Origin of the sequence: Streptomyces sp. B15, from assembly GCF_018070605.1 — a bacterium.
Taxonomy (GTDB): domain Bacteria; phylum Actinomycetota; class Actinomycetes; order Streptomycetales; family Streptomycetaceae; genus Streptomyces; species Streptomyces smyrnaeus.
Genome location: NZ_JAGPXJ010000045.1, coordinates 1 through 57,671, shown reverse-complemented (window position 1 = coordinate 57,671; position 57,671 = coordinate 1). Strand labels below are relative to the sequence as shown.

Annotated in this window: 44 protein-coding genes and 1 pseudogene (1 of these 45 running past the window's edge); 24 read left to right on the top strand and 21 right to left on the bottom strand. The window is 71.3% G+C overall.

Features of this window, described 5'->3' with window-relative positions; genetic code table 11:
- On the top strand, positions 1–274 hold the 3' portion of the coding sequence (locus KBY19_RS20520) for a helix-turn-helix domain-containing protein (protein WP_210957097.1). Its footprint begins 173 nt before the window's first position; only the last 274 of its 447 coding nucleotides appear in the window; the start codon falls outside the window, past its left edge; its stop codon occupies positions 272–274.
- Between the two features lie 1,020 nt (positions 275–1,294).
- Positions 1,295–1,501: pseudogene (locus KBY19_RS36685) on the top strand (hypothetical protein); the annotation flags it as partial.
- 551 nt (positions 1,502–2,052) lie between these two features.
- On the opposite strand, the gene KBY19_RS20515 reads toward KBY19_RS36685, so the two are convergent.
- The 7 genes from KBY19_RS20515 to KBY19_RS20485 form a co-directional block, all read right to left on the bottom strand.
- The gene (locus KBY19_RS20515) at positions 2,053–2,364 is read right to left on the bottom strand and encodes a replication initiation protein, RepL2 (protein ID WP_099887094.1); all 312 of its coding nucleotides are present in this window, start codon (positions 2,362–2,364) and stop codon (positions 2,053–2,055) included.
- Positions 2,361–2,813 (bottom strand): MarR family transcriptional regulator, encoded by a 453-nt coding sequence (locus tag KBY19_RS20510; protein ID WP_099887093.1) that lies wholly within the window; start codon positions 2,811–2,813, stop codon positions 2,361–2,363. The genes KBY19_RS20515 and KBY19_RS20510 overlap by 4 nt, the downstream gene beginning before the upstream one ends.
- Before the next feature lie 782 nt (positions 2,814–3,595).
- Positions 3,596–6,202, bottom strand: coding sequence for a DEAD/DEAH box helicase (locus KBY19_RS20505; protein ID WP_210966370.1), 2,607 nt, complete (start codon positions 6,200–6,202; stop codon positions 3,596–3,598).
- 34 nt (positions 6,203–6,236) lie between these two features.
- The gene (locus KBY19_RS20500; protein ID WP_210966369.1) at positions 6,237–6,827 is read right to left on the bottom strand and encodes a transcriptional regulator; all 591 of its coding nucleotides are present in this window, start codon (positions 6,825–6,827) and stop codon (positions 6,237–6,239) included.
- Positions 6,827–9,121 (bottom strand): DnaB-like helicase C-terminal domain-containing protein, encoded by a 2,295-nt coding sequence (locus KBY19_RS37560; protein WP_210966368.1) that lies wholly within the window; start codon positions 9,119–9,121, stop codon positions 6,827–6,829. Before KBY19_RS37560 ends, KBY19_RS20500 begins: the two co-directional genes overlap by 1 nt.
- A 543-nt stretch (positions 9,122–9,664) precedes the next feature.
- The gene (locus KBY19_RS20490) at positions 9,665–10,768 is read right to left on the bottom strand and encodes a ParB/RepB/Spo0J family partition protein (protein ID WP_210966367.1); all 1,104 of its coding nucleotides are present in this window, start codon (positions 10,766–10,768) and stop codon (positions 9,665–9,667) included.
- On the bottom strand, positions 10,765–12,027 hold the full coding sequence (locus KBY19_RS20485; RefSeq protein WP_099887088.1) for a ParA family protein: 1,263 nt from the start codon (positions 12,025–12,027) through the stop codon (positions 10,765–10,767). Before KBY19_RS20485 ends, KBY19_RS20490 begins: the two co-directional genes overlap by 4 nt.
- 739 nt (positions 12,028–12,766) lie before the next feature.
- Between KBY19_RS20485 and KBY19_RS36670 the strand changes: the two genes are divergently transcribed.
- The gene (locus KBY19_RS36670; protein ID WP_247691212.1) at positions 12,767–14,302 is read left to right on the top strand and encodes a DUF2637 domain-containing protein; all 1,536 of its coding nucleotides are present in this window, start codon (positions 12,767–12,769) and stop codon (positions 14,300–14,302) included.
- A 280-nt stretch (positions 14,303–14,582) separates the two neighbouring features.
- On the opposite strand, the gene KBY19_RS20475 is transcribed toward KBY19_RS36670, so the two are convergent.
- The 3 genes from KBY19_RS20475 to KBY19_RS20465 form a co-directional block, all read right to left on the bottom strand.
- The gene (locus KBY19_RS20475; RefSeq protein WP_307842667.1) at positions 14,583–14,972 is read right to left on the bottom strand and encodes a hypothetical protein; all 390 of its coding nucleotides are present in this window, start codon (positions 14,970–14,972) and stop codon (positions 14,583–14,585) included.
- Complete coding sequence (locus KBY19_RS20470; RefSeq protein WP_099887086.1) at positions 14,969–15,514, bottom strand: winged helix-turn-helix domain-containing protein; 546 nt, start codon at positions 15,512–15,514, stop codon at positions 14,969–14,971. Before KBY19_RS20470 ends, KBY19_RS20475 begins: the two co-directional genes overlap by 4 nt.
- Positions 15,515–16,230: 716 nt before the next feature.
- Positions 16,231–17,619 carry a hypothetical protein gene (locus tag KBY19_RS20465; RefSeq protein ID WP_210966366.1) on the bottom strand — a complete coding sequence of 463 codons (1,389 nt, stop codon included), beginning with the start codon at positions 17,617–17,619 and terminating at the stop codon, positions 16,231–16,233.
- A gap of 545 nt (positions 17,620–18,164) precedes the next feature.
- Here KBY19_RS20465 and KBY19_RS20460 point away from each other — a divergent pair.
- From KBY19_RS20460 to KBY19_RS20410, 13 genes are all read left to right on the top strand, one after another.
- Positions 18,165–18,548 carry a hypothetical protein gene (locus KBY19_RS20460; RefSeq protein ID WP_099887084.1) on the top strand — a complete coding sequence of 128 codons (384 nt, stop codon included), beginning with the start codon at positions 18,165–18,167 and terminating at the stop codon, positions 18,546–18,548.
- Positions 18,545–19,363, top strand: coding sequence for a relaxase/mobilization nuclease domain-containing protein (locus KBY19_RS20455; protein ID WP_210966365.1), 819 nt, complete (start codon positions 18,545–18,547; stop codon positions 19,361–19,363). Before KBY19_RS20460 ends, KBY19_RS20455 begins: the two co-directional genes overlap by 4 nt.
- Before the next feature lie 108 nt (positions 19,364–19,471).
- Positions 19,472–20,287: a hypothetical protein gene (locus KBY19_RS20450; protein WP_210966364.1), complete on the top strand. Its 816-nt coding sequence runs from the start codon at positions 19,472–19,474 to the stop codon at positions 20,285–20,287.
- 1,227 nt (positions 20,288–21,514) lie between these two features.
- Positions 21,515–21,655, top strand: coding sequence for a hypothetical protein (locus KBY19_RS20445; RefSeq protein ID WP_210966363.1), 141 nt, complete (start codon positions 21,515–21,517; stop codon positions 21,653–21,655).
- A complete protein-coding gene (locus KBY19_RS20440; protein WP_210966362.1) occupies positions 21,652–22,980 on the top strand; it encodes an asparagine synthase-related protein in 1,329 nt (442 codons plus the stop codon). Before KBY19_RS20445 ends, KBY19_RS20440 begins: the two co-directional genes overlap by 4 nt.
- Positions 22,981–23,108: 128 nt before the next feature.
- A complete protein-coding gene (locus KBY19_RS37275) occupies positions 23,109–23,984 on the top strand; it encodes an N-acetyltransferase (protein ID WP_210966361.1) in 876 nt (291 codons plus the stop codon).
- A gap of 270 nt (positions 23,985–24,254) precedes the next feature.
- A complete protein-coding gene (locus KBY19_RS20430) occupies positions 24,255–24,650 on the top strand; it encodes a hypothetical protein (protein ID WP_210966360.1) in 396 nt (131 codons plus the stop codon).
- A 164-nt stretch (positions 24,651–24,814) separates the two neighbouring features.
- Complete coding sequence (locus KBY19_RS37555; protein ID WP_210966359.1) at positions 24,815–26,086, top strand: glycosyltransferase family 2 protein; 1,272 nt, start codon at positions 24,815–24,817, stop codon at positions 26,084–26,086.
- Positions 26,087–26,820: 734 nt separating this feature from the next.
- Entirely contained in the window at positions 26,821–27,252 is a 432-nt protein-coding gene (locus KBY19_RS20420; RefSeq protein WP_210957109.1) for a hypothetical protein, read from the top strand.
- A 998-nt stretch (positions 27,253–28,250) separates the two neighbouring features.
- A complete protein-coding gene (locus KBY19_RS37270; RefSeq protein WP_282107100.1) occupies positions 28,251–28,382 on the top strand; it encodes a hypothetical protein in 132 nt (43 codons plus the stop codon).
- A 776-nt stretch (positions 28,383–29,158) separates the two neighbouring features.
- Complete coding sequence (locus KBY19_RS20415) at positions 29,159–29,419, top strand: hypothetical protein (RefSeq protein ID WP_099887077.1); 261 nt, start codon at positions 29,159–29,161, stop codon at positions 29,417–29,419.
- A 496-nt stretch (positions 29,420–29,915) separates the two neighbouring features.
- Positions 29,916–30,044, top strand: a complete 129-nt coding sequence (locus tag KBY19_RS37265; RefSeq protein ID WP_282107099.1) for a hypothetical protein — start codon at positions 29,916–29,918, stop codon at positions 30,042–30,044.
- A gap of 641 nt (positions 30,045–30,685) precedes the next feature.
- Positions 30,686–30,835: a hypothetical protein gene (locus KBY19_RS20410; RefSeq protein WP_210966358.1), complete on the top strand. Its 150-nt coding sequence runs from the start codon at positions 30,686–30,688 to the stop codon at positions 30,833–30,835.
- A 112-nt stretch (positions 30,836–30,947) separates the two neighbouring features.
- On the opposite strand, the gene KBY19_RS20405 is transcribed toward KBY19_RS20410, so the two are convergent.
- Positions 30,948–31,523 carry a hypothetical protein gene (locus KBY19_RS20405; RefSeq protein ID WP_210966357.1) on the bottom strand — a complete coding sequence of 192 codons (576 nt, stop codon included), beginning with the start codon at positions 31,521–31,523 and terminating at the stop codon, positions 30,948–30,950.
- 574 nt (positions 31,524–32,097) lie between these two features.
- Between KBY19_RS20405 and KBY19_RS20400 the strand changes: the two genes are divergently transcribed.
- Both KBY19_RS20400 and mobF read left to right on the top strand, forming a co-directional pair.
- Positions 32,098–33,345 (top strand): MFS transporter, encoded by a 1,248-nt coding sequence (locus KBY19_RS20400; RefSeq protein WP_210966356.1) that lies wholly within the window; start codon positions 32,098–32,100, stop codon positions 33,343–33,345.
- Positions 33,346–33,918: 573 nt separating this feature from the next.
- Entirely contained in the window at positions 33,919–38,979 is a 5,061-nt protein-coding gene (gene mobF / locus KBY19_RS20395; protein WP_210966355.1) for a MobF family relaxase, read from the top strand.
- Positions 38,980–39,007: 28 nt separating this feature from the next.
- Here mobF and KBY19_RS20390 read toward each other — a convergent pair whose 3' ends face one another.
- Entirely contained in the window at positions 39,008–40,195 is a 1,188-nt protein-coding gene (locus tag KBY19_RS20390) for a DUF5710 domain-containing protein (RefSeq protein WP_210966354.1), read from the bottom strand.
- Between the two features lie 258 nt (positions 40,196–40,453).
- On the opposite strand from KBY19_RS20390, the gene KBY19_RS20385 reads away from it, so the two are divergent.
- Together KBY19_RS20385 and KBY19_RS20380 are read left to right on the top strand one after the other, a co-directional pair.
- Positions 40,454–41,011, top strand: coding sequence for a hypothetical protein (locus KBY19_RS20385; RefSeq protein WP_185019689.1), 558 nt, complete (start codon positions 40,454–40,456; stop codon positions 41,009–41,011).
- On the top strand, positions 41,011–42,651 hold the full coding sequence (locus KBY19_RS20380; protein WP_210966353.1) for a zeta toxin family protein: 1,641 nt from the start codon (positions 41,011–41,013) through the stop codon (positions 42,649–42,651). Before KBY19_RS20385 ends, KBY19_RS20380 begins: the two co-directional genes overlap by 1 nt.
- 44 nt (positions 42,652–42,695) lie before the next feature.
- Here KBY19_RS20380 and KBY19_RS20375 read toward each other — a convergent pair whose 3' ends face one another.
- Genes KBY19_RS20375 through KBY19_RS20335 form a run of 9 tightly spaced genes read right to left on the bottom strand, consistent with a single transcriptional unit; the run spans position 42,696 to position 53,450 of the window.
- Positions 42,696–44,198 carry a hypothetical protein gene (locus KBY19_RS20375; protein WP_210957116.1) on the bottom strand — a complete coding sequence of 501 codons (1,503 nt, stop codon included), beginning with the start codon at positions 44,196–44,198 and terminating at the stop codon, positions 42,696–42,698.
- Between the two features lie 34 nt (positions 44,199–44,232).
- The gene (locus tag KBY19_RS20370) at positions 44,233–44,760 is read right to left on the bottom strand and encodes a hypothetical protein (protein WP_247691211.1); all 528 of its coding nucleotides are present in this window, start codon (positions 44,758–44,760) and stop codon (positions 44,233–44,235) included.
- Positions 44,753–46,489, bottom strand: a complete 1,737-nt coding sequence (locus tag KBY19_RS20365; protein WP_099887101.1) for a type IV secretory system conjugative DNA transfer family protein — start codon at positions 46,487–46,489, stop codon at positions 44,753–44,755. Before KBY19_RS20365 ends, KBY19_RS20370 begins: the two co-directional genes overlap by 8 nt.
- Positions 46,489–48,039: a type VI secretion protein gene (locus KBY19_RS20360; protein WP_099887069.1), complete on the bottom strand. Its 1,551-nt coding sequence runs from the start codon at positions 48,037–48,039 to the stop codon at positions 46,489–46,491. The genes KBY19_RS20365 and KBY19_RS20360 overlap by 1 nt, the downstream gene beginning before the upstream one ends.
- Complete coding sequence (locus KBY19_RS20355; protein ID WP_099887068.1) at positions 48,039–49,568, bottom strand: SCO6880 family protein; 1,530 nt, start codon at positions 49,566–49,568, stop codon at positions 48,039–48,041. Before KBY19_RS20355 ends, KBY19_RS20360 begins: the two co-directional genes overlap by 1 nt.
- 3 nt (positions 49,569–49,571) lie before the next feature.
- Positions 49,572–51,485, bottom strand: a complete 1,914-nt coding sequence (locus KBY19_RS20350) for a hypothetical protein (protein ID WP_307843569.1) — start codon at positions 51,483–51,485, stop codon at positions 49,572–49,574.
- Positions 51,478–52,236, bottom strand: coding sequence for a hypothetical protein (locus tag KBY19_RS36650; protein WP_247691210.1), 759 nt, complete (start codon positions 52,234–52,236; stop codon positions 51,478–51,480). Before KBY19_RS36650 ends, KBY19_RS20350 begins: the two co-directional genes overlap by 8 nt.
- A gap of 6 nt (positions 52,237–52,242) precedes the next feature.
- The gene (locus KBY19_RS20340) at positions 52,243–52,551 is read right to left on the bottom strand and encodes a hypothetical protein (RefSeq protein WP_099887067.1); all 309 of its coding nucleotides are present in this window, start codon (positions 52,549–52,551) and stop codon (positions 52,243–52,245) included.
- Complete coding sequence (locus KBY19_RS20335) at positions 52,548–53,450, bottom strand: hypothetical protein (RefSeq protein WP_247691209.1); 903 nt, start codon at positions 53,448–53,450, stop codon at positions 52,548–52,550. Before KBY19_RS20335 ends, KBY19_RS20340 begins: the two co-directional genes overlap by 4 nt.
- Before the next feature lie 355 nt (positions 53,451–53,805).
- On the opposite strand from KBY19_RS20335, the gene KBY19_RS20330 reads away from it, so the two are divergent.
- The 4 genes from KBY19_RS20330 (at position 53,806) to KBY19_RS20315 (ending at position 57,128) form a co-directional block, all read left to right on the top strand.
- Complete coding sequence (locus KBY19_RS20330) at positions 53,806–54,834, top strand: peptidoglycan DD-metalloendopeptidase family protein (protein WP_282107101.1); 1,029 nt, start codon at positions 53,806–53,808, stop codon at positions 54,832–54,834.
- The gene (locus tag KBY19_RS20325) at positions 54,831–55,457 is read left to right on the top strand and encodes a hypothetical protein (protein ID WP_099887065.1); all 627 of its coding nucleotides are present in this window, start codon (positions 54,831–54,833) and stop codon (positions 55,455–55,457) included. Before KBY19_RS20330 ends, KBY19_RS20325 begins: the two co-directional genes overlap by 4 nt.
- Positions 55,458–55,752: 295 nt before the next feature.
- Positions 55,753–56,025 (top strand): hypothetical protein, encoded by a 273-nt coding sequence (locus KBY19_RS20320; protein ID WP_210966352.1) that lies wholly within the window; start codon positions 55,753–55,755, stop codon positions 56,023–56,025.
- On the top strand, positions 56,025–57,128 hold the full coding sequence (locus KBY19_RS20315) for an ATP-binding protein (RefSeq protein WP_099887064.1): 1,104 nt from the start codon (positions 56,025–56,027) through the stop codon (positions 57,126–57,128). The genes KBY19_RS20320 and KBY19_RS20315 overlap by 1 nt, the downstream gene beginning before the upstream one ends.
- Positions 57,129–57,671: the final 543 nt, after the last annotated feature.

The following is a 57,671-nucleotide window of genomic DNA, read 5'->3' as shown; positions in this document are numbered from 1 at the left end:
AGTGAACTCCGCGCTGCGAGACCTGGACCTGGCGCAGCTGGTGACCAAGCACAAGCCGGGCATCTACCAGCTCAACCCGATGCTGGCGGCCTACCTCTCCCCCGAGGACGCGATCGCGGCAGTCAAGGCGATGCCCAAGAGCGCCCGGCTCAACTCTCCCGGGTTCGCCGAGCGGTACCGGCAGGCGGTTGCGGCCTACCAGGACCAGCTTGCCGAGAAGCGCCGCCGCAAGGACGATGAGAAGCGCCGGCAGGCCCTCAAAGCGGTCTCCTGACTGACGACGATCAGTTGCTGCGGCGCACGTCAGCTGCTGCCTTCGGAACTGGCCAACGTCTCGCGGCCCTTGAGACTGCAACTGCTGCCTAGCTCACCGACAAGCGCTTTCGGCGGCAGGAGCGCCTGTGTCCGCCAACGCCTCTTCGGGCGACGCGTCACTTGACCCGACAGGACCGCACCGCGTAGTTCCGTAGCGGCAGAGCGAGGCGCTCGCCTACTTGTCGGCACCTTCCCGATCCAGTGGTGCGAACGTGCCGCCGGGAGACTTCGCCTTCTCCTGGCGGCGCGATCCCGCCGGAGGGCGAACCACTGCCGTCGCCCATGGGTCCCACATCTGCGCCTCCGGGTGCGCCATGGCCGTCTCCGGCCATGGCGGTGCCTGTGCTGACTGTGGGACCTCTGGCGGCGATCGACGCGACAGTCATCGCGCGTGCTGCTGCCTTCTTCGTCGGGGCTCCTCTGGTGCCGTGTCAGGGCCAGTTGTGGCCTGCTGCTTCCATCCTGTGCCCCGCACACAGACCGGGTGTTTCGGTCCACCCCATAGCACCAGACCCTGCCCGCATCGGAAGCCCAGACAGGCATGGAGATACAGCGGCGGCCGAAGGTGCTTGCGGGCTCCGGCTCACATGTCACGCCGGTCGCAGATGTCAGGCGGGGGCTCGGTGTCGATGCTGGTCAGGGGCACGGCCCGGGCGAGGGCCTGGGCTGCGGGCAGGCAGTGCTCGGCCGTGTCGCTGGGGTCTTGCCCGCAGGGTGAGGCAGGTGCCAGAGCCAGGGCGGTGGTGAGCGCGTCGTCGAGGATTTCGTCCGGGTGTAGGTGCCCCTCCCTCGTGGTCTGCTCCGGGAGTTGGAGGAGCCCGGTCGGGCTCGTCCAGGGCGGCCAGGAGGTCGAGTCCGGCGTCGGTGACGCCTGCTGCCGCCACCAGTTGCGGCGGCGGAGCCGGGGCTGCGTGCAGCACGATCCGTTCGGGCTCCATCACCGCACAGTGGCGCTCGAAAGGGGTCTGGCGTTCCTGGTCTTCGTCAGCCGTCCGACCAGGTCGGACACTGCCTGCGCCGAGGTCGGCTCGGTGGCCGTCCGCCCAGCTTCGGCAGTGAGGTGTACAAGCAGCGGTGGCGTGGCCTGGCCGTACGAACCGACGAGTTTGCGATCGCCTGCCAGGCTGCATTCCGCCTCGCGGGCATCCTCATCTGGATCCGGCGTTGGCAAAGAGGCAGAACCTAGTCGTCGGCAGGGCCTTGTGGTGGGAGTTCCGGCGTGCCAGGAACCGGGCGGCCTCCAGTGGGAGCGCGACGTCGGCGGCGGTCACGGAAGGGCGTCGGGGTGGTCGGGGTGTGGGCAGGCATAAAGCTGTGCGGGAGCTTTTGCAGCAGTCTTGGATTTCTGCCGTGGCGCGGTGTGAGATTTCGATGCTCGAAGGGGTTGGAATCGCCCCGGTGTTTTTTCGGAGCCTGTATAGGCCCTGCTCCGCCCCCTTCGGGCACATGGCTTGCGGGTCGTCTTGTGGCCCGGACCGTACGTTGCGGTTGTCCGCGTGTGCCCCTCGTCGGCCGGGTCCGCCATGATGGCCTGTTGGGGGCTCGTCGGCGATGAGACGGGGAGGATCGCGCTCATGTACCGGGTCGCTGACTGTGCCTTCGTCACTGGCCTCTGAGAGGTCGAGCACTGTGAGCTGTGGCTCGTCGCGGTGTTGGGTGTGCGTTGAGGGCCATGAGGGCGTCCTGTGGAGCGTTCCTCATGAACGTGACGTTCATGAGGGACGTCCGGGGGGTCGCTCAGGTGGCGCGTCGCATCTCCACGACGACGTTGTCTCCCAGCGCTTCCGGCTTGAGGCGGTAGTACCTGATGTGCGCGAGTCGCTCGGATTCCTCGAGCCAGCCGGCTTCGATGACCTGGCGCCGGGTGCGGGAGAAGACCGTGGGTGACAGGCCGACGAGCTTGGCGAGCTCGGCGGCGGTTTCGACCACGGTGCCGGCCCTGTCGGTGGGGTGGACGGCGTAGAGGAGGACGACGAGTCGCTGGTTGGCGGTCATGCCTGCGGTCTGTTGCAGGAGGCGCAGGGTCTTGTGCTTGTCCTCGTTGTTCACTGGGCCTCCCACCTGGCCGGGGTCTTGGCGTCGAAGCCGGGGATGTCGGGCGGGTTGCACGTCTTGACCGCTTCGCGTTGTTCCGCGCCGGTGCCGTGGAACGAGATGTAGGGGCTGATCCGGTAGAAGTTGTAGTTCCCGATCCGGCCTCGCACGATGAGGATACGGTGCCGGGCGAGCTTCCTGTTGATCTTCCCGACGGCGTCGGTGGACATGCCTACCCGCCGGGCGATGTCGGCGCCGGTGGCCCGCAGGGGTTCCAGTCCTTCGGGTGAGACGCCGATCCACCAGAGGACGAGGAACTTCTGGCTCGGCGTGAACGCTTTGCTCTCGGTGATCGCCTCGACGCGTGCCTTGTCCACCTGGGTGTGCTTGCCGGAGAACGCGTACGGCGCATAGGGGATGGTCTCGCCTGTGTCGGCGTCGACCAGCCTGCGTACTGCTCCCACGGGGGGCCTCCGTTTGTCGGCACGTGCATGAAGGGCGGCTCGCAGGCCGACCTGATGAACGTAACGTACATGAACGAGGAGTCAATCTGGCCGGTCTCCAGGACGTGTCATTCAACTTGTCGCGCATTCACATCTGGTGACGCCCCGGCTCCTCCGCCGCTTTCCTGATGAACTTCACGTTCATCTACAGCGTTCCTGTGAGCCGGGTACTCAGATCCCTCAGACCGTCACCAAGGTCCTGAGAACGCGGCACCACGGTTGCTCAGACGCCCTCCGCGGCTCACCGAACCGCTTCACAGATCCGCCAGCCAGCCCTGATGCGGGAAAGTTGCCGGTCAGCCGGCTGCAGAGGCGGCGTCCTCTCCTACCTGTTGTGACTGCTTGCCAACCGACAGGTCACCGACGGCTCCCGCAGTCGCCGTCGCTACCGGAACTACGTCCTCACGGCCCGCCCATCGACCCCGACCACAGACAGCACGCCACAGCGAAATCCGCGCCCGACCACGCAGGCGCGCGTGTGTCCCCGCAACCACTCCCCGGCCTGAGCCCAGCTGTCTGTTTCCCACCCCGAGCACAGCCGCTGCCGCCGACGGCGCTCACGGGTTCCGGCGGGGCCCCGCAAGCCCGCCAGGGCTGAGGAGCCCCCGCCCCCTCGCGTGCCCCGCCCACCGGCCGGGCGGCAGGAGACGTCTGGCCCGAGACGGGAGAAACGGGTGGCTGCAGCTTGCCTAAAGGGCCGTCAGCATGGAGTTCCAGCCGCCTCGTGCCTGTCGCATCCGTGGTCAGTTGAGCAGGCCGACTTCGTGTGCTTCGCGGGCCTGGTCGGGGGCGAGCTGCTGGTTCTTGTGGTGGCTGCGGGTGTTGCTGCGGAAGACGCCCAGTCGGATGTGGTGTTGGTGTCCGGCGGTGTCGGTGATGGTTTCGATATGGGCTCGTGGGACGCGTAGGTGTCCTTCGCGGTCCTTGTACTGGCGGGCGGCGGCGAGGTTGATTTCCCAGCGGGATGCCCCCGCGGGCACCGCCGGGGCGGTGGGCGCCGTGGTGGGGGCGGGCTGGATGCCCAGCGCTGCGAGACGCTGCTGCTGGCCTTCGGTGAGGCGGTGCCAGGCGGCGGGCTGCTCGGCCAGCCAGGTGCCGATGTCGTCGCCGCCCAGGCTGACGCCGGGCTGGAGCTCGGGGAGGGTGGCGCCCTGGGAGATGAGCCAGCGGGCTTTCGCGTAGTGCCGTTGCCAGGACAGGGTCCAGTCCGGGTTCCAGTCGGGGTCGATGGCTTCGAGCCGCTCACGCCGGGAGCGGGCGCGTTCGGGTTTTTTGCCCAGGCCGCCCGGCTTGCGGACCTGGTGGAGCCGCTCCCCGATCCGGACACCCGCCAGCACCGCATCGCGGGGTGCCGCGAGGGTGTGGTGCTCGGCGAAGTAGAGGGCGCACACATCCAGGAACTCGGTGAAGTTCTGGTCGCGGGGGTCGAAGACGAACCCGGTCTCGGCCAGCAGTTCGGTGCGCCAGTCGGCCAGGTCGCCCGCACGCCAGGCGCGGCGCTGCTCGGCGGCCCACTGGCCGACCGGGTAGTCGATGTGGTGGTCGCCGAGGGCGACCGTCGCGGTGTAGGGGATGTTGGCGTGTCCGTGCTCGGCCGCGTAGGCCCGGACGGCCTCCAGGCCGGTCAGCCATGCGGTCGACTCCGGGCGCAGGACGCGGGTGCGCACCAGCCGGGCGATCTCCTGTACGTCGTGACCGCGGCGGGAGAAGCGCAGCAGCGCCGGCTCGACCACCTCGCTGCCGTCGGGCATCTTCTTGGCACGGTCCTCGTCGGTGTCGGCCGGCTCGCCGTCCCCGGTGGGGGGTGTGCCGGCTTGCCGGGGGTCTCCGGCCGGGTCGGCGGCCAGGACGTCCTCCGGCGTGCCGTGGCGGCCTGCTGGACGTAGGGCAAGGTGTTCGACGACGCGCGGGTCGAATGCGCGCAGGGCGCGCAGGACGGTCACCAGGGGTTCGAAGGCGGCGGTTGCTGCCATGTCCCGGCCCTCGTCCTCGGGGCCGAGGAGGACGGGCACGACCAGGCGGGCCACCTTGCCCTGGTGTGGTGCCTGGCGCAGGGCGCGGCCGACGGCCTGGACGATGTCGACGGGCGAGCTGCGCATGTCTGCGAACAGGACGCCGTCCAGGCCGCACCGTCCGGTGATGTCCGTGCCCTCGCCCAGCAGGCGGCAGGTGGACAGGATGCGGAACTCGGTCTTGCGGCCTTCGGCGTCCACGCCGTCGGCGAACTGGCCGAGGACGGCGCGCTGGTGGGAGGCGGGGTGGAGGCCGCACAGCCACTCCCCCCACGCCTCGCCCGGGAACCGGCCTGTGGCGCGCAACTCGTCGGTGGCGTCCGGGAGGCCGCGGGCGAAGGAGAGGGCTTCCTGGGTGCGGGCGTGGAAGGACAGCAGGCTGACGACGCCGGCGGTCTCCATGTGGGCGAGGGTGGCGGCGCGGATGGCGCCCAGCCGCATCCCGCGTCGCTTTTCCAGGCTCGCGTCGGTGCCGGGTGGTGCGGGGTCGCGGATCTCCAGTACGTCGATCTCGAAGGAGGCCAGCACGCCTTCCTCGATGGCCTGGCCCAGCGGGTAGGTGAACGCGGGCTTGCCGAAGACGGTTTCGTCGTCCATCGAGGCCACCAGCACCTCGCCGCCGGTGGCGTCCCCTTCGTAGATACGGGGCGTGGCGGTCATGTACAGGCGACGGTCGGCGGGGATGCGGGCGTTGTCGTGGATGAGCGCCCACGGCTTCGTGGCCAGGCCGGCGGTGCGGTGGGCCTCGTCCACGACGGCCAGGCCGAAGCCGTCGAGTTTCTGCCCGAACGCCCCGGCCAGCGCCCGCTCCAGCACGCCGGCCACCGCACGCTCCTCGACGGCCTCTCCCTCGTCCTCGTCGTCGTCCTCGTCGTCGCTCTCACTGGTGGGACGGCCCGGGTTGCCGACCAGGGAGGCGTAGGTGGCGAAGATGGTCACGGGCCCGGTGCCGGCCCACATGGCCAGCCGGATCGGGTTGGTCGTACACCGGACCCCGAGTTCGTCGGCGAGGTAGGCGCGGATCTCGGGGTCGCGGTCCAGGGAGCAGACCGCCACTGCCGGGCCGCGCAGGCCGTACTGGCGCCACTTGGCGGCCGTCTGCGTCAGCAGATTCAGCGTCGGCACCAGCACCAGGACGCGGCCGCGGGGCTCCAGGCGGCGGGCGGTCTCGTAGGCGATCAGCGTCTTGCCCGATCCGGGGGCGGCGATCACCTGCGTGCGCAGACCGTCTGCGGGGATGCCGCCGAGCGGGGGCTCAAGCGCGAAGACCGCCGCGTCGACGGCCTCCTTCTGCCGGGCCCTCAGCGCCGTCGGAGCGCCCGTGTCCCGCTTGTCCATGGTCCGGGCCTGTCTCCTTGAGGTTGGTCGCCGGCTAGGCGGAGAAGCCGACGGAGGTGGCGTACTCGTACTGGCCCCACTGCGAGCCGAGGTCGGTGAGCTGGTCGTCCCACGCGTCGGACAGCGCTTCGTCGTCCCCGGCCGCCCAGGCGTCCACGATCCGGTCCCAGCGGCGGATCCGCAGCCGCCGGAACCCAGCCTGGTCGATGGTGATGACCCGTCTGCGGGGGTCGGCGACAGCGCTCTGGTCGAGGGGCTGGATCTCCACCCGGGTACCGCCGCGGGCGTTGAGACGCTGCAGCAGGTGGCGGGCGACGTTGCGGCGCCGGTAGGCGCGGTAGGCGGCGTCGACGCGGGCCAGGTTGTCGGGGGAGGGGGTCTGCTTGTGCTGGAGCCAGCGGCGCAGCGTGCCGCGTGTCACCGAGATCCCGGCGTCCCGCATCGCCTGGTATCCGGCGGGTGAGTTGGTGAGGTAGTTCAGTCGCGCGTTCAGCCCTCGCCGGGTGGTGACCGGCGAGCGGATGCCGCCTTCGAGGGCCAGGCGGTCGAGGACGTCGGCGGCGAGCTGGGCGCTCTTTTGCCCCCGGGCGCCGTAGAGGCCGAAGTTGAGGGTGCGCTCCGGCATTACTCGGCCTCCCGCTCGCGGTAGCTGCCCTCGGCCACCTTCTCAAGCCGGTAGGTCTGCTTGGGTTTGACCTCGGTGACTTCGCGCCCTTCGGGGAACAGTGCCGCCTCCTTTCCGGCCGCGCGGGCGGTGCGCCAGTCGCCGGCGAGGTGGAGTTCGTCGGTGCCCATCATCCGCACGATGGTCAGTCCGGCCTGCTGGGCCTGCCAGGCCTTGCGCCACAGGTTGGCGAAGGCCTGGCTGCGGATGATGTGCATCCAGTCCTGCCGGTAGAGATCCCGGTTGTAGTTGGACTCGCCCATCGTGGAGACCAGCTTGGAGTACATGGCTTTGATGTACTCGTAGGCGGTCTCCCCTGCTGCGTCGTCGTTGGCCAGGGCACGGGTGCGGGCCTCCACCAGGGCGCGGCGCAGGGACTCCAGCAGCTGCTCGGTCGAGCCCGAGGTCCACGACTCGTGGATCAGCGGCCGCTCGCACAGGCCGGTCTTCGGACCGGACAGGCGCAGCAGGAGACGAAGGGTGGACTCGGTGATCCAGATGCGGCCGGGCTCTTCGCGGTCGCCGATCGGATTGGGCAGGTCGGGGTGGTCCCAGGCGGGCGGGGTGACCAGGTGGACGCCGGAGCGTTTGGGGTCGTGGGCGGGTCCGCCCTCGTCGGGGCCGAGGTGGTGTTCCAGTTGCCCGATGGGCAGATGGGCCTTCAACGCACTGAGGTAGGCGCCGTTGATGTCCAACGCGGTGACCGGCGCTTGCTGGTCGGCGAGCGGGTCGAGGACTTGCGGGGGTGCGGTCCAGCGGGGCCGGGCCTCCCAGATGTCGTCCGCCTCCTGGCGGCCTCGTTTACGTAGAATGTCCGGGAGATCCGGGTAGTTGCGGAAGTCGTACCGTCCGCCTGCTCGGCTCTGCTCCAGCAGGTCCATCACGTCCGGGATGGCGGTCTTTTGCAGCTGTGCCACCGCCTCGGCCACCTCTCCCTGGGCTTCGGCGAGCGCTGCTCGGACCCTGCTCTCGATGCGCTCGACCAGTTCGGCCACCGTCCCGCTGCTCCTGCGCACCACCGCGGGCCCAGCGGCGGCCCCGTCCCGGGGCGCGGTGGCCGTCGGCTGCGGGGCGGGCCGGGCGGGACGACGGGCCGGTGGCGGCACAGCGTGGTCGGCCGTCCTCGGCCCCTCGGTCGCCGAGGCGGGCGGTGCGGCGGACGCCGGGGCGGGGGACGGGACGGTCGTCGGGGCGGGGGACGGCGGGTCGAGGAGGCGCAGGTGCGTCATGTCGAGCGGTACCTCGACGGCTGCGAGTGTGCCCAGATCGCGGGCCGAGACGGTGATGCGGGCGGTGCCGCCGTCTTGAGGACGGGTGAGGTGGAAGACGCGGTCGGCGCCCAGTTGGTCCACCAACTGCGCGTCGTCGCTGTCCACCAGCGCCATCACGGCGACGTGTTGTTCGGCAGCCAGCCGGGCCAGAGTGCGCACCGCGGTCGGCAGAGCGCGGCCGGAGAGGGGGGCGTGGTCGGCGCGGGCGTGCTGGAGACGGTCGACCACCACCAGGCCCAGCCCCTCGATCCGGGCAGCTTCCTCGGCGATCGCCTGTGCGGTCGGTTCGGGGCGGGTGAACGACAAGGGTGCGGCCCGCAGCCGCCCCTCGGCGCCGACGACAGCCTGCCGCTGCTCGGGGGTGAGGGTGCCGGCGGCGAATTGGGCGTAGGGCACGGGGGCTTCGGCGGAGACCAGGCGCCGGGCAGCCACCTGCAGCGGCACCCCGGAAGGGGCGTAGAGCACCGGCGTCGGCACGGCCGCGTCGAACGCGGCTGCACGCGCGGCCTGCAACGGCAGCAGGCTTCCGCCCGCGTTCGGCGGGGCGGCCACCAGCGTGACACTCCCCCGCACCAAGCCTCCGCAGATGCGGTCCAGCGCCGCCACACCCGTCGACAGACCCTCAGTCCGCGGCGCGGACTCCAGCAGCCCGTCCAGGACGTCACCGAGCTCCATCACTCCTGCGGTGGTCTCGGGCTGCGGCTTCTCGGGGCGGGGGACGGTGTGCTGGAAGACAGCGGCAGTGGGATGTCCGCCAACGGTCAGGATCTGAGGCTCTTGCTGAGCGGCGGCCACCAGGGCGCCCAGCTCCTGCCGGGCCTTCGTGCTCGACCACACCGGCCCGGACGGTTCGGGGCCTTCCAGGCGGCGCAGCACGGCGGCCTGCCTGCTCTTGGAGTTGACCAGCACGATCTCCTCGCCGTACTGGAGGCGCTCGGCCACCTCGCTCCACTTCTCACGGGCCTGCGAGAGCGTCACATCCATCCACGGCCTCCTTCAACCGGAGACCCACCCTAGCAAGAAGAAACATTGCAGATACCTGTTTGATACGGCCCTCGTCTCGTTGGGGACGGACACCGGCGGACCGGCTTGGGGGGGAGAGAGTCTCAGGCCGGGGGCCCTGCCACGGAACAGGCCCTTGGCGCCGATGTCGCTGTGGGCATCCGGAGGCGTGCGGCGATACATCCAGCCCGCTCCGGTCCCTTCCTGGGAGGCGACTGCACGCCTCGGCCGGGCTCGGGGCGCGACCTGCCGTCGGGGAAGGTGACGACCGGTTCTCCGCCTGTTCTCTGCCCGCGGCCGCCGGGTCGGCCCGGACGGCATCGTGTGGATACCGAGCCCGGGCCATGGTGCGAGATCCACGGCCCGGGCAGCCCGACACGCACGACAGCACCGACAGCACGACCAAGGCCCGCACTCCCCGCCGTGACGGGCAGGGGTGCGGGTCTTCGTACGTTCCGGACGCGCCCGTCAGACGATGCTCGGCCCCCCGGGTGCCGGGGGGCGGAGCTTGTGACGTCCCGGCCGTTACTCGGCCTCGCCGGCTTCTGTTTCCGCCGTGTTCGCGTTGATCAGCAGCTTGGTCAGTGCTACCCGGTTCGAGCGCGTCATCCTGCGCACCAACAGATCGCACAGAGCGCCCGGCTCGTCCCACGGGACTTCATCCCGGACCTTCGCCGTGCCGGGGCGCTGGTCGGGCAGCGCCACTTCGGAATCCTGAGGCGCTCGGCCGGGCTTTACCGCGGTAAAGCCCACGGAGCCGGCAGCCGGCCCGTCGTCGTCCGGCCGGCCGCCGTCCGGCTCGCCCTTTACCGCGGTAAAGCTCTTCGCCTCCCGGGCGTCGCCGCCGGCTGTGCTGGTGTCTTCCTTCTCGCGCTTCCCGCGGCGGGGCCGCGGCTGGGCCTTCTTCTCGTCGCGCTTGGCGGACCGTGCTTCCCAGGCCGCCAGCTGCTCGTGTGCCGGAAGCTTCACCAAGGCGCGAGTCTCACGGACCGGCAGCTCCCCGGAGCTCACCAGCTCCTGCAGCTCAGGTGTCAGATCCAGCAGGTACATCTGCTGGGTGACCCAGCCCGCCGACTTCCCGTAGTACTCCGCCACCTTGGTCTTGCCGCCGAGCTCGTCGACCATCGTCTGGATGCCCAGCGCCCGCTCGATCGGGTCGAGGTCCTCACGGTCGTTGTTCTCGGAGAGGATCGCGTTCAGGAAGTCGCCGCGGGAGCGGGCGACCTCGTCATCGACGATGACTTCGATGGCGGGCAGATCTGTGGCCAGACTGGCCCGGTAGCGCCGCTCGCCGTTGGCGATGACGTACGCCGCGTCGCCGACTGCTTCCGCTTCGCCGGGCCACAACTTCAGGTATGCCTCGCGGGTGACAGCGACCGCGGGCTGCAACTGCTTGGCCTTCAGGCGGAGCCCGAACTCGTGCAGGTCTTCTTCCGAGCCGAAGTTGCGGCGCGGGTTGAACCGGGTGGGCACAAGCTGCGTGAGCGGGAGCGTCCGCAAGCGGCTGTCCGGGGCTCCGGCTGTGGGAGCGCCGGTGGTGGCCGCGACGGCCTGGCGGCGGGCACTGACGCCGCCCCGGGTCCGGCTGAATGACGTGCCGGTGCCCAACTGGTCGGCTACGCGGCTCATGAGATCTCCCTTGCCAGCGCGCGCATCGTGGTGGCCTGTTCGCCGCGAGGGGCGAACGACAGCAGCGGCTGCTTGAGGCGCACGGCTTTGCGCTGGTCTGTCAGGTCCCCGATGACGGCGACGACCTTCGGGTCCTTGATCTCTATCCAGGCCTCCAGGGAGGAGGTGGCGATGAAGCCGCGGCGCGGGTCGTAGAGGTTCACGACGATCCCGAGGTAGTCGATTTCCACGCCCATGTCGTTGCGGAGGTCTTCGATCTGGGTGACGAGGAGGTCGTAGGCGTCGGCGCTGCTGTCCTCGGCCTGCACCACGATGAGTGGGCCGGAACTGCCGGCGGGCTCTTCTTCTCGGCGGCGTCCGTAGTAGATGGCGGTGTCCATGCTGAGGCCGAGGCTCGGTGGGCAGTCGATGATGATCTCGTCGTACGAGGCCTCGAGCGGAGCCAGAGCACGTTCGAGCGCGGCTTCCCGGAAGCGCACCTTGGAGAGGGCGACATCGAGCAGGAAGCCGTCCTGGCAGCCGGGCAGCAGGTCCAGGCGGCCGCCGTAGCGGTCGTCATCGATCGGCACGATCAGGTCGCGGATATCGCCCTTGGCCTCGCCGGTCATGTGCTTGCTGAGGCTGTCGACGGAAGAGTCCATCGGGATCTCTTCCTTGCCCAGTTGCTTGGTCAGATGCCGCTGGGGGTCGAAGTCGACCAGCAGGGTGCGGCGGCCCAGACCGGGGAGGTCCTCGACCTCCAGGGGATCGTCCTGCCCGTTGGCCTCCAGCTGTGCTCTGGCTTCCAACTGTGCCGCGAAGTGCCGGGAGATGCGCACCGGGTGCAGCGCCCCGGCATCCTCAGCCAGGGCTTCCCCCATGCCGGCAGCGACGGCTGTCTTGCCCACACCGCCCTTCTGATTGCACACGATGCGGCGGCGCGGGTATTTCGCAGGCGGCACCGTCGGTGCGGGGTTCTTCTCGAGCCACAACCGGACGGACTGGGCCAGTCCCTGAATGAGAGAGACCTTGCGGTCTGCCGCTGCCTGACGGAAGCGGTCCCACTGTCCTGCCGGGAGGAAGGTGGAGAAGGAGTCGGCGCCGACGGTGTCGACCGTGCTCGGGGTGGCCGCCAGCGCGACCCAGGCGTCGATGCCCTGCTCGACGGCGGTCTGGATCTCAACTCCATGCTGGGCCGCTCTGACTTTGAGGTCCTGCCGGAGCCATCCCGGCAGTTTGGAGACGACCTTCTCGCGGTCGCCGGAGGCTGGAGAACTCATGAGAGGTACCTTACTAACGTATGAGGTCGGCGAAAGCAGTGACACGTTAGAAATACGGCTGCTGAAGTGGCCCAGCCGGGCGGCATCGGCCTTGAAGCACATGTGGAGCTGCCGGGGGAGCGGTTCGCTTCGGCCGATGCGGAGACCGAAGGCGAGTGCCGTCGCGCCCAACTCGAGCCGCACCATCCTGGCCCGGCGCTCGTAGGCACCGCAGGCTCTCACCCTCGCCCGCACGGCTGTCCGGGACAAGGCAGCGGGCTTTACCGCGGTAAAGCCCGCTGAGCCGCCAGAGCTTCAGACAGCAGACAGCAGGCGGCAGGCGGCAGGCGGCAGGCGGCAGGCAAAGGAGTCGGCTGAGAGCAGGAAAGACGCCGGTGACCCGGCGATCCCGGTCTCGCGGGCGCGTTGTGAACCGCGCGTCGTGAATCGCGCATCGCGCATCGCCCGAGCGGAGGCTGCCGGGGCGTCCGGCCACCTGCCCCTCTCCCGTCGTCGGCCACCGCTCGCGCGAAGGCGGCCAGAAGGTACGCGGTCACCGTGTGGCCGACTTGGGGGCGGCGTCATGGAGGACAGCCATGACGAGCAGCCGGCCTTCCGGCCGAAGCGCGCTCGGCGCGCTCGGCGCGCTCCGCATCCGGCCAGGACCGGCCGAACGTCCATGGGAAGATCCACCGGGCAGTCCCAGGCGGTCGGTTGGCCGGTGGGAGACTGCCCCCAGGAACGGTCAGGGGGCATCAGGATGCGGGGCACGGGGGGCGCGGAGAGACTGCAGCGAATCCTGGTCGTCGTGGTGGTCGCGGGTGCCATGGTGATCGCGGCGATCGGTTTCGCGGGTTCCTATGCGGCGGTCCGTGATCTGGCGGAACGGAAGGGGTTCGGGGCGTTCGCCCCCTTCTTCCCCATCGGCGTGGACGCGGGGATCGTCGTCCTGCTCGCCCTGGACCTGCTGCTGACCTGGATCCGCATCCCCTTCCCGCTGCTGCGCCAGACCGCCTGGCTGCTGACGGCCGCCACGATCGCCTTCAACGGCGCCGCCGCCTGGCCCGACCCCCTCGGAGTCGGCATGCACGCGGTGATCCCGGTGCTCTTCGTCGTCACCGTGGAAGCCGCCCGGCACGCCACCGGACGGGTGGCCGCCATCACCGCCGACAAGCACATGGAAGGCGTACGCCTCTCCCGCTGGCTGCTGGCCTTCCCCTCGACCTTCCTGCTGTGGCGACGGATGAAACTGTGGGAACTGCGCAACTACGACGAGGTGATCCGCATGGAACAGGACCGCCTCATCTACGAAACCAGACTGCGCGCCCGCTACGGCCGCTCCTGGCGCCGCAAAGCCCCCGTCGAAGCACTGATGCCCCTCAAACTCACCCGCTACGGAGTACCGCTGGCCACGACCGTCTCCTCGGCGGAGCTGCGCGCGGTTCCTTGCGAACCGCTTGGCGAGCCGCCCCGGTCAGGGCACTCTTCGCGGCAGAAGCCGCGTCCTGCGGTCCCCCACGCCCCGCAGCCCCGGCCGGCGGCCGAGGGCCGTGTGGCCGCGAGACCGCCGGTATCCGGTGACTCGCCGAGCCGAGGCCTTCCGGCGGGGGAGGAGCGCAGCTCGTCCGGCCAGGGTGTCGAACCGCCGGGGCAGGAGGTGAAGCCTGCTCGGCGAGTTCAGGTTGCCGCTCCGGAGGAACTCCCGGCGGATCGGCAACCAGTACCCGACGGATCCGTCATGCCCGGCAACCCCGAGACGCCCGCGCTGGCGTCCGGCGGGAGCCGGGAAGAGCGTCACTACACGGCGGTGGCCGCGGCGCAGACCCACGAGGACCCCACGGTCGTGCGGTATGAGCCGGACGACACCGCCGGCGGTGGTCGGCAGGCAGTGCCCGGGGCGATGCGACCGGAGAGGTCGGCGGGGGAGGAGAGCCCGACTGTCGTCGACCGCTACTACCAGGCCTGGGCCGAACTCACCGACAAGCTGGGGAGCGAGCCTGCCGTGCAGGACCTGTCCGATCACCTGTGGGTGCGGGGCATGGCAGGCCGAGGCGGCGGGCGGATAAGCCCCAGCACACTGCGCCGGTACCGGATGGGCTGGCGCATCTACCGGGTGTGGGCGCAGCATCTCGAGGCCAACGACGACATCGAACCGTCTCTCGCCGAGCTGGAAGAGTTGTGCGCCGAGCACGCCATCCGCTCCAAGGGCGGGCGAGGCGACCGACTGGGACAAAGGGACCTGGAGGGCTATCTCCCCGACTTCCGTCGCCGTTACGCCGCGCTCGTCGGCCGGTGAGCCGCATCCGCACATGCCCGGGAGGGACGCACAACCTGTCACGGCCTTCGTTCCCGGTCCGGTCGGTTCAGCCCGGTCGGCTCAGTCCCCCGACGAGGCGTCAGGAGCAGGAGCTCGGAGCCCCTCTGAGGCCGCTCCTGAGCGCGTTGGCAGCGCAGTAAGCCCCCCCCGGCCGCTTGGAGCGGTGTGGTGCGGCCGGGGAGGCGCAACGCCGGTCAGACGCTCCCACCGCGTTCGCACAGGACGCTGGAAGGCCCGGTGGCGAAAGGCGCGACGGGCTTCACTGTTCGTCCGGCCTGTACACGCTCGGCAGATAGCTGACACTGGCGACAGCACAGGCCGAGTCCCTCGCGGTCGACTGGGACGCCAGATCGATGACGCGCTGGCCGACTCGATAGAAGGTGACCCGGCCCATGCGGTAGGAGATCTCCAGCCAGCCGCCCTCGACCAGTCGGCGGATGCTCCTGCCAGTGTTGGGCGGGCTGAGCTGGACGGCCTGTGAGATCTCCTTGGCGGTCTTGCGTACTGTCTCACCCAGCGGCACCGCCGTCGCGTAGTAGCTCAGCACGCGGAAATCGGCTCCGGGAGCCTCGGCAGTGCCCAGAAGGAGCGCGTGCATCAGCTCAGGGGTGAAGGGCAGTTCGGACCGCCGCGTCACGGGAAACGTCACATGATCTCCTTCTTCCGCAACCCCGGTGCGGCCTTCGGTGCGGGGACCACCGGATAGCGGGCGTCCCGGACGGCTCGCGACTGCTCGGATGCCGAACCGTCGAAGGCAGCCCGCGGATTGATGCGATAGAACTTCATCCGGCCCACCTTTTCGGCCTCCAACAACAGCCCACCGGCATGGAGCCTGCCCACAGAACGGGCCACCGTATCGGGGCGGATGCCGAGGGTCTGAGCGATCTCCTTGAAGGTCATGCGCAGGGGCTCGGCGCGCTCGGGCGAGTGCGCCACGTAAAACCCGAAGATGTCCCGGTCGTTCTGGCGGTACCCGCTGTCCTTGTGCCAGACCTTCCTCATCAAGGTCTTGGCCACGTTCACATGACGTCCCGGGTAGGGCTGCCAGTCGTACCGGGCTCCTGGCAGTACCGGCTTGTCTCGCGCATCTTCCTGCTGGAACGATTCGCGACCCAGCAACTCGAGCTGCACGATCTCCCCCGTCCCACGGTTGACCGCAGGTAGCCGCCGGACTGCGCTCCACTGCCCCATACCCCTCCTCTCACCTGCGGTGTTGCCCATAGGCAACACGAATACGGGGACTCTACACAGAAGTTGCCTATAGGCACGCCCCTGTTGTGTCACAACCTCTCACCAGGCCGAACCACGGGGCCGAACAATGATCGAACACCAATTGCGTATAGGCAACTGCAACTTCCAAAAACGTAATTGGAAACACGGATCGGAGCTATTCGGAAACGCTCTGACCTGCGGAAACGCTGGCCTCCTCTAAAAGCACAGAGGCGCGCCGCTGGCGACCTGCGGGTGCCAGGCCTCCCTTGAGCCAGCAGTACGGGTGCACCTCGACGGAACCTGAGCTCGCTGGCGGCTTCGCCGCGACCGCCCGCAACGTCGCCGTGTACGGCTGCAGCCCGGTGGGCCCCCCGCGTGATGGCGGCTTCGCCGCGTCGGAAAAAACCCTCCCCCATCGCTACGGAACCGATGAGCTCGTCCTCAGCTCTCGAAAAGCCAGCAGGCTGGAAGGGACGTCAGGCTCCTGCAAGCCAGTTACTGGCAACGGGGTACGAGCCGCCGCCTCGCACGTCCCGCAGGGCACTCCCCGGTCCGCACAGGGACCTTGATCCGGTGAGCACCGCACGGCAGCGCACGCACAAGCCACTGCTGCCAATCGCAGCCCGCTCCTGTGAGCAGCCCGGATCATCCACACAGGGCACCGGGTCGGCTCCGCATCTGGGCACTGATCCTGGTCACTGATCCGGCCTTCGAGGGCCTTGCGAGGGAAGGTGAAGCTCGGCCCGGTGGCCCCGGCGATCGGGGCTTGCAGTCAGACCAGCTCGAATTCCGCGAGCAGCTTTCTCGGCGCCGACCTGCTCGGCACCCGCCTGCTCGGCACCCGCCTGCTCGGCACCCGCCTCGCACCCCGCCGTCCGGGCGCGACGGACCTCCTCGAGTGCGGCCAGGCGCGCGGCCAGCTCCTGGCCGCCCGGGGAGGCACCCGCCGCAGCGGCGTCCGTGCGAGCCCGCGCGACCGCCAGCTCCACCTTGGCGCGTACCTCCGCCATCGGGGTGCCGGGCACCGCCGCCCAGTTCCGGACGGCCGCGTCGATCAGCTCGGCGACTTCCTCGCCGACCGCCCTCGCTCGGCGTACGCACTCCTCACACCGTTCCCCGTCCGCGCCCAGTGCGGCGCCGCATGAGCCGCACGAGGCAGGCACGGCCTCCTGCGGCCTCCCCTGACGGTGCGCCGGTCCGGCCCGCCGGTCCTTCTCGCGCTCCGCGCACGCCCTGCAGGCCGCCCCGCCCTCCAGCCGGCCGTCCTCACACCCTGGGTCCGGACACGGCCCTGCCTTGACCAGGGCCACCGCTGCCCCCACTGGCCTCCTGAGCGCGCCCTCGGCCAGCAGCCGCCCGTATCCGTGGGAGATCCACCGACGCCGTACGCGGTCGGCCAGCCTGTGCGGACCGGCAGTACGCAGCTCCCGCTCGATGGAGTTGACCAGGGCGCGGGGCCGATCCGTGGCTGCTGCGGCTCGCAGCGCCTCCCGGAATTCGTCAGGGAAGGCCAGCAGCACTTCCTGCACCTGGCTGCTCACGAGAAACGACCCACCGGAGGCCGAGCTCGCAGCCCTTGAGCCCTCGACCGCTCTGCCACCGGCCGACCGTTCCCGCACCCCGCTGCCCGCAGTCGGCTCACGGCGCTCGACAGCCGCGCCGAACGCCGACGACTCGCCCAGAGCCGAAGGCCTGCCCGCATCGGCTCGCACTGATCCGGCCGTCTCCGTGACGACGTACGTGACGGGGCCCTGCGCGCCGCTCACTTCGCCGACCTGGTCGCACGCCAGGTAGCCGAACTTCTCCAACTCCCGAAGAGCGGCCCTGACCGCCGGGAGACCGTCCGGGAAGGACTCCGCGATGAGCTCCGCAGTGACACCGGAGCCGACTCCGTGCGTGAAGACAAGACCGAACAGGCCCTTCGCCGACAAGCTCAGCCGCCTGTCCTCGAAGAGGGCCGTGCACATGCGCATGAAGGCGTCAGCGTCCATCGGCCCCTGGCGGAAGGGCGCTGCCCCGGCGGCGTCCGCCGTGCCGTGCGCAACTGCGGCTGCTTCCCGGAATGCGGGCGAAGCGGAGGCCATGGCACGTTCTCCTCTGTGCTGAATCGCAGCGCGGACGGCCGGCGTTGTGGAGCACCCCCGGGCCGGGAAGAGGCCACCAGCGTGGAGGAGCAGCCCTCACACCCCCGACACCGGCCCTCACACCGCCGATACCGGAAGGACCCCGACACGCCACTGTCCTGCGCGCCGCGATTGCTTCTCGCAGGCCTGCCGCGGTCGGGGCCCGGGAGTCACCGGGGAAGTCAGGGCTGCGTTGCCGGTTCTGACCGCTCATCTGACCACATGCGTCGAGCACAGAGCCGGGTGGGCCAGGCGGAACGACCAACACCCGCGCCCCGCCGAGCCGCGTGCCTCACACCGAGGTAGCCCCCCGGCCCACGCCGTACTCCTCCACCGCCGACATCCCGAGCGCCCGGCCATCGCCCCTCCACGACTTCCGCAGAAGCCACCACCAGATCCCCACCCGCCGGCCACCACCCGCGCAAGTAGGGCCCCGTGCACCGCACTACGGTTGGTCCCGCGTCACACCAGCGATACTGCGGTAGTTGATCCAAGAGGGGCACGGCATGGTGCGGGGGAGACCGGACAGCAAGCGCACGCACTGCGTCAGCGTGCGGCTGAACGCCGAGGAACTGGCGCGCTGGCAAGGAGCCCGCCAGAAGACCGAACGCAAGGAACTCGGCGCCTGGGTCCGGGCAGTCGTCGAGGAATCCCTCAACGGGCGTCCCGGCGTCCCCGGTGACGTCCCCCGGGTGCCTGCGATCAACGAGACCGCCTACGCGCAGCTCGTCCAGGCGGCGGAGACTCTGCGGGAGCTACTGCACCTGGCCAAGGAGCAGGGCGCCCTGCCCGCCGACACCGACGCCACGCTCGCCCAGCTCGGCAACGCGGCACTCCAGGTGCGCGGCCTTCCCGCGGCACCCGAGAGCGCCGCCGGGCAGCCACGGTGATCGCCAAGATCACAAAGGGCCGCCGCGCCGACCGCGCCCTGCGCTACGACTTCGGCCCCGGCCGGGACGAGGAACACGTCAACCCCCGGCTGATAGCCGGCAACGTCCCCGGCACCGTGGAGCAGTTGGCACACCTCATCGACGCCCACACCGCCCGCCGGGCCGACATCACCCGCCCCATCTGGCGCTGCGCCCTGCGCACCGCCCCCGACGACCCCCTCCTCCCGGACGCGACCTGGGCCCGGATCGCCGAGCGCTACGTCACCCGGATGGGATACGGCAACTGCCCCTGGGTCGCCATCCGGCACGGCGACGACCACATCCACCTCACCATCAGCCGCGTCGACTGGACCGGCTGGCTGGTGCGCGACGCCTTCGACTACCACCGCTCCTGGCCCGTCGTCCGCGACATCGAACGCATCTGGAAACTCGTCAACGCCGAAGAACGCAGCAACCGCGTCGCCCCCCAGGTGACCCGCCCCGAACGAGCCGCGAGCGAGAACAGGGGAGCGGCCCGCCCCGAGAGGGAGGAACTCCGCGCCCGCATACGCGCCGCACGCGACGCGGCCCGCGGCCACGGCAGGAACGCCTTCGAACGTGCCCTCACCGAGGCCGGGGTCGAGTGGCGCGCCCACCCCTCCGCCTCCGGAGGCATACGGGGCTACTCCTTCAGCCTCCCCACCTGGCGGGACCACGACGGCGGCCAGATCTGGGTCTCCGCATCCAAGGTCGCCAAGGACCTGCGCTGGCCCCAGCTGCACGTCGACCTGGTCCCGATGTTCGCCCCCGACCAGCCGCCGGGCGCCCGGTACTGACAAGGGCGCCCCGCCCCGCTGTCAGTGCCGCGCGAGAAACTGGACCGGGCCCGGCTCCACCGGCCTGCCGTCACACCGCGCGTACCGTGCCAAGCGGAGGGAAGCACCGTGAGTCAGAACCGTGCCGACTTCGGCCCTGTGCAGCTCGCCCGCTGGCTGGGCCTTGAGGAGTCACAGCTGCGCCGCGCCCAGAACCGGGGGCTCATCCCCCCTCCCGACATCGACGACAAGCGCTGGTCCTACGCCCTCGCAAAGACCCTCCCGGACCGCGTCGAGGACATCGTGGCCGCCCTCGAACCGAGGCAGGAGCCCGCCGCTCCCGCCGCTTCCGCTGCCGACGCCGGCAGCCGGTCGGCCGCTCCCCGTGCGCGCGGAGCACAGCGGCGCGAGACGTTCGGCCCGGTGCAGCTCAGCCGCCACCTGGGCCTGAAGACCTGGCAGCTGCAGCGTGCCCGGGAGCGCGGTCTGGTGCCGGAGCCCGACACCGAGCAGAAGCGCTGGTCGAAGGAGCTGGTCGAAACCCTCCCCGACCGGGTCGAGGAGATCCTTGCCGCCGTCGGCGACCACCCTGGCCTCGGCTCCGAGAAGGCCGCGGAGCACCTGGCACAGCGCACAGGGCTGGAGGTGGAGCGGGCCGACGTTCAGCTGCTGGCCGAGCGGAGCCTCCTGCGTCCGGTCGGCGACTTCCGCGGCTGGCCGCTGTACGCCCTCGAGGACCTGGACGCGCTCGACCCGGCCGACGTCACCGCCGCCATATCCGACCGGCACGCCTGGATCGAGGCGAGCCTGAGCAGCGAGGAGGCCGCACAGCTGCTGGGCTGGCCCGTCGGAAAGTTCGAGGTCACCGCCGAACGCAACGGGCTGACCCCGGGACGTTTCGGCCGCTACGCCCGTAGCGCGGTGGAAGGCTTGTCAGCGCAGTAACGCAGCCCGCGGCAACAGCAGAGGGGCGAGGGAGCCAGGTGCTTCCCTCGCCCCTCTGCTGTTGCCGCGGCCATTACTTCGTCAGAGGCAGAGGAGGGAGGAGGGAAGGAAGGGGAGCGAGCTATGCAATAGGGCTTCGGTTATGTCGTGGTGGAGGGCTGATGGGCACACAGTGCCCGGTGGGGGCGAGCTCGGGGGGCTGAGCGGTGTGGACGGTGGTTGGGGCGTGGTGGGCGGGTGCCGAGTTCGTCGGTGAGCGTGGGCGAGTGTCTTGTGCTGACCCGTGGTGTGTGTGGCCGTTGGGGCCAGGGCTCCAGCGAGGCGGGTGCGCGGTGGAGTCCCGCTGGGATCGCTGTCATGGCCGGGCGTTCTCGTCCTGCCTGGCTTCGTTCTGCTTCGTTTGGTCGCGTCCTGTTGCTTGTCGTCGTTCTGGTGAAGGTGGCTGACTGCCGCGCTGTCAGGCGGTCAGGGTTCGCGGTGGTGACCGTGGGGAGGGCGTGCCGGAGGTGGCTGGCTGTTCCGGCGGCTGCCGAGCGTGGGGCGGGGTGGTGGGCCGGCGGGTGCCTGTACGAGCCGGGTTCGGTGATCTGGTTCGGTTCACCCCCGCTTCGGTGACCCCGGCGAGGTGTAGCCGGGCGGGGGCGCCATGGCGGCAGCGGAGTCCACCGACCGGGTTCAGCCGGCGATCTGTCCACGGTGGCCCGAGCGACTGCAGCGAGGCCATAGAGACGCGCTCTGGGGCGCCCTCGGCCCAGGGGCATCGTGCGCACGAGTGCGTGCGTGCCACGTCCCGATGCGTGTCACGCACCCATGGGGCGTCACACCAGCATCCCGTGGCACGTGTCCGTGTGCCCGAGCGCCCCGGGGCGAGTGCCCGTCCGCCAGGGCGCCCCGTGCAGAAGGAGCCCGTGTACGGAGCGAGCTGCACGGCGGCAGCACGCGGTGCCCGTGCCCTATCTGCTGCTCGGGCGCCGTGAGACCCGGGACGACGCACCGGGTCGCCCCTTCACGTGGACGGCTCCTCGCGAACCGCGTGAGCGGTCCGCAGCGGTTGCACCGGCCGAGCCCTTCCCGGCACTTGAGCCTGGCAGACCCCCTGGGGGGCCGCAAGGAAAGCACTTGCGGCCCCCCAGGGGGCCCGCCGGGCGGCTCGTGCCGGGAAGGACCCGGCAGGCGCCACCGCCACAGCGCGGGACGCCCACGCAGTTCACGAGGAGCTGATGAGTGATGTCGAAGAAGTCGCACCCGGGTGACGGTGGCGGTCACGGTCTCGGCTCGAAGGGCTTCACCTTCGGTGAGGCGCTTCGCGGCGGTAAGGGCTTCATGCGCCGTGTCCGCCAGCTGACGGGTATCTCGGTCACCAAGTGATCGACTACTCGGCACGCTTTCGGAACGGGGCTGGTGACATCGCGGCGAACCCGCTGATGGTCGCCGGCCCCGTTCCGGGGGTCGATCTGCGTTCGGTGGGGCTGTTGCTGGCCCCGCCCGTGCTGTCGGGTGAGTTCGTGCCCGTCAGCTTCTGGGAAGGCGTCGAGCGCCTGAGCCCTCAGCCCGTCACTCCGAAGCCGTCACCGCTCGGCCTGTATGCGGCGTTCGCGGACGCTGTCCGGGAGATGACCGCCCACGCGCGGGGCATCGGTGTGATGGTCTCGGGCGGGCTCGACTCGCTGGCCGTGCTGCTGCACGCGTGCGCGGTCGCCGAGGGCAGGCGCGTGGTGGCCTTCACCATCGACATGTCCGACGACGCCGGCGGAGGTTCGGTAGCAGAGGTCAAGCGGCTGCTCAGCGCCTTCGACCTGGATGTCGAACTGGTCGTTCTCGACCCGCGGCGTGACCGGCTCCAGCCGGACTGGTCGCCGGTGGGGCCACGGCTGGACGGACTGCCGGAGGTCCACGCGGCTGCCGCGGCGCGGGCGGAGAGTTTGGGGCTCGACATCATCCTGTCCGGTGACGGGTCTGATGAACTGCTCGGTACTCCCCGCTACGCCACGACGGCGATCGCCCGACGGCACGGTCTGCGGGGAGCCCGCCAGTACCTCAAGGACGTGGGGAGCACCGGCCCGGGCCGCTTCGGAGAGGCCGCCGCTGTCGGTTCTCGTCTCGTGTCCCGCCGGCTTCGTGCGGTGGGTTACTGGGCGGAGAACTGGCCCGAGTGGTGCGACCCGGTGACGCCGGCCGTCCTGGCGGAGCCGTACCGGACGTACGCGACGGAGTGGTCGCGCCGGTGGGTGGCCGACGAGGTGGCCGCGCACGCCGCGAGGGGCTGGTCCTGGGCGGAGGCTGACGCGTTCGACGCGCTGTTTCCGTACACCGTGCCGCCGCCGGTGGGGCGGGTCGCCGAGGAGTCGCCGTTCTTGCACCGCTCGTTCTTGGAGGCGGCGCTGGCGGTGCCGCTGGCCGACCGGTACCGGCCGGATCTCCCGTCGAAGTACTGGCGGGGCAAGGCGCTGGTGCTGGATCTGCTGCCGCCGGGTGCGACGGCGAAGCTGTCGCCGCGCAAGCAGTACTACAGCGGTGCGCTGGCCCGCCAGGCTGCGGTGCTGGACAGGGACCAGCCGCTGCTGCTCACCGAGGTGGGGCTGATCGATCCGGATCGGCTCGCCGGGGAGCGGGACACGGGGACGTTGCTCTACCTGGCCGGCATCGAGCGCTGGCTCAGGGGTGCGGAGCAGCACGGCGCCACGCTCGGCTGATCGCTAGACGGTCGGTCCCGATGGCGTACAGGCCGGGGCGGGATGCTGATCCCGCCCCGGCCTTTCCACGGCAAGGAGCGTGACCAATCAGTCGGTCAGCAGGCCGAAGAGGGAAGGGGTGCTCTGAGATGAGTGCGAGTTCAGTGGTGACGATGCGTCCGTACGAGAGTACGGACGAGGCTGCGGTCCTGGAGATCGTGAACGAGGACGGGCTCCCCGGGCAGCCCCGGGTTTCGGCCGGGATGCTGGCGGAGGCGCTGGCGGGACGGTCCGAGGTCGACTCGGGGTGGTGGGCGGCGCTGGCGCCGCCGCGTACGGACGTGGCGGTGGACGCCTCGGGTCAGGTGGTCGGGGTGGTGTCGTTTGCGGTGCACTCGGCGGAGCCGGTGGGGTTCCTCCTGTGGCTGCACTGCCGGGAGGACGAGTCCGTGGCGTTGGCGCTGGTGACCCACGCATGCGCTGAGCTGGGCACGGTGTCCGTGCATGCCTTCGACTTCGCGACGGCTCTGACCCGGGGGGTGGAGGCGCTGCCGGTACGGCACCGCCAGGCCACGCACCGGGCGCTGCTGAAGGCGGGGTTCACGGGGGAGGACCTGTGGCGCTACATGCGGATGCCGCTTGAGTCGCGGGCGCTGCTGCCTCGCGGTACCGGGCGGAAGGCGCGGAAGTGCGAGGACGGCAACTTCGAGGTGCGGGTCCGTGACCGTTGGGGGCGGAAGGTCGGTGAGGTGGTCGTCGGCGTGCCGGTGGCGGGGACCGGGGTGCTGTGGTGGATCTCCGTCGAGGAGCGGGCGCGGGGCCGGGGGCTGGGGCGTGCGCTGGTCGGTTCGGCTCTGCGGCTGCTGGTCGAGCTGGGTGCCCGGGAGGTGATCCTGTACGTGGACGACGGTCCCCGTGCGGGGAACGACCGAGCCGCGGCCAACGCCCTGTACGAGTCGGTGGGGTTCGCGGAGGTGGACCGTCTGTGGTTCTACACGCGGGGCCCTGCGGCACCGGCCTGCTGAGGTGGGTCGGGGCCAGGGTGGGCTTGCGCGCCGGGGCGTTCTTCCGGTCTCCGGTGGTGAGGGTGGCCACTGCTGTGGTGCGGGGCTCTGCGCCCCCCTTCCCGGTGCCTGAGCCTGCACCACACCGGAACGGGGGGTCAACCGGGCAAAAGGCGCGCCCGGTTGACCCCCCGCCCCGGCGCGGCGCTGTCGGCCGATCACCGGGAAGGGGACCACAGAGCCCCGGGCCGCAGCAGCGGCCGTCCTCCCGGTCACCACACAGGAGGAACCGTGGAAAAGAAGATCACCGTCGAGCAGGCGCTGCAGGTCCTGGCCGAGAAGCTCCCCTACTTCGCCACGGCGACCGGGCACGTGGCGAGGACCTTCGTGAACCAGAAGGGTGACTGGGCGACGCTCACGGTCCGCGTGACGAACCGCAACGAGGACACCCGGCGGGAGGACGACTACGTCTCCTTCGTCACCACCAACCGCGGGTGGATCGACGTCATCACGTCGCTGGAGAAGGGTGACTTCGTGAGCGCCCTCAGCCTCGAGTACAAGCACGGGTCCAAGAGGCGCGACGGGAGCTACGGCAGCGACCAGCTGGTGCTCAGCGAGGTCGTCGTCCGCCGGAAGGCCGAGAAGCCGGTGGCCATGCCGCAGTTCCTGCAGGGGCTGGTGAAGTAGCCGTCCCCCGGGAGGGGGCGGCAGCCCGCCGCTCCCTCCCGCTCCGCAAGGGCGGTCCCTCTCGCAGAGAGGGGCCGCCCTCTTCGTTGTGTCCGGCCCGCCGCAGCGCGGGCCTCCCTTCCGGGCGGCTGCTTCCGGCCGTCCTCGACAGTCAGGAGTTCGCAGTGAGTACGAATCTGGTGTTTCCGAGCGGGGTGCGTCCGTTCGCCGTGCGGTCGTCGGTCGCGTGGGACGGGTGGGCGCGGCATGGTTTCGCCCCGCTGGATGTGGTGGTGGAGGTCGTCCTGGGGAGCGGTCAGCTGATGCGGCTGGCGGGCCCGGGCCGGTGCAGTTGGCTGGCGGGTCACGGCCGTTGGGTGCCGATGGGTTCGGGGGCGGTCGAGAACGTGACGGCCCGGGCGACGCGTGCCCGGGAGACGGTCAGGCCTCGGGTGCTTCTGGTGCTGCGGGACAATCCGCAGTATGTCGTCACGGAGCTGGCGTGGGCGTCGGACACGGCGCTGGACGAGGTGCTGGGGTGGCTGGGCCGGCCCGTGACGCGGGAGGCCGCAGGGCTGGTGAGCGTCCGGGAGCGGCTCCAGGCGCGCAGCAACGACTACTGGCTGCTGGAGGCGGCCATGGCGGCTCTGGAGCTGCCGGAGGCGGGTCGTGATCTTCCGGTGCTTCCCGGTATCAGCGTCGTCGTCTCTGCGCGTGGCGCGCAGAGCGTGCTGGCCGGAACGGTCGGAAGTGTCGTCGAGGCCGCCGAGCGGCTTCCGCGGCGGACGCTGTGGGAGTGCGTCGTCGTGGACGACTTGAGCGAGACGCCGCTGCGGCTGCCCGCCGGGCTGCCGCCGCAGGTGCGGCTGGTGCGGGCCGCCGAGCGGGTCTACCGCGGTGGGGCCAGGAACCTGGGCCAGCAGCTGTCGAGTCACCCGGTGACGGTCTTCATCGACGACGACTTGCAGATGGCGCCCAACTACCTGCGGGAGCACGCGGTTCGGCATCTGCTGTCGCCGTGTCTGGTCACGGTCTCCGGCCGGATGGAGTACCTGGAGCCCACTGCTCCGAGGCCGGGGCGTCTGCCGTACGGCAAGCAGGGTTCTGCCGATGTGTTCCGTCAGCTGGGTGCCGGGGGCACGGTGGGTCCGCGTGAGGTGTACAGGCTGGTCGGGCGTGGCGACATCGTGGCGTCACGGCCGCTGGCGGACATGGGGTTCCCGCCCGATTACGTGGCGTACGGCCCGGAGGACGAGACGTTCGTGGCGAAGGCGCTGTCCAGGGGCGCGTTCGTGGTGCCGGTCGCGGAGACCGGGGTCTTCCGTCGCGGCTACCGGCGCGCCGGGGACCTGGTGTCCCAGGACATGGCACGGGTGGACGCCTTCCTGGCGAACATGGACCGCCAGGAGGTTCACTTCGACGCCCCGGCCGACGGCGGGTGGGCCGCCGCCCGGTGACGGGCGGTGACCCGGGTGCTTCCGGCCCCTTCCGGGGCCGGAAGCACCCGGCAGCCCCGCGCCTCCCCGGCCCGGCACGACGGGTTTCGGCTCCTCCCTGGAGGAGGAGAGCCGACCCGACTGAGCCGGGCCGGCTGAAGGCCCTGGCACTGCCACTGACGCGGCGGTGCCAGGGTCTTCCCATGTGTGGTGCCAGGGCCCGTCTCGGGGCGTTTCTGGTGGGCCGGGGGAGGGGCGGCACGTTGTGCGGCGGGCGCGAGGCGGCTGAGCCGAGGCGTATTTCCGGTGCGCGGGTGGCTCGTGACGGTGGACCACACGGGTGGAGGCACAGCCGCCGGTGACGCGTGACGCATGGCTGCGGGCCGTGCGGATGGGCCGAGTTATGCCCCCTGGTGGCGTTGGCCGACGTGTCCGGTGGCGGACCCGGCTGGTTCCCGGGCGTTCACGACATGCAGGCCACCGGGCCTCGGCCTCCGAGCGGCCGGGGGCGGCCCGCGTGCGTGGCGGCGCTCTGCTGGAGGCAGAGCTGTGACCTGTGGTTGCCCTGGGCGTCTGTGCCCTTCCCGGTGCCTGAGCCTGCACCACACCGGAACAGGGGGTCAACCGGGCAAAAGGCGCGCCCGGTTGACCCCCCGCCCCGGCGCGGCGCTGTCGGCCGATCACCGGGAAGGGCACAGACGCCCAGGGCAGCCCGCGAGGGCCGCTCCCCGGCTGTCTTCAGCAGAGGAGCTGTCATGTCGCACGTAGCGTTGGACCGTTCGTACTGGCGCATGGGGTTCGACGGTGTGGTGGTGAGGGTCGCGTCCGTGGGGAACCCGGGCGAGGGCAAGGGAACCGTCCTCCTGGAGGTGGAGGTCCCCCGGGAGGGGCGGCGGCCCTGGGAGCGGGCCTCGGACTCGTGGATCGTCGAGGTCCCGGCCGGGCAGCTGAAAGCGGCCCAGGCCATCTACCCGCCGGGCGGGGAGAGCGAGTCGGGTGAGCTGGGCAAGTCCCTGAGGGCCGTGGAGTTCCGCTGCGTCTCCGTCGAGTTCGGCCCCGGCTACCTGAAGAAGTCGCGGTTCGTCTGGCTGCGCCGTCTCTTCCGGCAGCCGCTCGAACTGGGCGACGTCAGGACGGTGAAGTTCGGCGTCCTGTACAAGGACGAGTACGGCGGGGATGCGGCGTAGGGCGAGAGCCCGGCACGCTGCAGGCAGGCCCCGGCCCCCACTCCGGTGGGGGCCGGGGCCTTTCCGTGTGTGATCGGCCCCCTCGGGGGGCGCCGAGGCGGCAGCGCCCCGAAGCTTCCGCTGCCTGGCCACGGTTGCACCGCACCGGCACGGCGGACGGCGTTTCCTCGCCCGTCCCTTCGTCGCTCGGTGTATCGGCAGTGGCTGTCCGCGACGGGCCGTGGTCGGCCCTGCCCGCCGCCCGCAGCCTGCGCCGGGGGCGGGGTGGCCGCAAGCCCGAAGTGCGTGGGCTTGCCCCCACCCGCACCCCCGCCGCTGACCGGCTGCGCCGGGCAGGGCCGACCACGGCCCACCTCCCTCCACGGAGGCCACTGCCCGGCACAACCGAAGGAGCAGCCATGAAGAAGGAGCAGGGCAGCAAGGACACCGGCGGCCGGTCCGACGACCTCCCCATCCTGACCCCGTCTCGGCCGGGTGGTGGCGGGTCCGGCTCGGGCGGCAGCTGAGCCCGGTCCCGGCTGAGTAGTTGGCCCCGGTGCCGCCGGTCGCGGCGGCACCGGGGCCTTCGGTGTGAGGGGGCAAGAACCCCCGTCCACTCCCCCCCTGGCCGAGCGTGATGGGGGGCGGGTTGCGCCCGAGGCGAACTGGGCGGCTTGGGGCCGACGGGGGCCGGTCTGTCGCCGTCGCCGGGCTGCGTCTTCTCCACGTCGACGCGCTGTCCCCGTAGTCCCGTAGTCCCGTAGCGCTGCCGTCCCGTTGGCTGCCGCTCCTGCCGGACGGGCTGCGCGCTTTCCTCTCCCCGCGTCGAGAGGTCCGCTCTCGGGTGGTCCGTGACAGCCCCTGCCCGCCGCTTGCAGCCTGCCCCAGGGGTGGGGCGGCCGCAAACGAAAAGCGCGTTTGCCCCCACCCCACCCCTGGGGCTGATCGGCTGCGTCGGGCAGGGGCCACCACGGACCACCAAGGAACGGTCCCCCCTCCTCGGCGGAGAGGAAGAGATCATGAAGGATTTCGCGAAGAAGACGGTGCGTGCTCTGGCGACCCTTCGCAACGCGTGCCTGGGGCGTGACGACAACGGCCCGTGCGTGGGCCTCGGTGGGCGCTGCTACTACTGCCAGCGCCCGATGTCCTGACCCGGTCGTCAGCCCGGCGGCCGCCAGCCAGGGTTGCCCGCCCCGCGGGGCGGGCAACCCGCGGTCTTCCAGGGAGGGGGTTTCCATGTCACTGACAGGTTCCCGGCGCGCCTCGTCCCGACGGCGGTCTTACGTGCGTGACCGTTCCAGGCTCGGCGAATTCTTCGCCCGGATCTGGAACGCCGTCACCGATCTCGTCTGAGCGGTCGCGGCGCGGGCTCCGGTCCGTGCCGCAGCCGTCACCCGCGGTTGCCGCTGACCGGCCGCGTCGTCGGGCATGCCGACCACGGCCTACTACATCCCGCCGGAGGCCACCGCCTCCGGCGGACCCGCAGAGGAAGGAGCGCGCATGGCGGATACGTGCGGTACGTGCAACGGCTGGGGCAGGATCGTGATCGTCGACGATGACGGGAACTGGATCGGGTTCCTGCCCTGCGGAGACTGCTAACACACCGGGCCGTGACCGTCCCCCGGGCGGTCACGGCCCGGCGGGGTGACAGGCTCTGGCGCCGTCGGTGAGCAGCCGGGAAGCGCTCCGGCTGAGACGCCATGGCTTCATGCCGCGACTGTCCCTTTGACACGGCCGGGCCACCACGTGCGGGTGGTGGTGGTCCCCTGTCCGCCGCTTTGAGCCTGCGCCACGCCGAGACGGGAGGCAACCGGGCTCGTTCCTCCCCCGGTTGCCTCCCGCCCCAGCGCAGCGCGGTCGGCACGCGTCGGACAGGGAACCACACCCGCCGCAGAGAGCGGCGAGTTCCCTGCCAGAGGAGGAACCCATGGGTAAGAAAGTGGCTGTGGCGATCCTGGTCGTACTCGCCCTTCTCTTCGTGCTCGTGCAGTGCCAGGCCGACAGCGGCAGCTGCAGTGACGACAGTCGCGGTGCCACGACGGTGGTGGCCGCGGCGGCGTTCTCCCCGGCGGAGTCCGGAGGAACGTACCTCAGCAAGCCGTCGAAGCCGGTCAAGCCGTCGAAGTCCGACGGTGGCCGCGGCGGCTTCTTCGGCATCTTCATCTTCGGCGACAACGACTGCGACTGAGTCCCGTCCGGGTCGGCCGCTCAGCTGCGCGACGATGTATAGCTGAGCGGCCGAGACGGCCGAGACTCTCCGGTGCCCGCCAGCTCTACGGCGGGCACGGGGCCTTGCCCGCGTGTGCGCCGGCTCCAGGTCTCGGTACAGACCGGCGCGGGCTCGTCGCCTGTGTGCGGCTTGCTTCCGGTACGTCGTCCTCAGGCCGTCTCGGGAGCTGCTCGTCTCGTCTGCAGCCGGGCGGCGCGTCCGGCCGCGGTTTCGTTCACCGGCGTTTCCTGCTTGGCCGGTGACGTGTGGCTGGTTCGTTGCCGGCGGGTCGTGTCCGGCCCTGTCCGCCGCGTGCAGCCTGCGGCAGGGGCGGGGTGGGGGCAAGCCCGAAGTGCGTGGGCTTGCCCCCACCCGCGCCCTCTGCCACTGACCGGCTGCGCCGGGCAGGGCCGACCACGGCCCGCCTCCCTCGACGGAGGCCACCGCCCGGCACCGTCGAGAAGGAGCACACACCATGGCGAACCAGGGCGGCATCTGGACGGACGCCGGCGGTCACGAGCCCCGGCCCGCGGGTCCTCAGCCCGCGCCGCGGCCTGAGGAGCCGGGCCCCGAGGAGGAGTCCGGCTCGGGGGGCGACAGCTGATCCCTCGGCTGAGCCGAGTTACCGGCCCCGGTACCGCCGAGTGCGGCGGTACCGGGGCCTTCGGCGTGATGGAAGTTGGCTGTCCGCGGACAATCCGTCAGCGGCAGGCGGCACGCGCCGCGACCGGGCTGCTCCGACCGTCTGCTGTACGTTCACGCCCCGGCGATGCACCGCCCGGGTTCGCGCTCCTGCGTTTCGCGGGCTGTCGGCTCACCGTCCCGGTCCGCGTCGGGTGACGGCGGTTCGTTTCCGCCCGGCCGCCTCGGGCCACGTGTCCGAGGTCTGCGCCGCTCGTCGGAAGCCCGGTGCCGGCTGTGCCGCTTCCCGTTCCGCCGCTGCGCAGTGCGCCGGTTCTTCCCGGGCTCCGCGGCCGGCTCCGTCTGCCCTGGCCCACAGCTGGCACCTCGTTCGCCCTCCTCCTTCTCCCCGGCGCGTCGGTGCCTCCGGGGTCAGGGAGGAGATCCGTGGAGATCCCTGCCCGCCGCTTGCAGCCTGCCCCGGGGGCGGGGTGGCCGCAAACGGAAAGCGCGTTTGCCCCCACCCCGCCCCCGGGGCTGATCGGCTGCGCCGGGCAGGGCCCACCACGGACCCCCTCCCTCACGACGGAGGCACCGCCCGGCACTGTCGAGAAGGAGAGCGTCATGGCGAAGAAGAAGGCCACCCCCGCCGAGAAGGCCATTCGAAGGGCGGAGGTCATCGAGCGGCGCACCAACCGGCTGGGGAAGCAGGCGATCGAGGGGAAGCGGCCCCTCTTCGGCAAGGGCAAGGGCAAGGACAAGGACGAGTCCTGATCCCTCGCTGAGGCTCACCGGTTCCGGTGAGCAAGCCGGCCCCGGCGCCGCCGTCACGGCGGCGCCGGGGCCTTCGTCGTGTTCTGGTAGCCGGCAGGGTTTCCGGCTGTATTCAGAGCGGGTTCGGGGTCTGCTCCGGTACGGCGGCGGAGGGGGGGCCGGCCGCGGTTTCCGGACCCGTGCCCACCGGGCTCTCCGGCCGCGCGACCGTCGGGTTTCCGGCCGCCGGGGCGCCCGCGTCCGTAGCTGCGTATGCGGCCGCCCCGGCGCCCGTGACACCGGCCGCATCGGCCGCATCAACTGCACCGGACGCGCCGGTGACTGCGCTCCCGCCCGCGCCCTCAGCCGTGCTCGTGCCGACGCCGCCCTTCTCTTCCTGCCCCGCGCCCTGCTCCGTGTCCCGTTCCACCTGCTCGTTCCAGGTGTTGAGGTAGTCCCGCACCTCGGCTGTGGTCAGGCCGAGGGCGGCGGCGGCGTCGCGTCGGCCGCCGAAGGCGGCGACTGCTTCGGCGACTGCTCCGGCCACGTCGCGCTTGGCGTCTTCGAGCTTGGCTATGCGCTGGTCGAAGGTGGTGATCGAGGCGAGCTGGGCGGCCTGGCGCCGCTTGGCCTCCTCCAGTTCCCGCTTGTGCTGTTCCCGCAGTGCCTGGCGTCGTGCCTGGAGGCGTTCGTTGTGTCGTGACGTCATGCCTGCACATGCTTCACGCTCATGGCTCCCGTCACAAGGGACTTCTGATCTTCCGTGTGAGCCGCGGACAAGGAGAACAGCTGTGGCCGGTGCCGGGCTCGACTTCCGGACGGGCTGAGCCGGCGGCCGAGGGGACGAGGGGGCGAGGGGGCGAGGGGGCGGGGGGACGAGGGAGCGAGGGGACGAGGGGGCGGGGAGACGACGGCCGAGGTGCCGACGGCCTTTCAGCGTGCCCGGGCCGACCGTTTTCCCTCAATTCCCTAAATTCCCTCAAGCTACAGCGCCGCACTTGGCCCAGCGACTGCCGGGGGGTGCAAGGCCCCGATGCCCCGCCGAAAACGCCCCGGCACAGGAGCTTGACGGATGCCGAAGGCACCGGGGCTTGCTCCGCGGCGCCCCGGCACCTCCGGCACCCGTCCGGGCACCCCTGCCGGGACGTTCCCGGCGGGGCATCGGGACCCGTGTCTGTGGTCCCGAGCCTCCTATGAAGCTGGGAGGTGTCGTGGCCGTGTCTACTTGGAACGGCTTGGCCCTGAGGTGGTCGCTCACAAGGCATTTCAGCCCGCTGACGTGGGTGCTCGCCTCGACGTTCACCGGGGTCATGGGCACGTGGGTGCTGACCCTGACGATGCCCTGGTTCGTCTTCGTGACGACGGGCAGTACGAGTCACGCCGGAATGGTTGTCTTCGCGGAGCTGGCGCCCGCCGTTGTGGCGCGGTTCCTGGCCGGTCCGGTGCTGGACCGGGTGGGGCTGCGGCGGATGTCGGTGGTCACGTCCGTGGTCGAGACGATCTGCGTCACTGTGATCGCTGTGCTTGTCACCATGGACAGGCTGCCGTTTCCGCTGCTGCTCGCGCTGCTGGCGCTGATGGGTGCCGCGGGCGGTGCGGGCACTCTGGCGAAGAGCTTTCTGGCTCCGTCGGCGGCGCGCTACGTCGGTTTCCCCGAGGGCCGTGGTATCAGTCTGAGTTCGGCGATGATGACCGCTGGGCAGGTCTTCGGTCCTTCGCTCGGTGCGTTTCTGGCGCCGGAGCCGGTTGCCGGTCTGATCGTGGTGGCCGCGCTGTTCACCGCGAGCGCTCTGATCATCGGTCTGGCACTGCCGCACGGCATGGAGCCGGAGCACGTGCAGCTGGACCCGAGGGCGGAGAAGCTCGGCTACTGGCGGAGTCTCGGTGAAGGCATCAGGTACTTCCGCAAGGACGGGCTGCTCGTCCGGCTGTACGTGATGCTGGCCCTCATGGGCTTCCTCGTGGCGCCGATGAACGGTGTGTTCCTGCCGCTCTGGGCCCGGGAGACGGACGTCGGTCCGGGGACGATCGGAGCGCTCGTCAGCATGGCGGCGCTTGCGGGCTTCGTCGGGAGCCTCGTAGCCGTCCCGGTGATCGAGCGGGTTCGGCCCGTGGTGATTCTGGCGGCCGGGTATCTGCTGATCGTGCCTCAGTTGCTCGTGCTGGCGCTGGGCGCACCGACGTGGGTCGTCATGGCGGCCTGGATCGCGGCCGGGTTCGCCGGGGCGTTCCCGTATGCGGTGGTAGGGAAGATCACCTACCGCTGGCCTCCGGCGGAGCTCCGGAGCCGGACGTCGTCCCTGGGCGGTTCGATCTCCAAACTGGGGGCTGCCCTGGGTGGTCTCGCTGCCGGGTTCGTCGTGGATCGCTTCGGGCTGATGGTGCCGCTGATCGCGGGTGCGGTGCTGTACTTCCTGGTGACTCAGGGCACGGTGTTCCGGAAGGACATGCGGGGGCTCACCCCGAAGATCCGGGAGGACCGTCCGAAGGAGGTCGCGGAGGCACCCGTGATGGAGGAGCTCACCCGGTGAGTGTCCGGCCGGTGCCGCCTGCGGTGAGCATCGGCTGACTGATTGGTGTTCGGGCCTCGGCGGCATGCCGAGGCTCTTGTTCTGTGTGCGGTGCGCGCGGTGACCCCGCCTTCGGGGTCGTTCCGCGTGGCGCCGGGCGGGGCGCGTGCGGTGCGCCCGTGTCCGCGGCAGCGTCGTTCGGGCGCTGGGTTGGTTGTGCTGCCCCGGCGGCCGTGTCGGCCGCCGAAGCGGCGCCCGCTTCCAGCGTCGTCTCGCCCATGTCCCGCTGAAGCACGCCCAGCACCCAGCACCCAGCACCCAACGCTCAGCCCACACCTGCTTCATGCACCCAGCACTCGCCACAGAGGCCGGCCCGCTGACCATCTGTGTGACCGTCACAGACAAGGAAAACGCCATTGGTGCCGTTGGCTCAGCCCTTTCAGGGGCTGAGCCAACGGCACCAATGGCGTTTCAAAATTTAGTCACACCTCTTGCTATTCGACTCCGACTGCTGTGAACTGCTGTTATGAAGAGCCTGGTTGCCTTCCCGAAGCCGCCGCACGGTGCGCGCGCTGCAGGGATCGGGAGGCGCCGGTGATCACGCTGCATCCGATATCGGCGGGGTCCGGTATCGACTATCTGATGCGCACTGTCTCCGGTGACGACGTGAAGGCCGGCGACAGGCAGTTGAGCGACCAGTGGGCCGAGGGCGGGGACACTCCCGGTGAGTGGATCGGCGCCGAGGCAGCGGTTCTCGGGCTCTCGGGGACAGTCACCCAGGAGGACGCCGACGCGGTCTTCAAGGACGCTGTGGACCCGGTCAGTGGCAAGCGGATGGGCCGCGCGTGGCCGCGCTACACACCCGCCGACGAGCTGTTCGCGAAGTATCTGGCGGCGGAACCGAAGGCGAGTGAGGCGCGCCGCCAGCAGCTGCGGGCCAAGGCCGAGAAGGAGGGGAACCGCACGGCGCGGGCGGGCTGGGAGATGGTTCTCTCGCCCGTGAAGAGCTTCTCCCTGCTGTGGGCCACGGCCGACGACGAGCAGCGCGCGCGGCTGGAGGCGGTGGAGCGCGCGGCGTTCGAGAAGGTCTTCGCGCGCCTCGAGGAGGAGGTGTGCTGGACCCGGGTCGGACCGACTGCGGCGGCTCAGGTCCAGGTGCCCGGGCGGGGGTTCATCGGTGCGGTCTTCTCCCACCGCAGCTCCCGTGCCGGCGATCCGGATTTCCACCGGCACCTCGAGATCAGCTCGAAGATCCGTACCGAGGACGGGCGGTGGCTGGCGCTGGACGCACGCCCGCTGCACGCCCGGTTGGTGGAGTTCTCCGAGCTGTACACCGCTGAGGTGGAGCGGGGTATGGCGGCGGAGTTCGGGGTCCTCGCGGAGTCTCGGCAAAGCTCGCTGCGTCCCGCGCGCCGGCCGGTGCGGGAGTTCCTCGGGGTGAGTGAGGAGGCGGTGCGCAACGCCTCGCAGCGCCGCCGCAGCACCGAGACCGCGCTGGCTTCCCTGACGCGCGATTTCATGGCCCGGGAGGGGCGCGAGCCCACCCGGGCGGAGGAGTACAAGCTGGCTCAGGCCGCGACGCTGACCGCCCGTCCCGCCAAGGCGCCGACCACTGTGGACGAGGAGCGCGGCAGGTGGATCGCGCAGGCCCGGGAGATGGGTGTGGAGCACCCTGAGGCGCTGCTGCGGCACGCGGCGGAGGTCTCCGGCAGGCAGGCGCAGGCCACACCGGAGGCAGAAGTTCCGCTGACCGGGATACCTGCCAGAGCGCTGCGCGTCCTGGAGGGGCAGCGGGCCCAGTGGACCCGCTCCAACGCCGCCGCGGAGGTCTACCGGCAGCTCGTGGAGACCGGCTGGCATGTGCGGCTGGACGACGAGGCGTTCGCGCGGACGGTGGAGCGGGCCACCGACGCGCTGCTCGCTCCGGACCTGTGTGCGCGCCTGGACGCCCCGGACGCGGTGGCGCTTCCGGAGCGCTTCCGCCGGGCGGACGGCAGCTCCTTGTTCGAACCTGTCGCCACCGGTCGGCTCTACACCTCGCACGGCCTCCTGGCCGCCGAGCAGGACCTGGTGGAGGCCGCGACGCGGCCCGCTCCGGTGCGCGTGCTGACCTCCGAACAAGTCGACGCCGCCCTCGCCGCCGGTGACGAGGAGCGCGGTTTCCTGCCCAGTACGGAGCAGCGGCAGGTCGTACGGAACCTGCTGGGTTCGGACGTGCGAGTGGGCGCCGTCATCGGGCCGGCGGGCACCGGGAAGACCACCATCATGCGGCTGGTCCGGGAGGCCGCGGACGCGCACGGCCTGCCCGTGCTGGGCCTGGCCGGCGGGCAGGTGCAGGCCGACAATCTCGCGGAGGAAGCCGGCATCCGGGCGGAGAACATCGCCCGCTGGCGCTACATGAGCGAGGGGCACGGCGGGCCGCAGTGGTCCCTGCGACCGGGGCAGATCGTCATCGTCGACGAGGCGGGCCAGGCCTCCACACCGGACCTCCATGCGCTTGCCGGGCAGGTCGAAGCGGTCGGCGGGCGGCTGCTGCTGGTGGGTGATCCCCGGCAGCTGGGTTCTCCCGGTGTGGGGGGTGCGCTCGCCCTCATCGAGGCCGACGCGGGTGCGCAGTATCTGTCCGAGGTGCGCCGGTTCCGGGACGCCGACAAGACCATTCGCCGCTGGGAGGTCGAGGCTGCGGCGGCGCTCTCGCGCGGTGACGCGGACGCCTCTTACGACGCCTATGCGCAGCGCGGCCGCATCGCGCACGGCAGTGCCGACGCCATGCTCGACGCCGTCTACACCGCTTGGCGGCAGGATGTCGGCGACGGGCTGAACTCGGTCATGATCGCCTCCAGCAACGCGCTCGTTGCGCAGCTGAACGAGCGTGCGCGCAGTGAGCTCGCGGCCCGCGGCGAGGTCGATGTCAGCGCCGAGACCGCCTTGAGTGACGGCAACCGGGCGGGCGCCGGAGACCGGGTCGTCACCCGTGCCAACGACCGCCGACTGCGCACCCACGACGGCCGCCAGTGGGTGCGCAACGGCGACACCTGGACGGTGGACGCGGTCGAGGACAACGGCAGTCTGACCGCCGTGCACGACCGCACCGGGCGCCGCGTCACACTGCCCGCCTCCTACGTTTCCCAGGCGGTGGAGCTCGGTTACGCGGTCACCAAGGACCGCGCCCAGGGGCTGACGGTCGACACGGGGCACGCCCTGTGGGACAGCTCCATGGACCGCAACGGCGCCTACCCCTCGCTCACCCGGGGACGCTTGGCGAACTTCGTCTACCTGATCACCCACACGTCGCCGGACCCGGAGACCGGTGCGCCGGGTGACCGGTTGACGGAGCGCCAGATGTGGCAGTCCGTGCTGCGCCGCGACGGCACCCAGCAGTCGGCCACCATGACCGCCCGTCGCAGCCAGGAAGCCGCCCGTTCGGTGCGTACGCACACGGCCAGGCTGGCGTTCGTGCTCGACCAGATCGCCGACGACAGGGCCCGCCGTGCCGTCGCCGGCCTGCTGGGCGAGCGCGCCGCGCAGCAGCTGACATCGGCGCCCGCCTGGCCCGCGTTGCGCACCCAGCTGTTGCGGTTGGCCGAGGACGGATTCGACACCGACCGGCTGCTGGAGACGACGTGGCACCAGCGGGGTTTCCTCGACGCCGACGGCCATCCGGTGCGCGACATCGCCGCTGTCGTGCACGCCCGCAACGCCCGCGCCGTCGACCCGGACGAGGGGTCCCCGCACGCCTTCCAGCGTGCGCAGGACGCGCCTCGCCCGGCCACGGCGCCGCAGCTGCTCACGTCTGTTGCGGAGCCGAGCGGCGACCCGCTGGCAGCGCTCGGGCTGCTGCTGCCGGACGCCGCGCCGGGCGACGATCCGCAGACCCTGCAGGCCGCCGGGGACCTGGCCGCCGCCGCACGGGAGCGGGCTGCGCAGCTGGGCGAGGCCGCCCAGCTGGATGCCGAAGCGGGCCACGGATGGGCTGCCGTATACGGTCCCCGGCCGGCGGACGCGCAGGAGGCGCAGGCGTGGCGGGAGCGGCTCACCGCGGCTGCCGTCTACCGCGATCTGGCCGGTCACGACGGCCCCGCCGCCACCGGTCCCGCCCCCTCCTCCGAGGGCATGGACGCGGCTTTGCGCGGTGTGTGGCGCGCGGCGCAGCCTCTTGGCGACACCGCCCGCACGGTCGAGGAACTGGCTGCCCGGCCCCCGGCGTGGCTCGATGCGGTCGGCCCCCGCCCGGGCGCCGGCGAAGGGGCCGGGGAGCTGTGGGACCGGGCCGCGTGGGCGGCCTTCAGGTACCGCCAACTGTGGGAGTTCGGCAACGAGTCCGTCGCGCTGGGGCAGCGCCCGGCCGATCCGGTGGCCGCCGCCGACTACGACACCGCCGCTGCCGCGATCGCTGCCTTCCGGGCCGGTTCGGCTCCCTGGGCCCCGTCGCGGCAGCCGGGCGGGATGGACGAGGAAGCGCTGCGCCGGATCGACCAGCGTGGGCGTCGCAGTGCCGACCGGGTGCAGCGGGTGGAGGACGCCCTCGCTGTGCTCGACCGTGCGAAGGCCGCCCGTCACGCGGCCCGGCAGGCCGCCCTGGATGCCGCCAACCGCGCCCGGGCGCTGCGCGGCGCCGGCCCGCCCGAGCGTGCGCAGCGGGCCCGGGAGCTGGCCGAGCAGGCGGCCCGGGCGCAGGAGATGGCTGCCGCCCAGGAGCGGCTGATCGACGAGGCCCGCGAGACGCTGACCGAGCTCGCGCCCGGCTTCTTGGAGGACCGGGAGCGGGTGCGGCGTGGCTCGGACGCCCGGCGGGAACTTGCCCGCCGTACCGTGCGAGGCACCCCGGGACAGGAGCAGGCCGTCACCGGGCCCGAGGTGCCTGCCTGGCAGGAGAGGCCCCATGGCCGGCTCACCGACGCCCAGCTGCGAGAGGCGCACCGTCGGGCGCTGGAGGCCGCGAGGGCCGCCGACAGCAGCGCCGGTGAGCAGGAGTCGCGGGCTCAGCGGCTGAGTGCTGAAGCGGTTCCCGGCGGCCGGATCGAGCAGCGGATCTCCGCCCAGGCGGCCCGCGTCGAGGCCGTCGACCAGTGGCGGGAAGCCCAGCGGCAGGCCGAGGCCGCCCGTCGGCAGGCCGGGGAGAACGCCGCTCGCCGCCAGGAGTCGGCCGCCCGGCTGGCCGCGACTCACCGTATGGGTGTGCCCGCGGTGCGCGGAGCGGAACGGCGCGCGCTGGAAGAGCATCTGCACCGGCTGGAGGAGCAGGCCGCCCGGCTCGCCGAGGAGCTCGCCCGGGCCGAACGGCACCGCGACCAGGCCGCCGTCACCGCCGGGGAACCCACCCGACACGAGCAGCTCCTCAACGACTGGCAGGAGGCGGGAGGCGCCTTCCAGGCGGCGCTCGACCGGGCGCGGGCGAGTGCGGCCGAGGACGCGCAGGCCGCCGCCGCGGAGGCCCGGCGGATGCGTGAACGCTCCCGTCAGCTGCGCGAGCAGGCCGCCGGGCTGCGCCGCGAGGGAAGTGTGCGAGCCACCCTCCCCGACGGCCGGCGCGCTGCCGAACAGGCCGCCAGGGAGCAGCAGGCCCGGCAGCCGCAGCAGCGTCCCGCTCCCCCCGCGGCACCGCAGCAGCGTCCGGATTCCCCGCGCCGCGACGGGCCGCGCAGCACGCGGTGACCTTCGGCCCGGCGGCCTGGCGGGCATGTCACAGCGGTCTCCCGCGCGGCGGGCGCCCGTCGCTCAGCTGTCCGCAAACGGTGTGGAAGCGCCGTGTGCGCGGGTCCCAGGTCGCCGCGCTCCCCGGGGTGTGCAGCGCCGCGTCGGCGGCTGCCAGCACCGCCCGGCGCACCGGCTCGGCCAGCTCGAAGCCGTCCACGTGGTGGGCCCACTCGCAGGGCCTGCACACGATCTGGCGGCGGCCCGAGGAGGTGCGGCTGACCGAAGCGATGGCGATGTCCGGCGGTCCCGTCCGGGTGTCGCACATGTGGCAGAGCCACTGCCACCGGGGCACGGCGATCCACTGCGGCCCGCCTCCGGGGGACGGCCGGGCGAAGACGGTCTCCAGCGCACAGGCCAGCTCCTCCTCGCTCACCGCCGGCCCCTCGCGCACCGGCTCCTTCCCGCTCACCGTCGGCGCCGAGGACGCCTCGGGCACCGCCGGCCCGGAGGCTGTGGGCCGGGCGGGGGCAGGCGGGGCGGCGCGCTGCCCGCGAGCGGTCCGCCACGCGGTCCGCTCTCGTTCGACGGCCGGTGGCGGCGCTACGACGGTGACGCCCGCGCCGGTGAGCATATGGAGATCCAGCTCCCATACGCGGGCCGAGCGCTCCCGCCAGAGAGCGAACGCGGAGCGCACATGGCTCTCGGCCCCGGCCGCCGACATCCCGGTCACCGACCGCAGATGCGCCAGCGCGGCGGCACGCCTGCCGTTGAGCTCGGCGAGGCCGAAATGCGTGACCGTGTGGCAGTCGGTGCACAGGCACACCAGCCTCCGCAGCCGCTGCACCGCCCGCGCCTCGTCGTACTCCCAGCGCTCGTGCGCCTCCAGCCACCGCCGCCGCCCGCGGTCCTCGCCCCGCCCGCACACCTCGCACCGCTGCCCGGCCCTGCCGTTGACCATGCGCCGCAGCCGCTCCCAGTCGCGTGGCGCCACGCACGAGCGGACGTTGGTGAACCAGCACGACCGCGGCACCAGATCCACGAACAGTCCGGACCCGAACCCGCGGTCCTCCCCGGGCAGGAGCGGCGGGAGGTCCGGCAGCGCCACCCACCGGTCCAGGCCGGGGAGTCCGGCCCGTGGCGCGAACCAGCGCTTGGCGGCCGGGTCCCAGCGGGCTCCCAGCGCCTTGGCCTCGTCCTTCTCGGCGAAGGGCACATCCAGCCAGACGCGGGCCACCCCACCACTCCTCGACACTCGCTGCAGTCGGTCCTCGCCGGGTATCTGCCCACCGGCGGGCCGGACACCCCCTCCGAGCGCTCGCCGGCCGGCGGGACATGGCGCGCCCGGAGCGGGACCGCGCACCGCACCCGGGGCTGTGACGAAGTCGGGGCCCAACTGCCGCCGTTCAGCGCCCTGTTCGGCCACCCGGGCCGGGCGGAGATCACTAGGCTGAGGCTCGCCGGGAGCAACACCGGCTTTGCGCGGAGGAGCGGCGTGACTGCGATATCTGACTCACTACTCGATGAGATCCGGCCGGGTGCCTGGGACGAGCTGGCAGCGGGGTCCTTCGACACCCTGCTGGCAGCGATGGACCGGGCCCAGGAGGTCTGTGCCGCCCGCATGGAACACGCGGGCTCCCCGTTCGGCGCGGGGGAGGGGGAACGTGCGCGCTGGCTGGAGGTCAGCCGCCGTATCAGCGGATGGCGTACGGCGATCCGCCCTGACAACCACGAGGCCATCGAGGCGGCCCGCGCCTACTGCGCCCAGATCGTCGACGACTACGCCACCGTGCGCCCCCTGCACGAGGCCATGGCCGACGGCAGGGCTGTGCCCCTGACGCCGGAAGGGGCGGCGGTCTCGTTCGGCGGCCGCTGGTGGGTGGCCGGCCACGACCGCTACGTCCCGCTCGACCCGGATGACGCCGAGCAGGCCGCCCTGGTGAGCGTGTTGGAGCGTCACGCGGCCGAGCTGGACCGGCTGGCACAGGTGCAGACCGAGGCGGCAGAGGTCGCGCCGGTGCGGCCGGGCGACAGCGGAAACGGGGAGCGGTAATGGCAGGCGAAGACAACGGGCGGGCCGGAAACTTCATCGCCCTCGAGGACCAGACCCATGTGCTGGCACAGCTGTGGCGGAACCCGGAGAGGGTGCCAGAGGTCATGGGGGTCCTCACCCCCGACCACTTCACCGCCCCCGGCTACGAGGACTTCTTCCGGGCTTTGACGGAGACCCACTCCGGACCTGTCCCCGAAGACGGCCCGGCCAGAGACGCCTGGAGAGCGCAGCGCTGGCAGGAGGTGAGCGAAGACCTGCAAGGGGCCGACATAGGCAGATCCGACCTGGAGGATGTGGAAAACGTCCGCAACCTGCGCCCGCTCGAAACCTGCGTCCAGGGACTCGTCGCACAGGGCGAGGTGCGCTCGGCCGTCAGGGAGCACACCGCGCCCACCGGGCCGGGCCCGTCCCTGGAGAGGGCGGGGGACGCCGTCGACCGGGCGCTGCCGCCGCTGTCCTCCTACCCCCCGCCGCCCGCCGAACCGCCCGCCCAGCCGGTCGTGGTCGTCGTCGCCGGGGCCGAGGGCACCGGCACCGGCGCGCTCACCGCCGACATCACCAGACAGCTGACCCGCAGCGGCCCCGTCGTCGAACTCGGCGGCGGATACCCGCCTTCCCACCCCGCCTACGAGGCGGTCGAGGAGGTCGGGCTCAGGCCGGAGGCCCGGCACCTGGCGGCAGCCCAGTACGCCATCGACCAGCGGGCCAACACCGTCCTGCGCACGGACGCCCGCGATCCGCAGGCGCTGGCACAGGACATGATGCGCTTCCAGCAGGCCGGCTACCGGATCGAGTTCGCGGCGGTGACCACACCGGAGCCCCTGCGCCGGCTCAACGCCCTCGACGCACAGCTCAGCGACCGCCGCACCGCACGACTCCCCTTCACCCCGCCGCCGGACCGGCTGGCCGAGAGCGCCAACCGCGCCGCGGCGATGGGCGCGAAGGTGAAGGTCTTCCGGCCGGACGGCACGCCGGTGGACTCGCCCGGGCTCGCAGCCGGCAGGCAGACGCCGGGGCAGGTGATCGAGGTCGAGCGCGAGCGCGCCCTGACCGGCGAGATGTCGCTGCGGGCCGCGGCCAAGGCAGCCCGGATCGCCGCCAGGACCACCGACTGGGCCCACCAGGCAGCGGCCCGGCAGGCCGCCACCGAGGCCGGCCGGGCCGGCGGCCAGAACTGGGAGTGGGCCATCAACGCCGCCGTCGGCCTCCCCGACCAGCCGCAGGGGCCACGCTGGGGCGCGGGCCGCCGGGCCCGCGCCGCCGGGCCGCTGGCCGCCCGCACCGACGCCGAACTGGGAGACCTGCTGGAGGGCACCATGCACCGCTACCGCAACGCGGACCACAAGGCGCTCCAGGACCACGCCCGCGGCAAGGCGCTCCAGGACCAGGGCAAGCCGGGGGCGCAGGCCTTCTTCGACAGCTCTCAGGCCGCCAGGGAAACCGCCAACCACTACCGGGACACCGTGGTCGACGTCCTGGCCGAGGAGCGCCGCCGCTCCACCCTCTCTCCCCGCCAGCGCCAGGCCGAACTCCAGGCGGTCCAGCAGCGCATGGCGCGGGCCAGGCCGCCGGCGGAGGCCCCGCGTACCGCCATCGGGTTCGCGCAGCCCACGCGCCCCCGCATGGCCGCCCGCCGGTGAACCGGGTGCCGGATGCGGGCGCCGCCCGCATCCGGCACCCGCCGTCACGCCTTGGCCGACGCCCTGCGTGCCGGGGGCGGCGTCTGCGTCCGCACCGGCGCCTGCGCTCGGGCCTGCGCCTGCCGGGCGGACTGCTCGGTCACCGCGGCCCGGTTCTTCGCCGGGTCGTTCGGAAGGCGCGCCGCGGGAATCTTGGCCATCTGCGCGGCGTGGCTCATCGCGCCGTCCGCCACCGCCTTGAGCTTGGCCTTGTCCGCCGCCGAGAAGGAGCCATCGGCCTCGGCCTTCTCCCAGAGCGCCTGCGCGGCCCTGCCGAACGCCGCCGTCTTCTCGGCGGCCCTCCACCGGTCGTAGGTCCCCGTCCTTCTGTCCTTCTCCGTGGGAGGGTCCGGAAGGCTCCGCCAGGCGTCGCGCAGAGCCTTGACGTGCTTGTCCTGGCTGGTGAGCAGAGTCTGGCCCATTTCGCTCTTCTGCCAGGCGAGGAGTTGACCGGCCAGCCTCAGGGTTCCGTCCTGTGCCTCCTTGACGGAGCCGTAGGCGCGGGCGTTGGGGTCCACCCCTGCCGGCGCGGTGTTGGCGAGCCGCTTCATGTGGCGGAAGCCGGCGTCGATCACCGCGTCCAGAACAGCGATGTCCTTCGCGGAGTAACGGCCCAGCTTGCCCTTGCGGATCTCCTCCCTGACCTCGTGAGTGCGCCCCACGAGTTCACCGAACCGTATCGCCGCCTCCCGGGGGCCCTCTCGCAGGTCGTCGGAGGGCAGGTTCGCCCACGCCTTCCGCATGTGGATGAGCGCCGGAGTTTTCATCTTTCCAAGACGCCGGCCCAGCGAGGACCGGTCGGCCCACATCTTGAGCCCTTGGCGGATGTCGCGGGAGGCCTGGGAGGCCTGCTCCCGTCCCGCCTCGCCCAGGCCGTATCCGAGGTCGGGGCGGCGCATCCCGCGCATCTCCCGTTCCACCGCGGACGCCTCGGGGGCCGGCAGGTTCTTGCGGGACAGCTGCCCCAGCTCGGCGCTGCGCTCGGCCGCGGTGCGGCTCAGCTCCCGCAGCGCGGCGACGGCGCCCCGCGTCTCCCGGTGGCCCGCACGCTCCAGCTGGCCGGCGAGCTCACCGGCCAGGCGGGCGTAGGCGCGGGTGGATTCCTGCGCGATGTCCGTCCACAGCCGCTGCCAGTGCGCGTTCGGTACGACGTGCTTGCGCCAGACCCGCTCGCCGGTGACGGCCCAGACCGACCGCCGCATTCTGGCTGTGGCCTTGCGCGTGTCCTGCAGCTGCTCCCACAGCGGGTTACCGGTCGCGGCCAGGACCGCGGCGTGCCCGTCGAGGGCACGCAAGGCGGCCGTAACGGTGTTCCCGCTGGAGGCCCCCGTCCCTGTGGGGGCGGGGGGCGCGGGCACCGCATCGGCACGTAGCCATGTGTTCCGCAGTGTCTGGTACGTCGTGCGCAGTTCTTCGTTGTGCCGGCGCAGAGGGTGCGGGAGGCTGTTGAGGGCCAGCCGCAAGGTGTCGTTGCGCTCCGGGACGGCTGCCACTGTCTGCTCCGTCATTCACGTTCTCCTCGATGGGTGCGGTGACGGGCGGCTAGATGTCGGTGGCCTGCCGCAGCGCCTCCGCCTCAGCGGGATGCGCGGACTCGGCGGTGCCGAACTCGGACGCGGTCAGATAGTCCTCGAACTCCTCCTCGGCTTCCGGGCGCGGAGCCGGGCGCGGCGGCGCCTCGTGGTGGGTGCCGTTGGCGCAGCTGGCCACCTGCAGACGCGGCAGGAAACCGTGCAGGGTCGACAGCCACTCCGCCTCGGCCAGGTCCCGGCCGGGCGCCGGCTGGCAGTAGGTGCGCACCCAGCCCGCGTACAGCGCGGTCAGGTGCTCGCGCACCGGAGGGTGCCGGTACCAGCACTGGGGGATCTGGTTGTGCAGCTCGAACGTGGCGCGCAGCCACTCCACCCACTCGGCCAGCTCCCGCATCTTGGCGCGGCGCTCGGCCGGCGTCATGGCCGACCACACCCAGCCGTAGGCGGCGGACTCCTCCTCCAGCTCCGGCAGCTCCGGCCACAGCGAGCCCGGGTCCTCCAGGCCGCCCTCCATACCTTCCAGCGTGTACTCAGACATCAGCGGCCTCCATTGGGGTCGTGCCGATCGGTGGGTTCTTCTCCAGGCTGATCCCGGCCGGCCCGGGGGCGGCCAGGAGCTTTTTCAGGTCCTTGTCGCGGAACGTCAGCCGCATCCGCACCTTGACCGGCGGCAGATTGGTGTACTGCGCGATCGCGGTGAACTCCGGCAGCTGCTGCAGCGCGTGGACGGGGGCCAGGTCGGTCTCCACGACCGACACCTGCGTCGAGTGGTCCCCGCCGCGCCCCCGGGTGGTCGACTCCCGCCGCACCTCGGTGCGCCCGTACAGGCCGGAGAAGTACCGCAGGGTCTCCAGGTCGCCGCAGCCGGGCAGCAGCATCCGCATCCCCGAGGCCGACAGCACCGTGTTGGCCTTCTGCTGCCCGAGCCGGTCGCGCAGCTGGGACAGGTCGTGCCACACCGTCAGCAGGCTGATGCCCATGCCCCGCCCGGTGGTGAGGATGTTCGGCAGCCGGGGGTAGCGCAGCATGTTGCCCGCCTCGTCGACCATCACCCCCAGCGCCGGATCGAGCGGGACGCCCGTGCTGTTGTAGCGGGTCTCGGCGCCGTGGATGATCGAGGCGACCAGTGAGGTCAGCAGCGGGGCGAAGCGCTCCGCGTCGGCCTCGGAGGCGATCAGGCACACGGTGCCGTTGCGGTCCAGCAGCTCCTCGACGGTGAAGTCGGTCCCGGAGCTGGTCTCGCGCACCTCCTCGTCGGCGTAGACGCGCGCGAGGACGTTGAGGGTGAACTGGATGGAGCCGATGCCGTCCTCGTGCAGCCGCAGCCACGGCGAGGCGTAGTCGTCGGCGGTCTCCTGGTAGTCGTGGGCCAGCAGGACGGCCCGCACATGGTCGACCGCGTCCTTGCCCAGCGACAGCCAGCGGCGCATGTCGTTGACGCCGCCGCCGTTCAGCTTCGCCGCCAGCAGCACGCCCTTGAGGACGTTGCGTGCCTGGTCCACCCAGGGGGCCGCCCGCTTGTCGTCACCGGAAGCGGATGCCTCGGCCATCCACGCCGCCATCCGCTCGGCGGACTTGGCGTCCACGCAGTAGTCGACCGGCGACCAGCGGTGCGTCGCCCGGCCCGGAATACCGGCGGGGGCGATCACCCACACCGGCCCCAGCGCCCTGCGGCGGGCGTAGATGACGTCGAGATCGGCCGCCTTGGTGGTGGTGACGACCAGCGGACCCTGCCACTCGGCCGCGTTCGGCAGCACCAGCCCGGTCGTCTTGCTGCTGCCGGGCACGCCGAAGACGGTGGCGGAGATGTTCGGCTGCGTGGTCAGGATCTTCTTCGTCTGCACCCCCCGGCCCGCGCTCAGGCGGCCCGCCCGCTGCTGCGGAGCCTGCGGAGCCGCCAGCTTCCGCTCGGTCTTCGACCCGCCCCACTGGGCGCCGCCGGTGCGGCCACCGAACCGCACCGTGGCCGCGACCTTGACCGCCGCGACCACCAGCACCGCCATCAGCACCGCGAACAGCGCGTAGAACAGCCAGGCCGGCGGCGCCGGGCGGAACGCGGAACCGGGTCCGTGGACCAGGGCGTTCAGCACCGTGGTGGGAAGGCCCGAAGTGGTCTTGGGCCATCCCCGCCCGGACAGACCGCCGGCCAGCAGGCCCGCCAGCAGCGTCGCCACACCCACCATGGCGGCCAGGCCGGCCGCGTAGGCGGCCATGACGGTGCCGTCGGACACCCCGCCCGCGGCCCCCGACCCGCTGCGCTGGGACATCACATCACCATCCGCTCGTCCGTCTCGAAGAGCTTCTCCTCGATGTGGGAGAGCATCAGCTGCACCGCGTGGCCACTGCCGCGGCCCACCTTCCACAACGCGCGGCCCCGCTGACCCGCCCCCCAGGAGGCGATCAGATCGCACTCCGCGTCCGTGAGACCGATCGCCTCACGGGTCAGGTTGAGCGGGGCGGTGTCCTGGGCGAGCTGGATGCGCGTCTCGCAGCTGGCGATCAGATCCTTGGCGATGGCGACCGCCTCCGAGCCGGCGGAGCCCACCGCTTCGAAGTCGGAGAGCCGGTGCGTCGCCAGCACCTGCACGGTCCCGCTCGCCCGGCTCAGCCGCAGATCGGCGTCGATCTTGCGGACCATTGCCGCGCCGCCGCTGCGCATCTGACGCCACAACTCGTCGCGGACCACCAGCCACGGGCGGTTGCCGGGGCGGTCGATCGCGCTCTGCGCCCAGGAGGAGACGCAGGTGAGCACCATGGCGATGGTGTCGTCCCCGTACGACTCCAGCGCTGAGACGTCGACGGACTGGATGGGCGCGTCCCAGTCCAGACCGATCGAGGTCTCCTTGTCGAAGAGCCCCGCCAGATGACCTGTGATCATCCCGCCGAGGGCGGCGCGCAGCGAGGCCATCTGTTCCCGCGCGAGTTGGACGTCCTCGCCCCGCACCCGCATCTCGCGGGCCATCTGCGTGGTGGGGTCCTTGAGCTTCTCGTAGACCAGCGGAAGGGTCGGTATGCGCAGACGTTCCTGCCCGTACAGTTCGCCCGTCACCTCCCTCACGGCGACATCCAGGCACTCCTCTTCCTGAGGGGCCAGGTTCCGCCTCAGCTGGAGCTCCAGCAGCGCCTGCAGCAGGGTCAGGCGCCGCCGGTGGATCTCCTGGCGGCGCGCGGTGAACTCCTCGCGGTTCGCGCTTTTTTCCAGCTCGTAGCCGAGCGGGCCCGCATCCAGCGGATTGAGCCGGCCGGGCATGCCCGGCCCGAGCCGCACCGGCTCCACCCCCAGATGCCTGCACAGCGCCGCGTACTCGCCCTTGACGTCACCCGCGATCAGCGTGCGGTGCCCCAGCGCCATCATGCGGAAGGCCAGCGCCTTGATGTGCGCGCTCTTTCCCGAGCCCGGGATCCCGGTGATCATCACGTTGGGGTTGGTGCACAGCCCCTCGCGGACCCAGGCGGTCGGATGGGCGCTGAACGCCTGCTGGGTGAGGGTGTTCCAGCCGATGTACACCCCGATGGACGGGAGGGAGGCGCCGTGCAGGAACGGGTAGATCCCGCTGGCCCGCGCGGTGTCGGAACGGAAGACGTCCGCCTTGTTGTGTGAGGCGGCCCGCCCTGCGAAGGGCTGGTTCCACCCTTTGCGGGGGGCCACCCGCATCGCGGTGTCGGGGTCCTCCAGCAGCCGGGAGCGGCGCTGTTCGCGGGCGCTGGGCTGCTGCGGAAGGGCGGTGGCCGCCTCGCCGGAGCCGAACAGTTCCGCCAGCGCCGCGGACTTCAGCCGGCTGTCGTCGTCCGGGCGGCGGAAGAAGGGAAGCCGCATCAGATGCCCACCCGCCTGTCGGGAAGCCCCTGGGCCAGCGGCAGCGCGGAGGCCGCGAAAGCGTCGTCCTGCGCACCCCACACCCGCCGCAGCTCCAGCCCCGCGGCCGAGGCGTCCGCCTGCAGATCGGCGCATGCGATCTCCAGCTGCTCCAGGTCGGTGACCGTGACGGCGACCAGTGCGGTGAGGCGTACCACGCCATGGCCGGCCGCGCGGGCGATGTCCTGCGCCCGGGCGGTGATCGCCTCCCGCCTCTCGTCCTCGCTCTCGGACCGTCCGGTCTTGGCCCGCAGCCCGCGGGCGGCCTCCCGCTTGGTCTTCTCCCTCGCCAGTTCCTTACGGGCCTTGGCCGGGCCGATCGGCTCGTACACGAGCGAGAGCGAACGCCGTGCGTTGGAGCGGGGCTTGAGGAGCGGCTGGAGGAACGTCGCGTACACCTCGCCCTGCGGGAAGTTGCGCACCTGGTAGCTGACGGTCCACGCGCCGTCGTGCCGGTAGACGCCCCACTGGGCCTCGGCCGCCGCGGGCCCGGCCAGCGCGGGGTCGACGCCGGGGGCGGTTCCCCGCCAGCCGGGGTTGTTCGCGGCGGCGTTGTTGCGCTCGGCGAGCGCGACGTGCGCTTCGGGGTCGTAGGCGGTGCGGATGGCCTGGGCGACACCGCGCGGCGGGAGCCACTGGTCGACATGGAGGCCCGCGCTGGCCAGCGTGGGCTGCATGGCGTTGAGTTCCCGCACGAGGACGGCGGCGGCTCCCCGCTGCCCGCCCCCGGAGCCCTTGATGGCCAGGCGGGCGCGGGAGGTGGACAAGGTGACGGCCAGATACGTCTCGCGGATGGTGGCCGCCGGTCCGGCACCCGCCATGAGCTGGTCGAGGGCTTCGACCGCGACGGCGGGGGCGTCTTCGGAGATGTGCCGCTCCGTCCAGGCGCGCAGCGTGGCCCCGTCGTCCGGGAGGGAGCGCTGGTGCACGGCGATACGGGTGATCGCACCGTCCTCCTTGCACTGGCTGCGCAGCACCGCCGCCCACGCCTGCACCCGGGAGTTCTGCTTCTCCGTGTCCACCAGCGCCAGCCCCGGATGGGAGATGCGTGCCACGGCGGTGTAGGTGCCCTCGATGGGGTTGTGCATGAGCCCCAGGTGGCCGCCCAGGCCGTCGGGCGCCTCCAAAAGGTGCAGACGGGCGAGGGACCCGGGCAGATCCATGGGCTGTTGCCCGTCCTTGGTGCGGGGGGCGAACAAGCCGGAGAAGAACAGGTTTCTGCTGGTAGCCACGGCGATCTGGTGCCTTACTGCGAGGGTGATCCACTGGTCCGCCGTCAGCCCCAGCACCCGCCCGTAGGCGAGCAGCAGCAGCACGGCGGATACGGGCAGAGCGACGAAAGCAGCCGACAGCGACCGGGCGTACAGCGGGATCAGCGCGATGACCGAGGCGGCCGCCACCAAAGCGAACCCCGGACCGCTGAGGTTCCCGATGAACCCGCTGCGCTCGGACTGCCAGCCGCTGTAGGTGACAGGCTCGGCACTCGGCACGGGTCAGCTCCCTTCGGGGGGTTGCGCGGGAGGGGGCGGACCGGGCGAGATCGGCGGGGGCTCGGCCTCGGGGATGTCGGGCTGCACGGGCGGCGCCGGGGCGGGGGCCGACCCTCCGCCGGCTCCTCCGCTGCCGCCCCCGTCGCCGCCGTCTCCGCTGCCGCCCCCGTCGTCGCCGCCGCCTCCGCGCCGCGGGATCACGACATGGCGCCCGCCCTGGTGGGCGTGGTCGAGACCGGCGTGCGCGGCCATGTTGCCCGCCGCGCCCTCCAGCATGTCCTTGCCTGCCGCCGCCACCTGCAGGCCCATACCGACCGTCCCGCCGACCTTCGACATGAAGCTGCCGGACTTGCGGCCCATCATCGCCTTGGACCAGAAGCCCTGGCCCCCGCCGGAGCCGCCGGAGGACCCTCCGCCGTCCGCGCCGCCTGCGGCATTGTCGGCTTCCAGGGCTCGGGTGAATCCGCTGCCGCCGCCGACCATGCCCGCGCCGCCGAGCGCCGGGTTGTGGCCGCCGAACGCGCTCGACACCGACGAGCCGATGGTGCTCAGCATGCCGGAGGCCCCGCTCGACCCGGCTCCCGCGGTCGTGAACGTCATGAACTTGGCCAGCGCCGGCCAGGCGAAACAGGCCAGGATGAACACGATCAGCCCGACGAAGACATTGCGGATCCCCTTCGCGTTGCCCATCGCGGAGGCGCCGATGCTGAAGCACAGCACGATCACCGGCTTGGCGAGAATCAGCGAGATCAGCGCGTTGCGGGCCTTGGGCCACCATTCGCTTGTCGCGTCGCTCATCTGCCCGGCCAGCGCGATCGGCATCACAGTGACCAGGATCATGATGGCCGCCTGCCTCACCAGCATCTCCAGCCACAGCGCGCCGACGGCCACGATCGCCAGGATGCTGATGACGATCACGAATCCGGTGGCGGCGGGAGCGACACCGCTGCCGGTGATCAGCGCGGCCCCCGCGGTGGCTGCCCCGCTTCCACTGACCAGGCCGGCGAACATCGTGCCCAGCTGTTGCTTCATGGCCTCGGTGGCGGTCTTCGTGTCGGCCAGCTCGGCCCCGCTGACCGACTCACCGCCCTCACCGGTCAGGGTGTAGTTGATCATCGCGGTGCTGAACGTGTCCGACCAGTCCAGCGCCGTCTGCGTCGCGGTGACGTAGACGGCCAGGATCACGCCCCACTTGGCCAGACCGGTGATCGCCGTGACGAGCGGCGCGCCCTTCTGGGAGATCCCCAGCTTCGCGAACTGGATCAGCAGCAGGAACGTGGCCACCAGAATGGATATCCCGGTCATGATGCCCATCACCGGGCCGATCCCGGTATCCGCCAGTTTGATGGTGGAGATGCTGTTGAAAGCCCCGGCGAACTGTTCGATCAGCCATACGACGGAGGTCCCGAGCGCGCCCGCCGCCTTCTCCAAGGCGCCGCCGGCCCACTCCTTGATCTTGTCCCCCACCCAGTCCAGAGGCGTGTACGCGTCACCCGGCCACTTCCAGCCGGCTTCCTGACTGCACTGCTGGAAGGGCTTCTTGTCCTTCTTCACGCAGTTTGTGACATACTTCTTGATCTTCGGGAAGTTGGGGGCGTTCGTATCAGCCTTCTCCAGCCACCTCTCCAGCTGGGTTTCCTCGTACCTGCGTGCCTCCTTGGGATCGCTGGAGCCCTCACCGATGCAGACCGTGCCGGGAAGTTCGCAGTCGCGGGGAGGACGGCAGTTGATGTCCGTGTCATAGGCGCAGTACTCGCCGGTCTTCGTGTTGATGCCGACGGGCACCCCCCCTCGGGAGAGTTCCTCGGGGATGGGGTCCGGCGGCTTGGCCCCGGCGAAGGCCGGCTGGCTCACCGCCAGAAAGCCGAACACGACGGCGGCGAGCAGCACGCCGCACCGGGCGAGGAACCTAGCCACCGGCCACCTGCCGCCAGCCGTCCTGGAAGGCGTAAGGGCTGTGCGGGTCATAGGCGCGCGGCCCGGTCGCCCGGCGTACCCAGCGCCGCTGTTCCGTCACTTTCCAGTCGCCCTTCGTCCAGGTCACGATCAGGTTGTCCGTCTGGTCCCTGAGAGGGTTGTCGTCGGTGCTCTCCTCGGGGCTGGTGGCGTAGCGGTCGTAGACCATCCACACCTGGACGACATCTCCCTCGCGATCGAGGCTCCGCAGCAGCACGGCCTTGACGTCGGTCGTGACGGTCATCCCGTTCGGAGGACCTCCGGAGGGAGGCAGCCCCACCCCCTCGCGCACCTTGCGCACTGCAGAAACCCCGTTGCGCACGGCGGGATCCGAAGGGCTGGCGGCGATGGTCCGCAACTGCCGCTCGGCGGCCTGGTCGTCGATGAAGCTCAGGTCCTGCCAGTAGGAGACGGCCGCCGACCTGGCGCCCACCGCTGTGTGGGGGAAACCCGTACCGATGCCGTTCTTCGAGGACTCGGGCTTGATCACCCGCACCCGCGAGGCCGTGGCGGGGGTGTGCTTCTTCCCGCCCGGGGTCCGGGGACCCGAACTGGTCCGGTCCGGGGAGGGCTCGGTCCGGGGGGAGCGCGAGCCGCTCTCCTCCACGCTGCCGAAGGCCAGAACGCCGCCCATGGCCACGAGCGCCACCACGGCCGCACTCAAGGTGGCCAGGCGCAGCCGGGCACGCCGCACCTTTCTCCGGTGGTCCATGCCGTCTCAGCCCTGCGTCATGTTGTAGAAGGCCATCACCAGGCCCGAGGTCACCCCGATGCCCAAGCCGGAGATCAGGCTCCAGACGATCGCCTGCTTGCCCCGGGCCGCCAGCCCGCCGCGTTCGCTGTTGTGGCCGATCGCCACGCACGCCCAGCCGGACAGACCCCCCAGGACGGCCATCGCCAGACCGATGCCGGCCGTCCAGCCGAGGATCTTCCCCGTCGGCGTCTTGAGAGTGCTGGGCACGGTCGGGGTGTAGTCCGGGATCGGGCCGGCGGCCAGAGAGTTGAACGCTTCGAGCATGTGACTCATGCGGGCACCTTTTCGCAAGCGACGCGGACGTCGGAGGACAGCAGGGCGGGCGTACGGGCCGCCGGAAGCGGATGGCCCCACACCTGATGAGCGGAGGCGAGAACAGCCCTCGCGAGGTCGTATCCGGCCGCAAGGGTCTTCGGCCTGACGCGGTGTGAGTCACTCATCCCGTACGTGCGGATGTGCGGGTCGTGGGGAACGGTCACCACGGAGAAGACATGCGACCGGAGCATCGCCGCCGCGGCCCGCACCGGAGACGGCGGACGGCCCTCCCCGGTCGCGGTGAGGGCGATGACCATGCGCTGAAGGGGCAGCCCCTCGGCCACGGCCGCCTTCACGGCGACCTGGAGCGCTTGCACGCCCGGCCCGGTGGCGGCCGCGCACAGCACCGGAACGGCGAACGGGAGCGAGCACCAGGAGGCGGCCTGCCCGGCGCGCCCGGCGCAGCGGGCGGTGACGATGTCCTGGGCGACGGCATCACAGGTGTCGGCGACGACGGCCTGCCAGCCGCCGGCCGCCGCGAGCTGGTACCAGGCAGCCGGATCCGTGGGAAGGGAAAGCGGGGCGCTGCTCCACTCCTGATGGTCGGTCAGCGTGTGCCAGTCACGGCCCTCGGGCGCGGGGCACCTGGAGGCGGCGTCCCGTATGCGTTGCGGAGTGGTGGGCCGGTCCGGCGGTATGGACGCCAGCCCCGCCCCGGGCTCCGCGCACCAGTACGGCCACGGTGAGGCCAGTCGCGGAGTGGTGTCCAGGACAACGGAAGGACCGGCGCAGGAGAACGCAGCGGCCAGCAGACCCGCAATGGTGGACCGGCCGCTTCCACCCGCGGGCCCGAGTACGGGTATGAGAAGGCGAGCGTGCGCCGGGAGTTTCTCCAGCGCCAGCGATCTCTTGGACAACTTCCCCCCGGCTTTGCACTCGCACCTGACTAGAGGTCAACCCTGAGGCAACGTCAGTGACGGCGGCCCAGGCTTGTGTTCGCCACACTCTATGGTCGCGTCCGGGGACCGGATGGTTCCACAACTTTGCACCCTATGCACGGGCGAAAAAGGGGGATTTAAGTTGTCCAAGCGCCATTTGAAGTGTGCAAGAAGTGGCAGCTTTGTGACAAGCGACTTCTGATAGCTGCCCAAAACCGGTGTGAGAATGTGTGCCGATCGGACCGCGGTCCTGGCACCTTCCCGTCGGCGGGTGTGCACACCGCACCGGGGGTCCTCGCTCAACCGCTCAGGGGGGAACGGCCGTTTGAGCACCATGCGCATCCTGCAAACAGTCGGCAGCGTGGTGGCGCTCGTCTTCGCCATGGCGTTCGGGCTCGTGCTCTATCTGGTGCTCTTCCAGGACGACGACGGAGGAGGCGGCGGACAGCTGGCGGCAGGCTCCCTGAAGGTCGGCAAAGGCGGCGTGCCCGCCGCCTACGCCGGACTCATCCAGAAGGCCGCCGACGACTGCAAGGCCGGGCTCCCGGCGAGTGTCCTGGCCGCCCAGCTGCAACAGGAGTCAGGCTTCCAGGCCGATCCGGGAAAGAGCAGCGCGGGCGCCCTGGGCATAGCCCAGTTCATGCCCGGCACCTGGAAGACCGCCGGGGTGGACGGCAACAAGGACGGCAGAAAGGACCCCCTCGACCCCGAGGACGCGATACCCGCGCAGGGCAAGATGATGTGCAAACTGCTGGCCACGGCCAAGAAGCACCCCGAATACGACGGAAGCCCCATCGAACTGGCCCTCGCCGGCTACAACGCCGGCTGGGGCAGAGTGGAGGAGTACCGCGGAGTTCCCCCCAAGTCGTTCGCGAGGGGGGAGACCCACAACTACGTGAAGATCATCATGGGCAACGTGGCGGAGCTGACCGGACCCGACGGCGGCCTGTCCACCTCCGGATGGGCCCGCCCCGTGGAGGGCGGCCCACTGGGAACCCCGTACCACCAGCGCGGCGGCTCCTGGTCCAGCGGCATGCACACCGGCGTCGACTTCACCGTCCCGACGGGTACCCCCGTCAAGGCCGCCGGATCCGGCACCGTGCAAAAAGCCGGCCGGGGCGGTTCCTACGGCAACCAGGTCGTCATCAGGCATCTGGACGGCACATACAGCCAGTACGCCCACCTCTCCGAGATCTCCGTCTCCGCCGGCCGGCACGTCAAGGCAGGCCAGAAGATCGGACTCTCCGGCGCCACCGGCAACGTCACCGGCCCGCACCTGCACTTCGAGATCCGCACCGGACCGGAGTACGGCTCGGACATCAACCCCGTCCCCTTCCTGCGCCAGCGAGGAGTGAAGCTGTGACGGAAGAACCGCACATCGCCCCCTGGGGGATCGTCTCCGCGCAGTTCTGGGCCGACGACAAAACCGCCACCACAGCCGCCGGACAGCTGCCGGACCAGCAGCCGCAGGCCCACCCCGTGCTCACCACCACGAAGCCGGACCCGGGCGTGGCGGCGGAACAGCCTCCGCCGCCCCCGGAGGAATACCGGGAACGCGTCGCCGCCATCACCGCCACATTCGCCCCACCGCACGACCCCCAGCGCCTGGCATGGGCCGGCATCCAGGCCGAACGTCTGGACCAGGAGGCCACCGCGACCTACGGCCCCGCGCACACCCACACCATCAGCATCCGGGAACTACGCGGCTGGATCGCCCGACTGCAGGGCGACCCGGAAGCAGCCACCCGCTGGGACCTGCACGTCATCCAGCTCCAGGCAACGGCGTGGGGCATGCGCCACGAGATCACCCGAGCCAGCGCCCAGCGTGCCGTGCGGCACTGGACCGAGATCACCGACCCCGCCGCCCGGCTCGCCCTCAGCAAGCAGCTGCTGGGCATGCTCATCGCCGTCACCGGCGAGAACAGCGCACTCAGCCGGCACGTGCGAAAACTGGTACGCAGAACGCAGGCTGCCGCCGCCCGCTGAGCACACACCGCGCAGGCTCAGCGGAAGCCGTCGTAGGCCGATGCCCCCTGTGTCGTCGCGCCCCAGCCCCCTGTAATACCCTCCTGCCACACCCTCCACACCAGACACTCGTTCCTCAATCGGCACCGCTCACAAAGCAGTTGATCCAGTTGGAGCGCGGAGGCCGGCAGGCAGCAGACAGCGGGCAAACGCAATAAGAACCCAGCAAGGGACCCGCGTCAGCCCAGCACACTCCCATGAAGCCACAAGCCTCCGCCCCCACTCTGAACCACGCACACCAGCAGGAGGATCGGCGATGACGTCTTTTCGGCACCTGTCCCGGGCAGACCTTGACCAGCTCACACGTGCCGAACTGTCCTCACGGGTCGCCCAGGAAAGCTCCCACTGGAAACGACTGACTGCCAAACAGATGGACGAACAGGCTGTAGCGGCCTACCTCGAATTCGTGGGCATCACAGCCGCGGTCCACAACCCCCAGGGCCTGGCCACCCACCTCAGCAACCTCATCGACGGACGCGACGACAACTACCTGGACGAAACGCCAGGCGTAACCGGCCAGGACCTGTGATGACGAACGAGGAAACACACACCGGGTACTGGGACAAGCCGGCAACCACACACCGGCTGCCCGCCGAACCGTGGCCTTTCACACCAAGGACGGACGAGGCGGAGCTGGCGCTGGACTCCTTCAAAACAGAGTGGGACGCACTCGTCGCACAAGGACAGGCCCGGCGCGACGCACGCATGCAGCTCAACTCCACCCTCGCGGCGACCAGCGCAGCGATCAGCCCAGGAGGAGCAGACCGCCTCGCAGCAGTCCTCGCCGAACTGAGACTGCTGAGCCCGGACGAAGCCGCGACAGCGCCCAAGACCGAACCAGGCCGGCCTCCCGTGACGATGCCGGAAGACAACAGCGGCCGCCCACCCACACGTGGCGGGGTCCGGCTGTTCGTCCCCGGAGCGCGACTGGTCCCCACCAATGCCGTCACCGCAGCGGCGGAAGCAGTCGAGCACACAGCCGCAGCCCGAGGAATCGCATGCATATCCGGAGAGCGAGGAGTGGGCAAAACAGTGGCGATCCACCAGGCACTGCAACTGCTGCCCACCCGCATCCCGGTCTGGCAGGCCGTCATCGGAGTCAAACCGAGCCTCCCACAACTACGCGCATGCCTACTGGAAGCCCTCGGACTACCAGCGGCAACCCTGACCCGCCGGCCCCGGGCAGCCGACCACGCCCTGAAACAGGTACTACGGCAACCAGGCGTACTGTTCCTCGACGACGCACAACGACTGCCTCCCCCCTTGCTGGACTACCTGCGCCTGCTGTGGGACGAACCCGGCACAGCCGCAGCACTCGTACTGTGCGGAGCCGGTGCCGAACGGGGGATCACACGAGTACCAGCGCTACGGGCCAGAGTATTGACCTGGCACAAAGTCGCCCGCGTCGAACCGGACCACCTCACCGAGACCCTGGCCACCTTCCACGACGTATGGGAAGGCGCGAGCCCGGCAGACGTCAAACGAGCCGACGCCGCAGTAGCACGAGGCAACTTCCGCACCTGGGCGAAAATCACCTCTCACCTCTACGCCCTCGCCAAACGCAGCCGACACACCAGAGCGGACAGCTCCCTGATCAAACAGGCATGCGCCCGACTGGCCCCCACCCCATAACAGCCAACGACACACGAACGAGAACCATGAGCGCAACGCCGACAAGACCGTAAAGCCCACTCTGCCCGGCCCCCCACTCCGCGCCACACCGCGCCCCTCGAACGGACCGCTGGCCAAGGGTCGCCGACAACGACCCCGGCCGCCCGACTACTTCAATACGACACGCTTCCCCGGCCTGGCACCGTGCGAAGTCCATCCCGGGTCGCGCCCTGGGCCCCGCCCTGAGCCGCGCCCCGGGTCGCATCAGCCCCCGGGCCCCGCGAATGCTCGGGCCTGTCTGGTTGCGCGGCTGGTTGCGGGTTGCCCCGCCGCCGGGCCGTATCACCGCAGGCCGCGCCGGGTGGGCAATGCATCTGGCCGTGCTGAAACCTCCCCCTGGAATGGGGGTTGATGAACTGTCTGCGGCCGGGGCCAAGAGCCCGTAGTTCGCTGGGAGTTGGGGTCGCGGCTCGTGTCCTGCTCTGGCGGCTCATTGCCTGGATTGGCTTTTGTGCGTGGCGTGTACTGCGGGCAGGGCCGGGGCAGGGGGTTGGGCAAGGGGGC

Coding starts and splice junctions, on each gene's coding strand:
- KBY19_RS20410 (WP_210966358.1), top strand. CDS start 30,686: ATGGCGAAGAAGAAGGCCACCCCCGCCGAGAAGGCCATTCGAAGGGCG.
- KBY19_RS20405 (WP_210966357.1), bottom strand. CDS start 31,523: ATGACGTCACGACACAACGAACGCCTCCAGGCACGACGCCAGGCACTG.
- KBY19_RS20340 (WP_099887067.1), bottom strand. CDS start 52,551: ATGAGTCACATGCTCGAAGCGTTCAACTCTCTGGCCGCCGGCCCGATC.
- KBY19_RS20505 (WP_210966370.1), bottom strand. CDS start 6,202: ATGGACAAGCGGGACACGGGCGCTCCGACGGCGCTGAGGGCCCGGCAG.
- KBY19_RS20320 (WP_210966352.1), top strand. CDS start 55,753: ATGACGTCTTTTCGGCACCTGTCCCGGGCAGACCTTGACCAGCTCACA.
- KBY19_RS20490 (WP_210966367.1), bottom strand. CDS start 10,768: ATGAGCCGCGTAGCCGACCAGTTGGGCACCGGCACGTCATTCAGCCGG.
- KBY19_RS20485 (WP_099887088.1), bottom strand. CDS start 12,027: ATGAGTTCTCCAGCCTCCGGCGACCGCGAGAAGGTCGTCTCCAAACTG.
- KBY19_RS20380 (WP_210966353.1), top strand. CDS start 41,011: ATGGCAGGCGAAGACAACGGGCGGGCCGGAAACTTCATCGCCCTCGAG.
- KBY19_RS36670 (WP_247691212.1), top strand. CDS start 12,767: ATGCGGGGCACGGGGGGCGCGGAGAGACTGCAGCGAATCCTGGTCGTC.
- KBY19_RS37270 (WP_282107100.1), top strand. CDS start 28,251: ATGAAGGATTTCGCGAAGAAGACGGTGCGTGCTCTGGCGACCCTTCGC.
- KBY19_RS37265 (WP_282107099.1), top strand. CDS start 29,916: ATGGCGAACCAGGGCGGCATCTGGACGGACGCCGGCGGTCACGAGCCC.
- KBY19_RS20445 (WP_210966363.1), top strand. CDS start 21,515: ATGTCGAAGAAGTCGCACCCGGGTGACGGTGGCGGTCACGGTCTCGGC.
- KBY19_RS20375 (WP_210957116.1), bottom strand. CDS start 44,198: ATGACGGAGCAGACAGTGGCAGCCGTCCCGGAGCGCAACGACACCTTG.
- KBY19_RS20470 (WP_099887086.1), bottom strand. CDS start 15,514: ATGGGGCAGTGGAGCGCAGTCCGGCGGCTACCTGCGGTCAACCGTGGG.
- KBY19_RS20420 (WP_210957109.1), top strand. CDS start 26,821: ATGTCGCACGTAGCGTTGGACCGTTCGTACTGGCGCATGGGGTTCGAC.
- KBY19_RS20330 (WP_282107101.1), top strand. CDS start 53,806: ATGCGCATCCTGCAAACAGTCGGCAGCGTGGTGGCGCTCGTCTTCGCC.
- KBY19_RS36650 (WP_247691210.1), bottom strand. CDS start 52,236: ATGGACCACCGGAGAAAGGTGCGGCGTGCCCGGCTGCGCCTGGCCACC.
- KBY19_RS20500 (WP_210966369.1), bottom strand. CDS start 6,827: ATGCCGGAGCGCACCCTCAACTTCGGCCTCTACGGCGCCCGGGGGCAA.
- KBY19_RS20360 (WP_099887069.1), bottom strand. CDS start 48,039: ATGCGGCTTCCCTTCTTCCGCCGCCCGGACGACGACAGCCGGCTGAAG.
- KBY19_RS20465 (WP_210966366.1), bottom strand. CDS start 17,619: ATGGCCTCCGCTTCGCCCGCATTCCGGGAAGCAGCCGCAGTTGCGCAC.
- KBY19_RS37560 (WP_210966368.1), bottom strand. CDS start 9,121: ATGGATGTGACGCTCTCGCAGGCCCGTGAGAAGTGGAGCGAGGTGGCC.
- KBY19_RS37275 (WP_210966361.1), top strand. CDS start 23,109: ATGAGTGCGAGTTCAGTGGTGACGATGCGTCCGTACGAGAGTACGGAC.
- KBY19_RS20370 (WP_247691211.1), bottom strand. CDS start 44,760: ATGTCTGAGTACACGCTGGAAGGTATGGAGGGCGGCCTGGAGGACCCG.
- KBY19_RS20315 (WP_099887064.1), top strand. CDS start 56,025: ATGACGAACGAGGAAACACACACCGGGTACTGGGACAAGCCGGCAACC.
- KBY19_RS20460 (WP_099887084.1), top strand. CDS start 18,165: ATGGTGCGGGGGAGACCGGACAGCAAGCGCACGCACTGCGTCAGCGTG.
- KBY19_RS20365 (WP_099887101.1), bottom strand. CDS start 46,489: ATGTCCCAGCGCAGCGGGTCGGGGGCCGCGGGCGGGGTGTCCGACGGC.
- KBY19_RS20415 (WP_099887077.1), top strand. CDS start 29,159: ATGGGTAAGAAAGTGGCTGTGGCGATCCTGGTCGTACTCGCCCTTCTC.